The organism is Fontibacter flavus (assembly GCF_042432905.1).
GTDB lineage: Bacteria > Bacteroidota > Bacteroidia > Cytophagales > Cyclobacteriaceae > Fontibacter > Fontibacter flavus.
The window spans coordinates 1-57,671 of sequence record NZ_JBHLWI010000027.1 but is presented as its reverse complement, the minus strand read 5'-3'; the positions used below and the strand labels follow the sequence as shown (position 1 = coordinate 57,671).

The window sequence follows — 57,671 nt, the reverse complement described above, 5'->3', positions numbered from 1 at the left end:
TGATTGCAGTATCAGGATCCAGGCCATGGAATTTGACCTGTGATTCCAGCATATACATATCAGATGGAAAAGCCCCTGCTTCGGTAATGATTTTATACCTTTCCTGAGTAGGTCTGTAAAATGAAACCATCAAAAAGTGAAGGTTGGAACTCAGGTTGTTCATGGCCACGACTTCATGTTCGTGTGCTCCCACTATGGTAGCCAAGGCAGGCTTGGATTTTTTGCGCACATGATACCAGGCATCTTCTCCATAAAAATGTCCATCTACTGCGAGATTTGCCCAGTTGTCAAGCTCACGCTGTATGTAGGATTGGGTGGTTTTGGGCTGCAAACCTAAGCTGTTTCCACAAAAATAGATGGCTTCATTTCCTTCCACTTTTGGGAAATAAAACTTGGATCTAAAAGACCTCAAGGGATCTTTGGCATCCATTTCTCTTGCAAAATCTTCCGAATATTGATAGGATATTTTTTCCATTGGGTTGTTGTTATCTTAATCAGTTTTCAAATTTAACCAATCCTGAGAGATTTGGTTGAAAACAGCTTTCAAACATACAATCTTTGCGAAATCAAAAAAATCATTTTGATTTCGGTGGTTGGCCAATGAATCCCTATTTTGCATAAAAATTGAAAGTTATGTCAAAAGAAATCATCTTTTCCAAAGAAGCTCCTGCTCCTATTGGTCCTTATAGTCAGGCTGTAAAAGCAGGCAACTCCTTATTTGTTTCAGGACAGATTGCTCTTGATGCAGATACAGGCAGCCTGATCAATGAAAACATTACAGAAGAAACCCACGCGGTAATGAAAAATTTGGAGGCGGTGTTGAGAGAAGCCGGTTTTGGTTTTGGTGATGTGGTGAAATGTACCATCTTCATCAAAGATATGGGGCAGTTTGGCACCATCAATGAAGCTTATGGACAGTATTTCAAAACCAATCCTCCGGCAAGAGAAACAGTTGAAGTCAGCCGTCTTCCTAAAGATGTCAATGTGGAAATTTCCTGTATTGCAGTAAAATAATTCTTTTGAAGAATATTGATCATTAGGGGTATTAACCATGCCCCTAAGTTTTTTGCCTACTTTTATTTTGGTAATTTTTTAAAGAAGCCCCAACTTTCAAGAACGATTTGAGTTTGTCCAATATGCCTGTATTTCCCCATCAAAGCGAAGTATTAGTCTCTTCCTACAATCAGGATGAGGTGATTGGAAGGCTCAATCAAGTTACAAGAGATGTCAATTTTTTGGATTATGAAGCAAGAAAGGCCAATGGATACAGTTTCAACGGGACTTTTGAAGAAGATCGATTTCGGGTTTCATTGGTGATAGACAAAGCAGACAGTTTTTTGCCTTTGATCAAGGGAAAAGTGGAATCAACCCCGATAGGCTGTATCCTATTTTTGGAATATCGCTTATTTCCCAGCTCAGCTTTTTTTCTGGCTTTCTGGTCAGGAGTCACCCTATTGATGGCTTTGTTTTTTGGATTTTTAGCAGACAAACCGGTGTATGCCGTACTCAGTCTGGCTTTTGGATTGGGCAATTATCTTTTTGCCTGGTTTCATTTCAAAAGAAAAATCAAAGTTTCCCAAAAGATCTTTTATGGATTGTTGAACAATTGACAGATTGAGAAGGCCAATTCTCCCGGTTTATTGGGAAATAAAACTTATGAATACCAAAGTCAACATTCACGCTTCCAAAAGTGGACATGCCCATGCCATTGGTACAATTGATGCTTACTTAAACCCAAAATAACTATGGATTATGGCCATCAGGTCGTATTTTAGCAGTCGAATAAATCAACTCAAAAACTTATCTATATGAGCTTTAGAATAGAAAAAGATACCATGGGTCCAGTGGAAGTCCCTGCTGACAAATATTGGGGAGCCCAGACACAGAGATCTATCAATAACTTTAAAATCGGAGGTGAGCGTAACCGCATGCCAATAGAAATTATCCGTGCTTTTGCTATCCTCAAAAAATCGGCTGCTTTGACCAATGCTGAATTGGGTGTATTGGCGCAGGATAAGGCAGATATCATCGCAAAAGTCTGTGATGAAATCCTGGCAGGTCAACATGACGATCAGTTCCCATTGGTCATCTGGCAGACAGGTTCGGGTACACAATCCAACATGAATGCCAATGAGGTGATTGCCTACAGAGCGCACGTGTTACTTGGGGGTTCTTTGGAAGATGCCAAAAAGCTTATTCACCCCAACGATGATGTTAATAAATCCCAGTCTTCCAATGACACTTTCCCAACTGCCATGCACATTGCCGCTTATAAAATAGTGTTGGAAACTACAATTCCGGGAGTTGAGAAGTTGAGAGATACCCTGAAAGCCAAATCAGAAGCTTTCATGGATGTGGTAAAGATCGGTAGAACCCACTTTATGGATGCTACGCCTCTTACTTTGGGACAAGAGTTTTCAGGATATGTGGCTCAATTGGATCATGGTTTGAAAGCACTTAAGAATACCCTTTCCCACCTTTCCGAGTTGGCTTTGGGTGGTACAGCTGTAGGTACAGGGCTGAATACGCCAAAAGGATATTCGGAATTGGTGGCCAAGAAAATTGCTGAATTCTCAGGACAGCCTATGGTGACCGCTCCTAATAAATTCGAAGCTTTGGCAGCACATGACGGTATTGTGGAATCCCACGGAGCATTGAAGCAATTGGCAGTAAGCTTGATGAAAATCGCCAATGACATCAGGATGTTGTCCTCAGGTCCACGTTCCGGAATTGGAGAGATTTTGATTCCTGAAAACGAACCGGGATCATCCATCATGCCAGGTAAAGTCAATCCTACCCAAGTAGAAGCCATGACCATGGTCGCAGCTCAGGTAATGGGCAATGATGTAGCTATTGCTGTTGGTGGCTCCAACGGTCATTTCGAATTGAACGTGTTCAAGCCGATGATGATTGCCAACTTCCTTCAGTCTGCACGCCTGATCGGAGATGCCTGTGTGTCTTTCAACGATAACTGTGCTGTAGGTATTGAACCAAACACACCTTTTATCAAGCGTCACCTTGAAAATTCCCTGATGTTGGTAACAGCATTGAACCCCCATATCGGTTATGAAAATGCTGCAGCCATTGCCAAAAAAGCTCACAAAGAAGGTACTAGCCTAAGAGAAGCTGCTTTGGCATTGGGTTTGTTGACCAATGAGCAATTTGATGAATGGGTGAGACCTGAAGATATGATAGGAAGTCTTAAGTGAAAATTTTAAACTTTATTATGAAAAAAACCATTTTGTCTTTATCCTTAACGGCCATCATGATGGCTGCGGGTACCAATTTAAGTGTGGCGGCCTCCAAGCCTGCTCACGAAGAAAGAAACTTTACTGAAGCTAAAATTCTGAGATTCAAGGAAATTGAATCCAGGGTTTTGGAAATCAAGGAAATGAATTTCTCGGAAATGAGTAAGGAGGAAAGGAAAGAAATCAGAAGCGAATTGAAAGAACTCAATAAGGAAGCCAAAGCAAACCGTGGAAGCGGCTTGTACATTTCCACGGGTGCTTTGATAGTGATTTTGATCTTGTTGATTATTCTCTTGTAAGAGGAACAATTATAAAGTTAAACCTGTAAGGTGCTTAAAGCTGTTTTGAAGTGCTTTTTCAGGTTCTGGGGTCAGGTCTTTCTCTAAAAAGAAATGCTTGACCCCTGATTTTTTTGCCGATGCCAAGATTTTTTGTAGATCCAAAACCCCTGAACCGGCATCTGCCAAATAAGGGAAAAGGCCCATCCATTCACCCATATTGCCACCATCTCCGGCAAAAGTCTTCAATTCACTCATGTCCTTCACGTGAAGGGAAATAAATCTGCCGGGGTTATCTGCTAGATATTTTACAGGATCCACTTTGGCAGCAGTAAACCAGAATACGTCCAGTTGCATTTTGACCAAATCAGCTTCTGTATTCTCCAAAATCATCTGGAATGGAATAACACCTTCCATTGGGGAGTGACCATATCCGTGGTTATGGTAAAAGAAGTTCAGTCCGTGTTTTTTGGCATTGGCACCCACTTCGTTAAAAATGTCAATAGTTTTTTTGTAATCGTCAAGGTTCTTGCGCATGTCATCCGGTATCATGGCAATGCCTACATTTTTATGCCCAACTATATGTGCCGCTTCGGCTACAGCCCCCATGTTTTCCTGCAATGTGGGAAGGTCGATATGGATGGACGGGGCAGAAAGGCCATACCTGTCCAATATGACTTTTAATTCTTTTGGAGATTTTCCGAAATAGCCGCTCCCCGAAAATCCCAAAGCGTTGGCTGCCATTTTCCAGCCTTCTTTGGCTGCTGCTGTGCTGTAATCATAGGGGCCAAAAAACTCCAACTCCCTGTACCCTATTTCACTGATCATTTTCAAAGTGCCTTCAAAATCCTCCGAAAGGGACTTTGGCAAGGTGAACAAGGCTACCCCAAAATTTGTGAGACTTTCTTGTGATGCAAATGATAAGGAGGGTAATACGCTCATGCCTATGGTGGTTAATCCAATATGTTGGATAAATTGTCTTCTTTTCATGGTGAATATGTTAAAATCATTAGCAGTATATTGATTATGTAAACATCACACAATGAAAGCGGTGATTATTTTTGATTTTCCAAAAATTTCTTGACATCTATTGCCCTTTTGCTGATGTAGGACAAGAGGAATAACCACAACAATTGGTTGAAAAACAAGTGGAAAATAGTTCTTTTATTCCAACCGAGTTCGGGGACAAAACCCACGACAAACCAGATGGTCAGTGCAAACATCCCCGATATTCCGATCCATGATAGGTACCTCCAGCTGAGTGGGTAAAAAGCACTTAGGAAGATCAAGAATGAGGTCAACATACCGATACTTCCGAAAAGACTGCTTTGCATGGCTGAAGACCATGTACTGTCCATGGATAACCATTTCAGCAGGTCTTCTCCAAAATACCTGAAGAAAGCAGCCCATGCAAAGGTGTACATTCCTGTAAGCAATAAAAGCCCTCGCATAGGCATTGGAAAGCTCGGTGTACTGGCAGTTTTGTCCATCATGATTATTGATTATATTTCCAAAGTTAACTTTTACGGTAAGTAAAGGGTTTTTATTCAAACACAAAACTACATGATGCCAAATAAAAATAAGTCAAAGCTCAGTTTATTTATCCTAGGGACAGGTCTTTTGTCCATCGGCTTTATAGCTGGGAAAAAAGCAGGAGAGATTACTCCTGGCACAATTTCAGGGGCAGAGACCTTGATTGGTTTGGAATTTTCACCTGCTGAAAAGGACAGCATGATCCAAAATCTGAACAATCACAGGAGCAGTTTTGAGCGGATGCGCCAACAGCCTTTGGAAAACTCGGTTTCGCCTGCACTGTACTTTAATCCTCTTCCACATGGTTTTGTTCCGAACCAGGTGCAGGAGGAATTTGAATGGGGTTTGCCCAAAGAAGTAGGCTTGCCCGAAGAGGACCATGATATTGCTTTTCTTCCCGTTTCGGACCTCTCTGTTCTGATTAAAAACAAAAAAATCAGTTCTGAAAGGCTGACAAGGATATACCTGGAAAGGATCAAAACCCATTCCGATACTTTGCAGTGTCTGATCACCTTGATGGAGGAAGAAGCAATAATATTTGCCAAGGCAATGGATGCAGAACTTGCTCAGGGCAAATACAGGGGCCCATTACACGGTATACCGTATGGTATCAAAGATTTGCTGGCAGTAAAGGGAACCAGAACTACATGGGGAGCTATGCCCTACAAGGACCAGGTGATTGATGAAACGGCCACTGTGGTTGAAAAACTGGAGAGTGCGGGAGCGGTGTTGGTGGGCAAATTTACCCTCGGCGCATTGGCCATGGGCGATGTATGGTATGGTGGGGTGACGAAAAATCCCTGGAATCTGCAACAAGGGGCCAGTGGGTCATCAGCAGGCTCGGCATCAGCAGTCAGTGCGGCTTTGGTTCCATTTGCCATTGGTACGGAAACCTTGGGTAGTATTGTATCTCCTTCTACCAGAAATGGAGTGACAGGATTGAGACCTACCTTCGGAAGGGTAAGCCGTCACGGCGCCATGGCCCTGAGCTGGAGTATGGACAAAATAGGACCGATATCCAGATCGGCTTTGGACAATGGTATTGTCTTATCAGTGATCAATGGATTTGATTCGAAGGATAAAAGCACTATTCCAGCTGCATTTAATTACCAAGCGAACAAATCAATTAAAGACCTTAAGATAGGATATTTCTCCCCTTATTTTGAAGGACCAAGAGCTACGGTCCATGATAAGAGAGTATTGGATGAGTTGAAAGCAATGGGCTTGGAGTTGCATCCCGTTGAACTAAAGACCTCAGTCGATGTGCCTTCTATGTTGATTTCATTGTATGTGGAGGGAGCTGCAGCTTTTGATGAAATGACCAGATTGGATCAGGATGATTTGCTGGTCGCCCAACATAGAAATGCCTGGCCAAACTTGTTCCGTTCTTCCCGCTTTATTCCTGCGGTGGAGTACCTGCAGGCCAATCGATTCCGAAGTATCCTCATTGAGGAAATGCATACTTTGTTTTCGGAGTATGATGTGATTGTGACCCCTTCTTATGGAGGCAATCAATTACAGATTACTAACCTCACCGGACATCCGGCCCTTTGTATGCCGAATGGATTTACAGAAAATGGTAGTCCTGTATCCATAACCTTCCTGGCCAACCTTTTTGATGAGGAAAAACTGATCATGCTGGGAAGGGCTTATCAGGATTTTACCGATTGGCAGGAACAAAGGCCGCCATTGTTTGACAAATAAAAACATCAAAATATTGATTGATTGGGCTTTGGTGAAGTATTTTGTGAATGCTTTCCAAAGCCCCTTTTTTATTTCCATTTATCATTCCATTTTACCATTCCCCATTTTTCTATATCATTAGGCTTCTTTTTTAAGTCTTAGAGAATAAATCTGCTATTATTGCATGACTAAACTTTAAAGATGAAATATTTTCTTTCTATAATCATATTCATGAGTGCTATTTTTTGTAGTTCAGCTCAAAAAGCTTCACCAGATAATAAGGAGTTAAAATTGCTATTTGATCTATATGAGCAATCCCATGGTTATAGGATTTTGATCCATGACAAGGATATTGAGAAGATTAATTCAGTGACAGCATCAGATTTGGGGAGTGATTTTTTAGACAGATTGGTTGAGAATACCCCTTACGCTTACTTCCTGGTCGGGAATGCTTATGTCATCATCTATCCCAGCAGGCTTAGGGAACCCTTTCTGGAGGCCAATAAGAGAAAGCAGGAATTGGGGAAGGAACAAAGGAGTTTTGAAGTCAGCGGTATTATCCGTGACAATGAAGCCAGAACAGTCCTAGGATCGGCTTTATTTTCCATTCCGGAACTGGAATTGGGCGTTATGACCGATTACCAGGGAAGTTTCAGTGCCACTATACCATCAGGTACTTATGTGGCGTATTTCAGTGCTATGGGAAAGGCTACAGAGCAGCGGATCATCAGGGTATACCAGCCTTTGGCATTGGACATCACCTTATTTGAGTCTATCAATGAACTTGAACTGGTAACCGTGACAGACAGGGCTATTGATTACAATGTCAAAGGGACCACACTTGGGGTGAACAGGATGCCGATTGAGGAATTGAAAATGTTGCCGCCATTGTTAGGAGAGGTGGATGTGGTGAAAGGCATGCTTCTATTGCCAGGTGTGACTACCGTCGGGGAAGGAGCTTCCGGATTCAATGTCAGGGGAGGTGGTGTGGACCAAAACCTGATTCTGATGGATGGCGCACCTATTTTTAATCCTTCCCATATGTTTGGTTTCTTTTCCATTTTCAACCAGGATGCAGTGTCTGAAGCTGCCATATACAAAGGTGACCTTCCTGCCAAATATGGTGGAAGGTTAAGTTCTGTGTTGGATGTCAAAACAAAGGCGGGAGATACCCAAGAGTGGACAGGGACCGGAGGGATCGGATTTCTTTCCAGTAGACTGGGTTTCAATGGGCCAATCAGTAAACGTACACAAGTGATGGCCACTGGGCGATATGCCTATCCTAACTGGATCATGCACAGGATGCAGGACACCAAACTAAAAGAAAGCAGTACATATTTTTATGATGGAAACCTGAGAATGGACCATACAATCGATGAGTCCAATCAGCTTTCCCTAAGCCTCTATGGCAGCAGTGATTATTTCAGATTTGGAAGAGATACGGCCTATTCCTGGCAATCCCAAGCCGCTTCATTGAAATGGAGCAGTCTATGGGGAGACAAACTAGCCTCCGATATTTCTTTGATTTATTCATCTTATCAATATTCTGTAATTGGTGAAATTGAACCTTTGGGATTTTCATTGGATTCCAAAATCGGCTATCTCAGCTGGCACCATGAAATGGAGTGGATGGGTGATGTTTTAAAGGACCTGCAGTTTGGTTATCAGGTGAATCATTACGGCATGGGAATGGGGACTTTGAGGCCGGAAAACGAAAATTCATTGGTTGTACCCAAGCATATTCCGGATGATCAGGCCTTAGAACTTGGGGTCTATGCCCAAATTCCTTGGAAATGGGGAGAAAAACTGGAAGGTTTGGCAGGCTTGCGATATTCGGGATTTTTGGGTTTGGGAGCCAAGGATGTGTATCTCTATGATGCTGCTTTACCCAAAAGCCAAGACAATATCATTGATACACTTTCATATGGGTCAGGAGAGGTCTATCAGCAGTATTATGGTCTTGAGCCACGGTTCAGTTTGAGGTATAGCCTTGGCGAAAATTCTTCTATCAAGGCCTCTGTCAACAGAAGCTTTCAATATCTCCATCTACTGTCCAATAATTTTGCATCAGCACCTGTAGATGTTTGGAAATTATCGGACAGGTACGTCAGGCCACAGGAGAGTTGGCAATATGCCCTTGGTTTTTATAGAAATTTTGACCGGGACAGGATAGAGGCTTCTGTGGAGGGGTATTACAAAGATTTCAACTCATTGGTGGAATACAAGGATGGTGCAAGGCTATTTCTGAACCCTACCCTTGAATCAGATCTGGTGATGGGAACAGGCTATGCCTATGGAACTGAGTTTTTGTTGAAGAAAAAGACCGGAAAAATCAATGGATGGATTTCTTATACTTACAGCAGAACAATGAGACAGGTTCAGGGAGAGTTTGAACAGGAAATCATCAATCAAGGCCGTTATTTTCCTGCCAATTGGGATCAGCCCCATGACTTATCCATCCTGCTTAATTACAAGCCTAAGAAAAGGCTTTCATTTTCAGCAAACTTCAACTACCGAACAGGAAGGCCCATTACGTTGCCGAGCAGTATTTATGATATTAATGGCAGTATCGTCATAGATTATCAGGAGCGGAATCAGGCCCGGATTCCAGATTATCACCGATTGGACCTGAGCTTTACTTTTGAGGGCAATCAAAAGAAAAACAGCAATTATAAAAGCGATGTGACATTTGCCCTTTATAATGTGTATGCCAGAAAGAATCCTTTTTCATGGTTTTTTCAGCCAGATTTCAGCGGATCTGTACCGAGGTCATACCGATTGGCTGTGATCGGCACTGTGATCCCATCAGTCACCTATAATTTTACCTTCAAATGATCAGGAGAATCTCTTTTTATTTCATGATTTTGATTTTTTCAATTCAGACATCCTGCATTGATGAGATCACGATTGCTATTCCCGACTTTGAGCGGCAGTTGGTAATTGAAGGCTGGTATGGCAATCAGATAGGTCAAAATTATGTCAGGGTTTATTATTCGAGTCCATTCATATCAGGAATTCGGGCTCCCCAATACACGGCTGCTCCTGTGGATCAGGTGTATATAGAAGATGGGGAGGGTAGGCAGATTTCTTTCAAAAGAGTGCAGGACCATACCTATATCCCCAACGATTATTTCCCAGTGGAAACCGGTACCGGATACCGGTTAGTGGTGAGGTTGACGAACGGTGAAACCTATGAAAGTGGATACGAAGAGATGCCACCATTGGTGGAGGTCTCTGAGATAACAGCTTCAGCTTATGAAGCATTGGTCAGTATTTCCACAGAGGGCTCAAGTTTTACGCAATTGAGAACTTTCGCTTCAGTCAAGGCTACCATCACAGACCCTGGAGCAGGTGAATTGGGTTATTTTTTTAGAACTTCAGGTATTTCTGAGGATTATACATTTTCCATGAATGACAACTGTGGTTGTACCTGTTATTCTGCCTTTCCAAATGTTTTTAATAAAATGAATCTATTGGATAATGAGCCTTTTATCGGCAGGACATTCCAACAGACCATTGCCGATATTCCACTTTCCTCTTTGGGCAGATATTTTGTGGAGACGAATATGAGAACGATAAGCAAAGATAATCTGGCTTATTTGGAACAGGTAGACCTCCAACAAAAGAATACCGGGAGCATTTTTGACCCTGCCCCTTTTAGAATACGTGGAAACATTTCAAAGGCAGATGATCCAAGCGGATTGGTATTGGGGAATTTCTTTGTTTACCAGGAAAGCAGATTTGATGCATTATTGTCCAGAACCGACATCCGTCTGGCATCGGTGGACCTCCAGCATTATATTGAGCCTTTACAAGAAGTGACAATTGTATGTACCGAAGTTTTTCCAGATGCCTCCCCTGTTCCTCCAGCTCCATTTAGACGATGATCATGAAACATACACTCATTATTTCTCTGATTTCTTTTTGTTTGGGGATTTCTGAATTGAAGGCCTTTAAAACCAATTCTGGAGAAAATGTTCCTCTGGAGAATTTTCTGATCAGTACCAATCAGGATTTATTGTTGGCAGGGGACAGGCTTTGGTTTGCCATACAGTTGCTGAGCAATCATGATGATTATAAGTTCAGTAAGCTGGCCTACTTTGAAATTTATGGACCTGAAGGTAGCCTGGTTCACCAAGAAAAGCTGCTTTTGGATCAGGACCGTATGGCTTATGGTGATTTTATTTTACCTGAGGACGGATTGAGCGGTGTTTATACCCTCTATGCCTATACAAAATGGATGACAGGGTTTGACCATTTTCCTTTTGCCAAAAAACAGATCTTGGTACACAATCCAAAGGCGGTTCAGGCTGAATCATCCCCTAAGATATTTACTCATGTTCCGCCATTTGAAAAGGGAACCTTGATGTTATTTCATACAGGCGATAAGGCAGAGCCAATAGAGATACAGGACGAAACAGGCAAAAGTGTGGCCCTTTTTGAGGAAGTGCCGGGCATGTCTGTTTTTTACACCCAAGTGGAATTAAGCCAAAAGCTACAAGTGCTTTATCAAGGGCAGCAGGTATGGCTGGAGCCTTCTGAATTTTTGTTGGATCCAAAGGAGATGAAACTTCAGGCCGTTGGAAAGGAGGCCAGATGGGCCAAGGTGATCACTCATACTGATTGGCAAATATTGGATGAGCTGAAAATCGAAAATACTCAAGAGGAAATCAGTCTGAGCAAGGAACGCTATGAAGCTTATCCTCATTTTTTTATTACCGTACTCGACCGATCGGGAGAAGTGATATGGACCTATAGGTTTTCTAATCCATCTTCGCCTCAGGGAAATATCAGTAGCCCCAATTCTTTGGAGCTTGGTAAAGGCACCTCTATCAATCTATCAGGATTTGCCTCTGCGGTCAATGGTCTGCTCTGGGTCAAAATTCCAGAACCTCAGCAAGCGGAAAACCTGATTCAGATTCTTGAAGACCCTAATTGGTCGAATCTTGAAGATCCTTCTAGGAAATTCAATTTGGCTTATGCTATTTCATCAGGAGCCAAAAAAGAGATTGAGACAGAGTATGTGCCACTACTGGTTTACCGTCCTTGGTCTATTGTATTGGCTGAAAAATTTCCGGAATTGAAGCATCAGGAAAATTTTACTTTTCCTGTGGATCAACTTTTTTCTGAGCTTGAGGTCAACAGGAAAATCTATCATGAGCACTTTGATTTTGCGGATCAGGTCTCTGGTTTACAGTCACCATTTACCTCAGATATCACATACAGAATAGGGGATTATGTAGCGTTCAATGATCTGGAAAATTTTATAAAGGAAATTGTCGTTCAGGCAAGATTTAAGAAAATAAAGGGTTCCAAAGAGCAGGAAATCAGGATTCTGGACATTACCAATGAAAAGCATAACTTCAAAAAAAGACCTTTGATTTTGGTAGATTTCTATGAAATCAAAAGTTTGGACGAACTGTTCAGTATTCCTTTGAACAGTATAGACAGGGTAGAAGTCTTTTATGAACGCAATACCATTTACCAAACTAATTTAGGGGATCCCGTAGGAGATGGTTTATTGGCATTCTTCACCAAAAACAACGATTTTGCGCTCAAGAACAACATTGCCAAAGACCGCTATATTTTGAAAGATGTCAATGTGTCCCGCAAACTTCCTGACCAAATGGCCCCAGCTAGGTTTGACAGGCATCAGGTTCATTTGTCAAAACCTCAGTTTTTTGATCCAAAAATCAGGTTTTACAGAGGAAGGGCAAAGACAGCCATACCTTACTTGGATTATCCCGGATCATTGGTCTTGGATTTTTGGACTTTTGAAAAGGGAAATTACCAAAGGTTCCAAAAAAGTTTAAGGGTCAATTAATGCGCAATGCTATCCCAATTAGCATCAATTTTCTAATTCAGGATTGAGAGACAGTTCTGAATGTTGTCCTTGAACTTTAAACTCGAATGTTCCATGAAAAGGCAGTCCCTTTTCACTGATTCCCTGTACATCCACATGAACGGTGGTAGCCCCTTCACTTAAAGGGAATGATACCAATGCCCGGCCATAGTCATTTGTCCTGATGACTGGATTCCAGAAAATGGTAGAACGGTAATCCATCGCAATTGGGCTGTTGATATCCTGTTTGTCAGGTGGTATATAAAATTCCCTCGTAGGTGCATAGCCCTGAACCATGAAACCACGGGTACCTGCTACTTCAACAGATGACCAATCAAAATTGGGATTACCGTTTTTGGTCAGAATATTATAGGATGTACGTCCGGCAATATTCATTTGATTTGGTCTTCTTCCCAATAGGATGTCTACAAATTCAATATCGGAAACCCTCATGTTACTGACCATTTGATAATTTGCAAAATTTCCATCAATGAAATAATTGTTGTAAGGACTAAATGAAACTCCCCTTCTTGTCGCCCTAGCTGTTAAAAGCTCAAAGATGTTTAGGTAATTATAGGTCTCTTCAGGTATTCTCAGCCGGATATCAGGATTGTCATTGTAGCCAATTGTTCTTGGATCCTGTCTATATGCCCTTCTGCCCTTTACTACAAACTCCTCCAATTCGAATTCATTCATTAAAAAGGATTTGCGGATTATGTCATTGACCATTTTCACATCTTGGAGATAGGGGTCATTTTCCAAAAGATCTACCCAAACAATTTCCTCCAACTTTTCCCGCAGTGGAATTGACGGAATATCCAATTGGTGAATCTGTATTTTTCCTGATTTAATTTCTCTGGAGTTTTTATTTTTCCTCGATTTTAATTCAAATGACTGTACATAAACTCCAACAGAATCTGTAAAATCCATTCCTAGAAAAACGAACCTTCCATCATTATCCGTATGGCCTTCATGAATTTCAGGATAACCGTCTTTATCAATCAATAGAAGCCGTAGGTCTCTGGCACCTTTCCAAGAGTTGTCAGCTACTTCTCCAGCTATATTTAATCCTGTTTCGAACACATAAACGGGTTTCTCCCTGTTCAAAATTTCCAAATCAGGCAAAAAGCTTCTCCAGGATTGGGTCATTAATACATTGTCCAATTTTTTTGGGTCCTGAAGAAAAGTGGAATATTGAGCAGGTGTTTCTCCCGACAATTCAGATTTAAGATTTAAAAAAGATTCAATATTTACTGGATCTTTTGAAGGGATAACCTGCTTGGCATCAGTAATCGAAATGGAAAATTCTCCCTGAACAGGATTGCCAAAATCATCTACAATTGTTATTTCAAGATCAGCCTTTTCTTTGGGAAGATAGGTCATTTTTAAAGGGGAAATTCTTACATCAACTTCTTTTTTACCATTTATATATACCAACCGTTCTGCTACTGGCTCATCTTCATTTAGCACTAATTTGAAGACAGCTAAGCCTGGGCGTAATTCCTGATTCGAAATCTCGAGGAAGGTTGAATTCTCCTTGAATTCAAGTTCGATTTCTTCTTGGGCATACCCATTCTGGATGATGTGTAGTTTGGCTGAAGTATCATATTCCATTCCGACACGGAGGACCTCTATTTGAAGGCTGTCTTTTTTTGCAAATGGGTCGATTTTAAGGCTGTACCCATTGGAGGCAAAACTGGGAATTTGGAATGACTTTGAGGTACCTTGTTTGTTGATAGTTTGAACTTGGTATTTTTTATCCGGTAAAGGTGTAAATTCAAGACTTCCAAGGCCGGTTTGGTCTGTACTGAAACTCGTGACAGTATCACCCATTGCTGTAGAAATATACCCCTTGATCGGAATTCCGTTCCCATTGTTATCCAATGACCGAATGGCAAATTTTTGGTTGTACCCTGCCACAGCGATTCCCCCTTCCGGGTGAAGGGATATGCTGAAATCATTTTCATTGACTTGGCGCATTCCCTTTTTGCCAAATTCCGAAATGATAATATCTTTCTCGAAAATTGCCTGTCTGCCAAAATTTAAGGAATGGGAAGTATAGGCCCTTAACTGATAGATGCCGGGATTCAGGTCCCGGGGCAAAACAATATCTCCCTGACCTTTTCCTTCTTTTAATTTGATGATCATCCTAGAAGCATAGGGATTGACACTTGGTTTGATCAATTCTACATACAAAGGAACAGAAGGCGTGGGAGATTGCCTGAAATCTTCTTCTGGAGTGGAGACATAGGCCTTGAACCAAATGGTGTCACTTTGAAAATAGTAAGGCTTGTCTGTGTGGAGGAATATTTTTTCATAAGGGAAAGCTTTGTTGAAAGTATTGACGATTTCCCCATAATTATTTTGGGCTTGGGCTGAAAAAGCAATCATGATCAGTAGGAGAGCAATCCAAAAGAATTTTTTCATATGATACCTATTAAAATTTCAAACTATTGAATTGAATAAAGTGAAAAAACAAATTTTTATTTCCTCAAATTCAATTAACGGAAAACCATAAAGTAAGTTGGATATTATGAATGTGTGATCGGCAAATTATAAAATAAAAAGCCTGACGGGTATCTTTCCCATCAGGCTTTTAAAAAAAGGATTGTTTTTTATCACAGGTTTTTCATCGCATGATGCGCCGCTCTTGCCGCAAAGGCCATATAGGTCAAGGATGGGTTTTGGGTAGCGGTGGAAGTCATGCTTGCCCCATCGGTGACATACACATTTGGTACGGCATGCAATTGATGATTGGCGTTGAGCAAGGAAGTTTTTGGATCTCTGCCCATACGCACTCCACCCATTTCATGAATATCCAGACCTGGAGCACGGTGGTCATCTCGGGTTTGGATATTGGTAAAGCCTGCCTTTTCGAACATTTCTGTCATTTGCTCCAGATAATCCTTGATCATTTTCTCATCGTTGTCATCATAATCCACATTTACCCTGAGCAATGGCATTCCCCATTCATCTTTTTCGTTTGGATCCAAAGCGACATAATTACTTTCTTTCGGGATGGTTTCTCCCATCATGTGGGATCCCACTCTCCATGGTCCGTATTGATCAGGATTAAGTAAACTTTCTTTGAGGTCCATACCTATGCTGTTTTGATCGGAATAGCTTCCTCTACTTGCGGAGAAACCTGCAGCATAGCCTCGCAAGAAGTCCGTTTCTTGTTTGAAAACATTTCTAAACCTCGGGAAGTAACCGGAAGTCGGTCTACCTCCTTGGGTGGTATATTCCAGATGTCCGTGATATTCTGCAGAAACACCCGCTCTGTAATTATGGAATGCCACATATTTGCCCAGCAAGCCATTGTCATTGCCAAGGCCATTGGGGAAGCGGCTGGAAGTTGAATTCAAGAGGACCAGGTTGGTATTTAGGGCAGCTGCATTGACAAATATCACGTCGGCATAATATTCCTCCATTTCTTTGGTATGGGCATCTACCACCCGTACTCCAGTGGCCTTGCCTTTGGATTCGTCATAGATAATAGAATGGACCACAGCATCAGTACGCATGGTCATATTGCCGGTTTTTTCGGCCCATGGAAGCGTGGAGGAATTGGCAGAGAAATAGCCGCCAAAAGGACAGCCTCTCTGGCAGAGGTTTCTGCTTTGGCATTTTGCCCTCCCTTGCTGTGCATAGTAGTCAAAATTTCCGTTGATATGGGCACATCTCGCCAAAATCATGTGTCTGGAGTCTCCATAGTGTTGCTTCAGTTGGGTTTGGAAATACTTTTCCACCACATTCAAAGGATAGCCAGGTAGGAATTCTCCGTCCGGAAGGTGCGGCAGGCCATCTTTGTTTCCCGATACCCCTGCAAACTTTTCCACATGGCTATACCAAGGAGCCAGGTCTTTATATCTGATAGGCCAATCTACGGCAAAACCATCCCTTGCCGGACCTTCAAAATCAAAATCTGAAAGTCTTTGGACCTGTCTTGCCCAAAGTAGGGATTTACCTCCTACCTGATAGCCACGGATCCAGTCAAAGGGCTTTTCCTGCACATAAGGATGTTCCTTATCCTTGACAAAGAAATGAGCAGCATCTTCTCTGAAGGCATAGCAGCGGCTGACCACTGGGTTTTCTTTTTGCACCTCCAAAGGAATCTGTCCCCTATGTTCAAATTCATAGGGCAGCATATTGGTGGTGGGGTAGTCTTTGATGTGTTTGACATCACGCCCCCTTTCGATTACAAGAGTTTTGACCCCATGTTCACAAAGTTCTTTTGCCGCCCAGCTGCCGCTCAGTCCTGAGCCGATGACGATGGCCTGGAAAGTTCTTTCTTTAACTGCGTCTATATTCAGATTAGCCATTGATTTTGCCGGTTTTAAGGTCAGCAATCAGTACTTCTCCCTGATAATCCCCAGGGATCAGGGAATATGGTTTCACCTCTGTTTGGATGTATTCGGACATCATAAAGCCCTGAACGGTAAACCGCTTGGACATCCCCAGAAAGGTTTTGGTGTCTTTTTGATCTTCCGCTTCCGAGGCTAGGCCATCAAGGATCAATTTTTCTTTTTCGGAAGATGAAAGTTTAGAAAAGGCATTTCCTGCAGTCTTTTTGCTGAAGGCTTCAAAGCCCTGTAAGCCTTTCATGAATGCTTTTTGTCCATCATCATCTATGCAGTCATTGACCATCACGAGGATAAAGTCATGCACTTCAAGGTCAGCAGCTCCTTTCAAGTTTCCAGATGGGATGATGGTATCGGTAATCTCCGCTAAGAGTTGTTTTAAGGAGGGTGTTATGTCAAGGTTTTTGTAGGCACTGAGAATGTCTTCCTTTGAGAAATCGCAGGAAGGCACCAATACCAAGCCTCCTGTGATGAGGGCAAGATTCCTGAGGGCATCTCTTCTTTTCATGGTCTGGTTATTAGGGTTTTGGTTTGAAATGGCAAATAAGGTAAAACGTTTTAGTCAAATTTCATAAGGGATTGACAAGGATGGTTTTAAATTTTTGAGAAAATCATTTTTCAACTATTTTAGTTGATATAGATAAATGATTTGTGAAAATGGAATAATAGCCTTAGGTCTCATTTAAAAAAGGTTTTGTTGTTTTTTCATATCCTGAGTTATGTCTGTGAAATCTTTCATCAATGTCAGAGGTAAGACCAACATAGATGTATTTTCTTACAGTACTGGATATAGCGTAGACAAAAAACATATTTCAATATAACCAAAAAAGCCCCGTATTGCTACGAGGCTCTTAAGTACCAGGAGCGGGAATCGAACCCGCACGGCCTAATGGCCACAAGATTTTAAGTCTTGCGTGTCTACCAGTTCCACCATCCCGGCTTACTCTATCTCTAGAGTTTAGAAATTGACTTAAACAACAAAGCCCTTTTTTCAAGGGCCTTTTTGAGCGAGAGACGAGATTCGAACTCGCGACCCCAACCTTGGCAAGGTTGTGCTCTACCAACTGAGCTACTCTCGCTTTTGTCGTTATTTTTAGACTTTGACCATCTGTCTCCGTCATTTGTGTGTGCAAAGGTATATCAGTTTTCTAAAATTGCAAAAGCCAGATTGAAATTTTTTTTCACTACTTTTTTTAAATTTGATTCTCAAAACTGAGAATCAATTACTTATTCCACTTTGTATGAGTTTAAAATTTTCAGCATTTCAGCTGTGTTTTTGGCATTCAGCTTTTTCAGCATTCTTTTTCGGTGGGTAAAGACGGTATTGAGTGCAATATGTAAATGATCCGCTATCTCTTTTGATTTGTAACCCTGCTTGATCAATTTGGCAATTTCCAGCTCTTTTTTGGTGAGTCCAATTTCATTGGTTTTAGTGCCATCTTTTTTGAAATGCATCTTGGTGCCATCATCCTTGATATATGAAAAGTTCCAATCATAGTTACGTAAGGGCTCACTGTTGGTGATTTGAAAAGCGATATGTAAATCCAACACAAAATTGCCTTTGGGATCTATCAGATAGGGTTTTGCTTTGGTGAAAAACCATATCTCTTCCTTTGTATGCTTGTGTAACCACCGGAGGGTATATGAAAGTTCGAAGGTATTTTTTTCAGTTAAACTGGCATTGTTGAATGCTTCCAACACCAAATTATTGAAAATGACATGTTCCTGTGCATCGGCTGGATGCAAAGCAGAAACGACTCCTGCCATGCCGTTGGTTTTGAGAAATTCGGGAGAGTAACCCGTAATATCCTCTATGTTTTCTGTAAAGAAGGCCAAACTTAAATCCCGATAATCGAAACAGCCCAATACAATGCCTTCTTTCATGGCGAGGTTTTGGCTCATTCTTTTCAAATCCTCAATCAGTTCCTTTTCGCCTGGATAGGATACAAATTCCCTGTTTTTCCAATAAGTGAAATATTCTGAAATCTTCTGTTCTTTTCGAAGGTCTTTCAACAGGCGTTTATTCATATATCAAAGTTATTTGCTCGTCTGTCTTAAAAAAGCTTTATTGCAATCTAAAAAGAATGCGGGAATTATCCTTCAAGCTTCTTTTTTATTTCATTGAGTTTGATCAGTGCTTCAATCGGTGAAATGGTGTTGATATCTATTTTGGCGATCATTTCCTGTGTTTCTTTGAACTTGGGATCAAGATCAAAAAGGCTCAGCTGATAATTGTTTTTGGGCATTTCCTTCAGGCTTTCTTTGGAAGCATTCATTTCCTTGTCTTTTTCAAGGTGCCGCATGATTTCTGAAGCCCTTAATACTATCGGATTTGGCATACCGGCCATTTGGGCTACGTGGATTCCAAAACTGTGTTCGCTTCCCCCTTCTTTCAGTTTGCGCATGAAGATGACCTTATTACCCACCTCTTTCACCGAAACGTTGAAGTTTTTGATTTTTGGGAAATCATCCGCAAGCTGATTGAGTTCATGGTAATGGGTGGCAAAAAGGGTCTTTGCTCTAAATTTTGGGTGATTATGCAGAAATTCCACAATAGACCAAGCAATGGAAATCCCGTCATAAGTAGAGGTTCCCCTGCCGATTTCATCCATCAAGACTAAGCTTCTATCCGAGAGGTTGTTCAGGATACTGGCAGTTTCGGTCATTTCCACCATAAAGGTTGATTCACCTTTGGAGAGGTTATCCGAAGCGCCCACACGGGTGAAGACCTTATCTATAATACCGATACGGGCATAAGAGGCAGGGACGAAACAGCCCATTTGGGCCATCAGAACAATAAGCGCTGTCTGTCTCAACAATGCTGATTTACCGGCCATATTGGGCCCGGTGATGATGATGATCTGTTGGTTGTCGTTGTCAAGATAAATATCGTTGGGCACGTATTCTTCTCCTACCGGCAACTGCTTTTCAATCACCGGATGTCTGCCGTCCTTGATTTCGAGGGTGTCTGTATCTGAAATTTTGGGCTTGCAATATTGATTGGCTTTGGCTACTCCGGCAAAGGAAAGCAGGCAGTCCACTGTTGCTAATATCCTTGCATTCTGTTGGATATGTGTCACATATTCGGAAGCGTCTTGGACGAGGGCTAGGAAGTATTTTTGTTCTATTCCTATCATACGCTCTTCTGCATTCAGGATTTTTTCCTCATACTCTTTGAGTTCAGGCGTGATATACCGTTCTGCATTGACGAGGGTCTGTTTCCTGATCCATTCCTCCGGCACTTTATCCTTATGGGCGTTGGTTACTTCCAAATAGTAGCCAAATACCTTGTTAAAGGCTACTTTTAGAGAAGAAATGCCGGTTCTCTGGGTTTCTCTCTGCTGTAAGGCGACCAGGTAGTCTTTTCCACTGTTAGCCAGACCGCGGTACTCATCCAGCTCAGCATCAACACCATCTTTGATGATATTGCCCTGATGGACAAGCATGGGCGCATCTTCCTGAAGTTCCTTTTCAATTTTCTCCAAAAGAAATTCACATGGATTGATCTGATCCGAAAGTTTTTTCAAAGAATCACTCTGAGAAGACTTCATCAATTCCTTGATCGGCAAGGTACTTTTAAGTGCTTTTTTCAGCTGGTTCATCTCCCTTGGATTGATTCTGCCTACAGCTACCTTCGAAATGAGTCTTTCCAGATCACCGATATGCTTCAGGTGAGAAAGAATAGTTTCTCCCAAATCACTATCATCATAAAGATACTCGACTACTTTGAGCCGCTCCTCGATCGGCTCTCTTTCTTTTAAAGGAAGCACCATCCATTTTTTGAGCATTCTTGAACCCATAGGAGTGACCGTATGGTCTAGGATATTGATAAGAGGGATACCTCCATCCTGTTGGGGATAGACGAGTTCGAGGTTTCGGATGGTAAATTTATCCAGCCATACATATTTTTCCTCTGCTATTCTGGAAATGGAGGCGATATGTTTGACTTCTTTATGTTCTGTTTCTTCCAGGTAATATAAGATCGCACCAGCCGCGATGATGCCATGCTCAAGGGTTTCGATACCAAATCCTTTTAGGTTTGCGGTAGCAAAGTGATGGGTGAGTTTTTCGTAAGTATAGTCATATTGGTACACCCAATCTTCACAATGGAAAGTGGTGTACTGGTCTTTAAGGATTTCCTGTGCTCTGGATCGGGCTGTCTTTGAATAGATGACTTCTGAAGGGTTGAAGCTTTGCAACAACTTTTCAATATATCCCTGACTGCCTTCAGCAGCCATAAATTCACCCGTGGAGAGATCGAGAAAGGCTATCCCCAAAATATCTTTTCCGAAATAGATGGAAGCAAGGTAGTTGTTTCTCCTTTTGTCCAGGACATTGTCATTGAAGGAAAGGCCTGGCGTGACCAGTTCTGTCACTCCTCGTTTTACAATACCCTTTACTTCCTTGGGGTCTTCCAATTGGTCACAGATGGCAACTCGGTTTCCTGCTCTTACCAATTTGGGCAGGTAGCTGTCCAGTGAATGATGGGGAAATCCGGCCAGTTCTATATGGGATGCTGCACCATTTGCTCTTTTGGTGAGCACGATATCCAGGACTTTGCTGGCCTTAATGGCGTCTTCACCAAAAGTCTCATAAAAATCCCCCACCCTGAAGAGCAACAATGCTCCAGGGTGCTTTGCCTTAATGGCATTATATTGTTTCATCAAGGGGGTTTCTTTGACTTCCTTATCCTTCACTTTGGCCATAATGTCCCTGAATTAAATCTTTGTGCTAATTTTGAAAATTATTGAAAGCTTGAAATTAAAATATATCAAAGGCGAATCAAAACCGCATGAAAAAATTAAGTATGGAAGAACTCAACCGGAAGTCGGTGGAAGAGTTTAAGGAAGCTAAAAAATCACCTTTGGTCATCGTGTTGGACAATGTCAGGAGCCTCAATAATGTGGGCTCTGCTTTCCGAACTTCGGATGCTTTTTTGGTAGAGAAAATCTGTCTTTGCGGTATTACGGGATGTCCTCCGCATAGGGAAATACAAAAGACTGCGCTTGGGGCCACCGAATCTGTTGCTTGGGAGTACTTTCCCAGTACTTCGGATGCCTTGAAGGCACTCAAATCCCAAGGCTATACTATTTGTGCTTTTGAGCAGGTGGACAAAAGTGTGAAGTTGGATGAATTTCAACCGGATGTGTATGGGAAATACGCATTGGTATTTGGAAATGAAGTTTTTGGGGTTGAGCCGGAAGCGATTCAGGAGAGTGATGTGGTTATAGAAATACCCCAATTGGGAACCAAGCATTCTTTGAACATTTCTGTTACCATGGGGATTGCTATCTGGGATTTTTCAGTAAAAATGGGAGTTTTGAAAAAAAATCATCAATCATAGAAAATTGACAAATGCCAATAGATAGAATAAAAAAAAGAGACTTAATAGTCTCTCTTTTCATTTTGGATTTATTGGTATTTGCATTTAATCCTCTTTGAATTTATCCACAATATAAAGGAAGAGATTAAAGGATAAAGTAGACATTCCCTCTTTCTTGGTGTCTTTTTCTCCTCCCTGTTTGTAAATAGGGTTATCTTTTTTTACCTGATTGTTGTTGATAGGGGTTGGGTTATTTTTTACAGTGGTGGTGTTCCTAAAATAATTTTCATTCTTCATTTCCATTGCTGCAGATTCCGGACTTTCGAATTGTCCCATGGTATCTGTGTTTTTAGGCATATCGTTTCTGTCACGCTCACCTTGTGCAAAGGAAGTAAAATTCAAAAAAAGACAGAAACCTACACTTAGCGTAAGAATCTTGGCAACTTCGGAAGAAATATTGTTCGTCAGTGTCATTTTTGAAAGAGGTTTGAGTAGTTTTAACTACCGATTGGCAGTTAGGTCTGTAAAAATAATAAAATTAATTTTCAATGCAAACGATTGACTTTAGTGATTTTCAAAGAATAGACATTCGTATTGGGACAATTATCAAGGCAGAGAATTTTGAAAAGGCCCGAAAACCTGCCTATAAACTTTGGGTGGATTTGGGAGAATTGGGCATAAAGAAGTCTTCTGCACAGATTACGCATCTTTATATGCCTGAAGAGTTGATTGGCAAGCAGGTGATTTGTGTTTGTAATTTTGAACCAAAACAAATAGCAGATTTTATGTCTGAGGTTCTGGTGACTGGTTTTAGTGATAAAATGGGTAATATAGTATTAGCTTCTACTGATAAACCGGTGCCGAATGGGGTCAGGTTACATTGAAACGGGAACGGTAATCTTGAGGCCTTCCTCTGTTAGTTCTGTTTTGTACAAAGTGAGGTCAGGGCATTGTGCATTGCTCACCTGTCCTGTTTTGAGGTTGAACCTGTATTCGTGTAAAGGACATACAATTTCCTGAATGCCGTTGAGGAAACCACGGCTTAGGTCGGCTTTTCTATGAGGGCAGTGAGATTCAAAAGCAAAATAGTCTTCCCCGTCCCTGCTTACGCAGATTCTTGCTTCTCCCAATTTGACGGTTTTGATTTGTTTTTCAGGAATCAGCCTTTGTACCTCTTCTTTTGTCCGTCCGAGTATAAAGGTTTTCATTAGCATAGTTATTGTTGTAAATTAGCCATATAAACCTAAAAAAATCGAAACATGAAAAAAATATTCTTACTGCCTTTGCTGTTTTTGACTGGTTTACTGTACGCACAGCAAATAGAAGGGGCTTGGAAAATGACCCATCAAAATGGTCAACCTGTGACAGATAAAGAATATGTCAAACTGTATCAGGATGGATACTTTGCTTTTGGAGCCAAAGAGATAGGAACCAATAAATTTATCGGTGCCGGAGGGGGAGAGTTTACGCTGGAAGGCAACAAGTATGCAGAAACCTTGGATTTCTTTACGTTGAATCCAGAATACGTAGGCAATACCACTACTTTTAATCTGGATATGGCTGATAACAAAATAGTGATTTCTGCCGAAATTAATGGTCAGACATTAGTGGAAATTTGGGAGAAAATAGGGGAAAGAAAAGATGCCCTAACTGCCAACTGGGTATTTACCGGAAGGAAATCTGATGGGGAACTGAGCCGAAGCACGCCAGGAGCCCGAAGAACAGTGAAAATTTTAACAGGAGGCCGTTTCCAATGGATAGCTTTCAATTCCGAGACTAAACAGTTTATGGGTACAGGTGGGGGAACCTATTCGGCTGAAAACGGCAAATATGTAGAAAGTATTGAGTTTTTTTCCAGGGATGATTCCAGGGTCGGAGCCAGTTTGGGCTTTGATTTTGAAGTGATTGACAGAGAATGGCATCACAGCGGGATGAGCTCTACCGGGAATCCGATTTATGAAATATGGAGCAGGTATAAGGATGCTTATAAGCCGGTGAAATAATGAATTATTATTAATTTCAAATAACCAATTTCCAATAACAAAGCCCAAAAATTCAAAGTCCAAGCTTCGAATTCGAATCTCCGAACTTTAATATTAAATATTTTAAAAGAACCAATGATCTGTTAAAGGGTTGTTGGTTTTTTTGTTGGTTTTGTGAAGGGGTTTTAGGTCTTGAAAGGTTTAATGTAAAAAGCCTGATTTTTTAAATTTAGATATTTGACAGAATAAACAGGGGATAGATATTTTCTATTGAAAATAAAACTCTATAGTGACTCAGGTCTCATAACGTCTATGGGATTCTGCCGTAATTTGTATTATCAAAACAAATAAAAAACCATAAAATTAACATATCATGAACGAACAAGAAATAATCACAATGCCAAGAATTGGGGATCAGGCTCCCGATTTCAAAGCGATGACAACAACAGGACCAATGCAGTTTTTAGAATACATAAAGGGAAGTTGGACCATTTTATTCTCTCACCCAGCTGACTTTACTCCAGTTTGTACCACAGAGATGAGCGGTTTTGCTTTGGATCAAAAATTCTTCGATGATCACGGTACTAAATTGGTAGGACTAAGCATTGACTCTATCCACTCCCATATCGCTTGGGTGAACAACGTCAAGAAAAATACAGGGGTGTTGTTCGAATTCCCTATTGTGGCTGATATTGACATGAAAGTGTCTAAACTATACGGCATGTTACAACCAGGAGAAAGTGAAACAGCAGCCGTAAGGGCGGTGTTTTTCATCGATCCTAACGGTAAAATCAGATTGATCATGTACTATCCTTTGAATGTGGGTAGAAATATGGATGAGATCAAGAGGGTATTGATTGCGTTGCAGACTGCCGATAAGTACAAAGTGGCCATGCCTCTGAACTGGACTCCTGGAGAGAAAGTGATTGTACCGCCACCAAAAACTGTTGCCGAAATGCAGGAGAGAGAAGCCAGTGACTACGAAATGGTTGATTTCTATTTAGCTAAAAAAGATCTTTAAAAAGATCAAAAAGTGAGAATGGGGCAAGTTTGACTTGTCCCATTTTTTATTTCAGAAGCGCTATTTGATTTCTGCTTACTTTCACTTTTCCCTGTTGTTCCAGCTTTTTGAGCAATCTTCCAATGACTTCCCTACTGGAGTTGAGTTCCAAGGCTATTTGGCTTTGAGTTTCATTGATGATACGTGATTTGTTGGCTTTTGCAGTCTTATTGAGGTATTCAATCAACCGTTGGTCCATCTGTCTAAATGCCACAGCATCGACTACTTTGAGCAATTCCTCAAATCTGTCTTGATAACTGTCCATGACAAAATAGTACCAGGATTTATATTTTGGCATCCATTCATCCAGTTTGCTGATATTGAGGACTATCGCTGTAGTATCTTCTACAGGTATGGCCTTGATTTTTGAATACCCTTCTCTGGCAGAGCAGATCAAAGTGATCGCACAGGCTTCTCCAGGATGTAAGTAGTATAAAAATATTTCGTGGTCATCTTCATCTTCCCGAAAGACTTTTACGATACCATTGACAATGAGTGGAATCTGTTCCACTTTTTGTCCTATATCCATGATCAGTTCATCTGCGGGAAATAAAATGAGTTCACCCTCATTTTTTATTTCTTCGACCAATGCTGATTCAAAATCCGGGAAATGTTCTTTTAGGTAATTTCCGATTTCCCCTTTGGCTCCCATCATAGCGTTTTCATTGTTAAAAAGGTGATGTAGGTCACGTTTTCTTAATACGTAATGCGTAATTTTAACTAATTAAATCTAAATTAAAGTTCCAGACTCCAAGAAAAATGGTTAAAAATCCAGTTCAATGGCTTTTTCTTACCGGTTTGACGCTGATGCTGTTTTACAAGATAATAGTCAAATTACCTTTTTTGCCTGAATATATTCTGGATTTTCATACACCCAAAATACTAAAAATTATTGCAGGCATAATCTTTATTGTGACTGCTTTTCTTCTTTATCGAAAAACTTCTAAAGAAGAGTACTTATGAATTGGGATGTAGAAACCCTGTCGCGGATCCAATTCGCATTCACCATCATGTTCCATTATATCTTCCCACCCTTTAGCATAGGGATGGGACTGCTTTTGGTCATATTTGAATCTCTTTATCTCATCACTAAAAAAGAGATCTATGAGAAAATCACCAGGTTTTGGATCAAGATTTTTGCAGCCAATTTTGCTGTGGGGGTCGCTTCAGGAATTGTGATGGAATTTGAATTTGGCACCAATTGGTCCACATACTCTAGGTTTGTCGGAGATGTTTTCGGCTCTCCATTGGCAGCTGAAGGGATCTTTGCCTTCTTTTTGGAGTCCGGCTTTTTGGCCATTTTGCTCTTTGGTTGGAATAGGGTAAAACCGGGCATGCACCTTTTTGCAACAATTATGGTGGCAGTTGGCTCAATTCTTTCTGGTTTTTGGATAGTAGTGGCCAATAGCTGGCAACAGACGCCTGTGGCTTATGAGATAGTGGAGGATTTCGGAATCCGAAGGGCGGTCATTACAGATTTTTGGGAGATGGTATTCAACCCTTCGGCTATGGTGAGATTCTCCCATGTCATTGTAGGAGCCTTTATCCAAGGGGCATTTTTGGTGATGAGTGTCGCGGCTTATTACCTGTTGAAAAAGAAGCATCTTGAGTTTGCGAAGATTTCCTTCTCCATTGCACTGGTCGTAGCTGCACTGGGTTCACTGGCCCAACCACTAATAGGACATACACATGCCAAAGTAGTGGAGGCGTACCAATCGGCCAAATTAGCGGCATTTGAAGGTCTTTACGAAACCCAAACAAATGCCCCCTTGTACCTGTTTGGTTGGACTGATCCGGAAACAAGGCAAACCACCGGTATTGCTATCCCGGGTATGTTGAGTTTTTTAGTCCATGGAGATACACTAGGAGAAGTTAAAGGATTGGAAGAATGGCCCAAGGAGGATTGGCCCCCTGTCAATGGCGTCTTTCAAAGCTACCATTTGATGGTTGCTTTGGGTATGCTCTTTATAGGTTTGACCCTTTTTACCTTGTTCATGCTGTGGAAGGGTAAATTGTTCCAAACCACCTGGCTTTTGAAACTGTATTTGCCGGCAGTGGCTTTGCCTGTGATCGCCAACCAACTGGGATGGGTATCTGCTGAGAGAGGCCGGCAGCCATGGATTGTGCAGGGACTCTTGAGGACAAGTGAAGGGGTCTCGAAGTCCATTACCACAGAGGAAGTGGCAATTTCTCTCGTCATGTTTATGATTGTATATACCCTTTTGTTCTTCGTTTGGCTTTATGTTTTGGATAGGGAAATCAAGCATGGTCCTGAAAGTGTACAAGCATACGAAGCAGGATTCAAAAAAAGAGCTGATAAAATGGACATTATTAAACCGCATTGATATGGATTACAATATTATTTGGTATGTTTTGGTAGGTATCCTATTGATTGGATACGCCATTTTGGATGGGTTTGATTTGGGAGTGGGTATAGTCCATTTATTTTCAAAAGGTGATTACAACCGGAGAATTCTTATGAATGCCATAGGCCCTGTATGGGACGGTAATGAAGTGTGGCTGATTACTGCGGGTGGTGCTTTATTTGCAGCTTTTCCCAATGTATATGCCACTGCATTTTCCGGATTCTATCTGCCTTTTATGATGTTATTGATCGCATTGATATTCAGGGCAGTTTCGATTGAATTCAGAAGCAAGGAGAAGAGTACCGCTTGGAGAAGTTTCTGGGACAAGGGATTTTCTTTTGGATCCATCTTGGCAGCTTTCTTATTTGGTGTTGCCATTGGCAATGTGGTCATGGGTTTTGCTATTGGCTCAGACATGGAATTTCAGGGTAATGTATTTGATTTGTTGAAACCTTATGCCCTATTAGCGGGTGTATTTGCGGTCAGTATGTTTGCCTTGCATGGCTCTATTTACCTTAATATGAAAACTGAAGGAGATCTTCAACTCCAGGTACAAAAATGGATCAAAGTGGCTTATTGGGTATTTGTACCCCTTTATCTGGGTTTTTCGGGACTTACCTTATACCTTAAACCTGAGATGATTGCCAATTTTTCATTTGGGTTGATAGACCTTCCTGGGAATAAGCATGCCTTGGTTGAAGAGCACGAAACATTGATATCGGTTTTTGCCTGGACTGTTGTCCTGCTGAATATCCTTGCTATAGCAAATATTCCAAGAACCTTGCACAAGGGAAATTATGGATGGACTTTCATTTCTTCCGCAAGCATGATTGCTGCGGTGGTGATGCTATTTGCATTGGGCATATTTCCAAATATGATGATATCCAATCTTGATCCAGTCTTCAACCTGGATATTTATAATGCTGCATCTTCCCAGTATACGCTCAGGACAATGGCCATTTTGGCGGCATTTGGACTTCCTTTTGTGGTTTCCTATACTACGATTATCTACTGGACTTATAAAGGAAAAGTGAAAATCGATGAAATGAGCTATTAACAGGAATGAACTATAGGCTCAAACCCAAATTTCGTACCTCTTCATATCGCCAACATTCTACCATATGGTCATTGACCAGGCCGGTAGCCTGCATATGGGCGTACAGCGTCGTGCTGCCTAAAAATTTAAAGCCCTTTTTCTTAAGGTCTTTGGCCAAACGGTCTGAAATAGCTGTGGTGGCTGGAATCTCGGAAAGTGACTTCCATTCATTCTGAACAGGTTTGCCGTCAACGAAATCCCAGATGTAATGGCTAAAACTGCCAGAAGAGGCCTGGATTTCCATAAATCTTCTGGCATTGTTGATGGCGGCCCTTATTTTCAGTTCGTTGCGGATAATACCTGCATTCTGAAGTAATTCCTGCACATACCCTTCCGGCATGTCTGCGACAATTCGGTAATCAAAGTCAGCAAAAGCCTGGCGATAACCCTCTCTCTTTTTGAGTATGGTGGACCAGCTCAACCCTGCTTGTGCACTTTCCAGTACCAAAAACTCAAATTGCTTTTGATCATCAAAAACAGGTACCCCCCATTCTTCGTCATGGTAATGCATGTATTCTTTGAACCCCATGCACCATGGGCAGCGGAATTTGTCATGAACTTGGGTTTCAGAAGATGTGGCCATGGAGTCTGATGCAAAAGTCTGATTTTGGGTATTTTTGATTTTATTTTACCGTTTCCAACAAGGTTCTGAAGGCTACGAATTTTTCACCAAATTTTTCTTTCACATCATGCTGTAACTTATGTGCAAAGGTTCTTTGATATTCCATGATTTTTTCCATGTCCTCAGCAAAGTATTGGACAGAATAATTCACAGTTCCGTCTTCGGCATCATGAAGGATTTTGTAGAACCTGTTTTCAACAAACATGCCGGTGTTCAGTACATCCGGAATATGTGTTTCTTTCATCCAGATGACCCATTCTTCTTCAGCATCCTTTTCTATATTGACCGTTACATTGTACAATAGCATAAGACTTCGATTTATATTTAGTAATGTTGCATTCAATTTGCCAACAAATATACGGGTATGTTGTTAAACAATCTGTGATTGGAGCAGATTCCCCAATTTATGTGGTAATTCCTTTACTCCATTGGATTAAAATCAACGATAAATCTGTGAAAACCATAATTCAAGAAATTCAGGAGAATAAATCTTCCCTCTTCAAATTTATCATAACAGTTCTTTACTTGGTGGGTATCATAGGAATGGCGATTCCAAGCGTAAGGCCTTATTTTCAGTTTTTGACGCCTTTTCATCTGTTGACAGGCTTGGGAGTTATGTTGTTGTTCCATCATGATTGGAACAAAGACTTTATCATATTTGCCATTTTAGCATTTATCATTGGATATGGTTCAGAAGTTACGGGGGTACATACAGGCTTTCCTTTTGGAAACTACAGCTATGGCCCTGTGCTGGGGATAAAGTTTTTTGAAGTTCCTTTGATGATAGGAGTCAACTGGCTGATTTTGGTTTACTTGACCGGGCATCTGTTTCAAAAAAACGTTTCCAATGATTTATTAGCTTCTTTATTTGGTGCATTGGTGATGGTCGGGGTTGATTTTTTAATTGAACCTGTAGCGGTTGCCCTGGATTTTTGGACTTGGGAAGGTGGCATTATTCCTTTATCCAACTATTTGGGGTGGTTGGGAACAGCCTTTATCATACAGATGATTTACCGAAAAATGCAATTTCAAAAAGACAACAAGTTATCACTCCATTTATTGATCAATATGGTGGCATTTTTTGCCATTTTGAATTTAATTCTATAAAATCATCTCTTGTTAGTAAAACAATCTAGTCTTTAAAGAGTTAGCCATATGATGTATGCAGTGTTATTTATAATTGTAGGATTTGTGGTGATGGAAATATCGGGATGGTTTATCCACAAATATATCATGCATGGGCCCTTGTGGAATATCCATAAGACCCATCATCAGCCCTCCAAACATTTCTTCGAGCTCAACGATCTGTTTTCATTGTTGTTCGGAAGTATCGCTGTACTGCTGATATTTTTGGGGGTGGATACATTGGATTACAGATTTTGGATGGGAGTGGGCATCAGTTTTTATGGCATGCTCTATTTCTTTATCCATGATGTATTGGTTCACAGAAGGCTGAAGTGGTTTGAAAGACCTAAAAACGGAATTCTGTTAGGCATATTTAGGGCCCATCAGGCCCATCATGCCACCAATAAAAAAAATGATGCAGTGTCGTTTGGCCTGTTTGTTGTACCTAGGAAATTCTTTAAAAAACAAACATAGTGAGTACGTATTCTATCAAAGATCTAGAGCAGCTGTCGGGCATTAAAGCCCATACCCTGAGAATATGGGAACAGCGGTATAGTCTGCTGTCACCAAAGCGGACAGATACCAACATACGGTACTATGATGATGAGGACCTTAAACTGATATTGAATGTTGCCCTTCTCAATGACAATGGTATCAAAATCAGTAAAATTGCCAGCATGTCCAGTGAGGAGATGCGCGAGCAAGTAGTCAAAATGACTGAAAAAAGCCTGACCCATGATGATCAGATCCATGCTTTGACGATCTGTATGATCGAAATGGATGAGGAAAGGTTTGATAAGGTCTTGTCCACCAATATTCTCAAGATTGGTTTTGAACAGACCATGATGAATATCATTTATCCCTTCATGTCCAAAATAGGAGTTTTGTGGCAAACGGGTGCGATCAATCCGGCTCAGGAGCATTTTATCAGCAATCTGGTTAGACAAAAGCTCATTGTGGCGATAGATGGACAGATGTATAGAGGAGGCGGAAAGAAATTTCTGTTATACTTGCCGGCAGGTGAGTTGCATGAGATTTCCCTGCTTTTTGCAGCCTTCCTGATCAAAGCAAAAGGACATAGGGTGATCTATTTGGGTCAGAATACCCCCAATGATGATCTTCTTGAAGTGTATAAGCTGCACAAACCAGAATATCTGATGACGATTATTACGACTTCTCCAGGCCCTGAAGAAGTTCAGAATTACATCAATTCTTTGTCAAGAAGATTCAACAATTCCCAGATCATCGTTTCCGGTTATCAAATTGTAGGTCAGGACCTTGAATTCCCCTCCAATGTAAAAGCCATGCATTACATCAGACAAATCAAAGATTATCTGGAGGAAATCAGTCCTGTGCTTCAAGAAAAATAGTTTTACGATTCATATTAAAAATTAAACAAGGTGGGAATTTGAATTCTCACCTTTTTTTGTGCCAAAAAACCTTCTTTTCAGCTTTATTAGGAGATATTTGAGGTAAATTGGATATGGAATCTTAATTTTGTTTAAGAAAATGAAAAAATAATTAGACAGAATGCTTGCTATTTGTTTAATGATTACTACATTTGATTAAACAAAAAAGAAAACGCCATGACAACTCTAGAATTTAGTTACTCTTTGAATAAGCTTTCAAGTTCTTTGAAGCCTTTTGCTCTTAAGTTGACCAGAGACATGGATGATGCCAATGACCTATTACAAGATACGATGGTCAAGGCATTCACCAATCGGGAGAAATTTACCGAAGGTACTAATCTGAAGGCGTGGTTATATACAATTATGAAAAACACCTTCATTACCAATTATCAGAGAATGGTAAGAAGAGGTACTTTTGTAGACACTACTGATAACCTTCACTATCTGAATTCAGGGGATGTGTTGGTTGAAAATGGCGCCTACGGTGATTTTGCCATGGAGGACATTCAGGTTGCAATAGCAAATCTTGAAGATGTTTACAAAACACCTTTCATGATGCACTTCAGGGGTTTTAAATACCATGAAATCGCTGATAAATTGAATATTCCAATAGGAACTGTAAAAAATAGGATACATATTGCTAGGAAGCTTTTGAAGGATGATCTGCACATGTACCAACATAAAAACTAATATTGAATATGCCCAATAAACATGTAGTTGTATTAGGAGCTGGATTTGCCGGCTTATCAGCTGCTACCCACCTTGCCCATTTGGGATATCAGGTTACAATTTTAGAAAAAAACACAACCCCCGGCGGGAGAGCCCGAAAGTTCGAAGCCGAGGGTTTTGTTTTTGATATGGGGCCAAGCTGGTATTGGATGCCAGATGTGTTTGAATCATATTTTGGCCATTTTGGCAAAAAGCCATCTGACTATTATGATTTGATCAGGCTTGATCCTTCTTATACTGTTGTCTTTGGACAAGACCAATTTGTGGAAATACCCGCAAATCTTGGGGAGTTCAGGGCACTTTTGGAAAGCATGGAGCCAGGAATAGGTCCAAAGTTGGATGAATTTCTCGATCAGGCTGCTTATAAATATAAAGTTGGTATTCAGGATCTAGTATACAGACCTAGTAGGTCTCTCTTTGAATTTACCAATCCAAAATTACTGGCAGATATTATCCGAATGGATGTGTTTCAATCCATGGCGAAACATGTGCGGAAATTTTTCAAGGATGAGAACATCATCCGCTTGATGGAATTCCCTGTCATATTCTTAGGTGAAACAGCTGATAATATACCGGCATTGTACAGCTTGATGAATTATGCCGATATTGCTTTGGGTACTTGGTATCCTATGGGCGGTATGCACGAAATCATCAAAGGTATGGTCAAATTGGCTGAGGAAAAAGGTGTGGATATAAGACTTGGGGCAGATGTATCAAAAATCAATGTTCAAAATGGTCAGGCAAAAAGTGTTGTCTTAAAATCTGGAGAGAATATTGAAGCAGACGTTGTAGTAGCAGGTGCAGACTACCATCATGTTGATAGTAAGCTTTTGGCGCCTGAGTACAGGAATTACGATGAGAAATATTGGGACAAAAGGGTAATGGCCCCTTCATCCCTGTTGTTTTATATTGGTGTGGACAAGAAATTGGACAACCTCACCCACCATGTGCTGTTCTTTGATGAGCAGATGGGACCACATGCTGATGCCATTTATAAAAATCCAAGATGGCCTGAAAGGCCACTATTCTATTTATCTGCTGCCTCCAAGACAGATCCTTCAGTTGCTCCTGAAGGAAAAGAGAATTTGGTCATTTTGATTCCATTGGCTCCTGATTTGGAAGATGGGGAGGAAATCAGAGAAAAATATTTCAATATAGTCATGGATAGGTTGGAAAAATTGACCGGTCAGGAGATCAGAAGTCATATCATCTACAAAAGGTCTTATGCACACTCTGACTTCAAAGCCGATTATAATGCTTTCAAAGGAAATGCCTACGGCTTGGCGAATACCTTGTTCCAAACAGCTATTCTGAAGCCTTCTCTGAAAAGTAAAAAAGTGAAGAATCTCTACTATACAGGTCAATTGACTGTTCCAGGGCCGGGAGTTCCACCCACCATAATTTCAGGTCATGTTGTGGCCAGGGAAGTTATGAAAGAAAACAATTTGTAGATTAATTTGTATATTATGGGTATGGATGCGAAATCGCTTTTTGATCAGACCACCTTTGAGTGCAGCAAGTTGATAACTCAACGCTATAGTACGAGTTTTACTTTAGGGATTAAAACCCTGGATAAAAAGTTTCATTTGCCCATTTATGCGATTTATGGTTTTGTCCGCTATGCGGATGAAATCGTAGACACCTTTCATGATAAGGATAAAAAGAGCTTATTGGCGCTTTTCAAAAAGGATACCTATGAGGCAATTGAAAAAAGGATAAGTTTAAATCCTGTTCTACACGCCTTTCAATTGATTGTCAATCAATACCATATCGATCTAGACCTCATAGAAGCTTTTCTAAGAAGTATGGAGATGGACCTTGACTTCAAGACGTACAATGATTCCAGGTACCATGAATATATCTATGGTTCAGCTGAGGTAGTGGGGCTGATGTGCCTCAAAGTATTCGTTGAAGGGGATCAGCAGATGTATGATAGTCTAAAAGAGCCAGCCTGTAAACTCGGTGCAGCATTCCAAAAAGTCAATTTCCTTAGGGATATCAAAAGCGATTTTGAAGAAAGAGGTAGAGTGTATTTCCCTGGTGTGGATTTCAATGCTTTTGACAAATCGGTCAAGCAATTGATTGAAGAGGATATCCAAAAAGATTTTGATGAGGCATTGGACGGAATCAGGAGGCTTCCCAAAGGGGCAAAGCTGGGAGTGAAAGTAGCCTATTTGTATTATCAAAAGCTATTTGATAAAATTAAAGACCTATCGCCAGAGACAATTACTCATCAAAGAATCAGAATACCCAATACCAAAAAGATTTCCTTATTGTTGGGTACCTATTTCGGGATGAAACTGGGCTTTAATTAAACTTGGTCTTTCTACCTATTTATCAACACGTTAGGTGGGCAGCTCTATTGGTAAGCATTTATCCTCAGTAAAAAAATTGAAAGAAATTTAAGCGCAAAACAATTCTAATAGTCAATAGTTAATAGCATATGATGAACCTGAAAGTATATATCGACCAACACTCCGGCTTTTGTTTCGGAGTGGTCTATGCTATTGAAATGGCAGAAGAAATACTGGACGAGCAGGGTTATCTGTATTGTTTGGGAGATATTGTGCACAATGATGAAGAAGTAAATCGCCTGACCAAAAAAGGCTTAAGGATCATTGACCATGACAATTTGAAAAACCTGCAGAATGAGAAGGTTTTGATCAGAGCGCATGGGGAACCGCCATCAACTTACGAACTGGCCATCAACAATAATCTTACCCTTATAGACGCAAGCTGTCCTGTTGTTTTAAAACTACAGAACAGGATCAAGAATTCTTTTGATAAAGATGAGACAATCTACATCTATGGTAAACATGGTCATGCGGAGGTAATAGGTTTGTTGGGTCAGACCAATAATAAGGCGGTTGTCTTTCAGGATATCAGTGAACTCGATCTTCCTAGTCTTCCCAAAAACATCACCTTATACAGTCAGACGACAAAGAGTACGGATAAATTTTACGAAATTAATAACATTTTGAAGGAAAACGGCATCACGGTAAATACCAATGATACCATTTGCCGTCAGGTTTCCAATAGAGACAAGGAATTGAGGGATTTTGCGGATAAATTTGATAAAATCGTTTTTGTGAGCGGTACCAAATCATCCAATGGAAAGGTTTTGTACAATGTCTGTAAAGAACGGAATCCCAATACCTATTTTGTGTCCAATCCTGATCAGGTAATGAAAGAATGGTTCAATCCGGAAGAGACCGTGGGAATTTGCGGGGCCACTTCTACCCCTATGTGGTTGATGGAAGAAGTAAAGCATAAAATACATTCCTTTTGATAAATAAGCACCGTATTTGCTTAATTTTGTTTTGTGGCTAAAACCTTGAAAAATACTGAACCTTTAGATCCCAAAGGGATATTTATCGGCCTAGGTATTATTGCGCTTTGGTTAACTTCCCTCTTGTTGCTACTTCATTGGGATTTTAGCTGGTCTAACCCGCTCACCTATGTAGCGGTATTGCTTCAAATGCATCTTTACACTGGGCTTTTTATTACCGCCCATGATGCCATGCATGGTATTGTATCAAGCAACAAGAAAATCAATCATGGAATCGGATGGATAGCAGCCCTACTTTTTTCTTATAATTTCTATTGGAAATTGTTTCCAAAGCATCATGAACATCACCGTCATGTGGCTACGGATGAGGATCCTGATTATCATCCATCGGGTAACTTTTTCTTGTGGTATTTCAGTTTTATTAAACAATACGTATCTATTTGGCAAATTCTGCTGATGGCCATTACTTTCAATGTCTTGAAATTATTTCTTCCCGTTGAAAACCTGATCATCTTTTGGATGCTGCCTGCTGTGTTGTCTACGCTACAATTGTTCTATTTTGGGACATTTTTGCCACATAGGGGAGAGTCAGACAACAAGCATCACTCACGCTCTCAAAGAAGGAACCATATTTGGTCATTCCTTTCCTGTTACTTTTTTGGATATCATTACGAGCATCATGATTCGCCTGGTACTCCTTGGTGGAGACTTTGGAAAGTGAAGGATTTATATGAAAAGGAAAGAAAGATGAACTTTTATAAATAAATTATCCAATTTTTGAAACATTTCAGATCGATTTTGGATTGTTACAGTATTCTTAATACTCAAATATGCGGCGTTCATTTATACTGCTTGTCATTTCCTTTGTTTTCATTTCTTCATTTGTCAATGCTCAGAGCGGTGAAATCCGCGGAAGGATTTTCAATAAAGCCAATAATGAAGGAATTCCTTTTGCCAATATCGTCCTCTTAGGTACCGAATATGGTACTGTATCCGATGAGAATGGCAATTATGTAATCACTAATCTCGAGCCTGGACTGTATAATGTCAGAGCCAGCTTTGTGGGATTCCGTTCCAAAACCTCATTTGAAATTCAGGTCACTTTGGCCAGAGCGGTCAGATTGGATTTTGATCTGGAGGAAGAAGCTTCAGAGCTGACTGAAGTGACTGTTTCTTCGGATTTTACCAGATCTGACGAAACGCCAATTTCAGTGCGTAGGCTGAATACCAATGAAATCGAAAGATATCCTGGAGGAAACAGGGATATCAGTAGGGTAATCCAGTCTCTACCAGGTGTAGCCAGTACGGCTAGTTTCAGAAATGATATCATCATAAGAGGTGGTGCACCGAATGAGAATAAGTTTTTCGTGGATGAGATTGAGGTTCCTGTCATCAATCACTTTGCTACTCAGGGTTCTTCTGGTGGACCTGTTGGTATCCTGAATGTGAACCTGATCAAAAATGTGGATGTCATTACTGGTGGATTTCCAGCAGATAGAATGAATTCCCTTAGCTCCTTCTTTGAATTTCAGCTCAAAGATGGCCGTAAGGACAAGATGTTTACACAAATGACCTTAGGCGCAAGTGAATTTACGATTTCCAATGAAGGCCCAATTGGGGAGAAGACCACTTATCTTGTTTCTGCCAGAAGGTCTTATCTGAGCTTCTTGTTCAGACAGCTTGGTTTGCCCTTTCTTCCCACATTTAACGATTTTACGGTTAAGACAACCACAAAGCTCAATGAGAAAACGGAACTGACCTTTATTGGAGTAGGGGCTATTGATGATTTTGTATTGAACTTTGATGTTCCCGATAATGAAACTGAGGAAGAAAAAGAAAACAGGTTGTACCTCTTGGAAAACCTCCCGATTTCGACCCAGTGGAATTATACAACAGGTTTAAAATTAAAGCGGTACAGAGAGAATGGATTCTGGACATTTGTGCTCAGTAGAAATATGCTGAACAATAGGTCTTTCAAGTATTTTCAAAATGATGAAAGTGACCCTGCTAACCTTACTTTCGATTATACTTCTCAGGAAAGTGAAAATAAATTCAGGGCTGAGAACTCTATTTTCACCAAAGGATTTAACCTTAAATATGGTGTGAATTACGAATTTGCGAGATTTTTTGTCAATACTTTCGATAGGTTCTCTTTCGCCAATGATGGCACCGTGCTAGATGTGAATGATAAAACCTTCTTCAATAGTTATGGTGCATTTATCTCTGGAAGCAAATATTTCAATAATGAGCGTCTATTGATTACGGGTGGGGTCAGGATTGATGGAAGTGATTTTGGACAAACTGCCCAAAACCCATTGAACCAGATCAGCCCTCGCTTGTCCGTATCTTATCAAATAAAGCCACAGCTCTTCTGGACTTCCAATGTGGGCATCTATTACCAAAAGCCCGCCTACACTTCCTTGGGGTTTAGGAACAATGAGGGAGAATTGGTCAATCAATTGAATGATATCAAATTTATCCAGGCCACCCATTATGTTACAGGAATTGAGAAAGTGATCCCTGAGAAAAGCAGAAGATTCAGTGTCGAGGCTTTTTACAAGCGTTATAAAAATTACCCATCTTCCCTAAGGAATGGTATTGCTCTTGCCAACTTAGGTGCTGACTTTGGTGTCATAGGCAACGAACCTGTGGTATCCAATGCAGAAGGAAGATCTTATGGTTTAGAGTTCTTGGCACAGCAAAGATTCTTCAATAACTTTTATGGAATTGCGGCAGTAACTTTGGTCAGAAGTGAATTTACCAATCCCAACACAGAGGGATTTGTTCCTTCAGCTTGGGATAATAGGTTCATCATCAGTACAACTGCTGGTAAGCGTTTCCGCAAGAACTGGGAGGTCGGAGCTAGGTGGCGATATCTTGGAGGGCTTCCTTATACCCCAATTGATGTGGCTACTTCTTCATTGATCAATGTTTGGAACCTGAGAGGTCAGGGTATTTTGGATTTCAATCAGATCAATGCATTGAGACTAAAACCTTTCCATCAATTGGATTTGAGGATTGACAAGCGCTATTTCTTTGAGAAATGGAATTTCAACTGGTACATTGATATCCAAAATGCTTATAACAGAGAAGCCGAACAACCTCCTATCTTGGTACCAGTAAGGGATGATCAGGGTCGTTTGCAGGTCAATCCTAATGATCCAAGCAGTTATCAGACCAAATTGATACCTAACCCAACCGGTACACTTTTGCCAACCATTGGGATTATTGTAGAGTTTTAATTCAATAGAAATAGATAATAAGGCCTTGGAGCAAAAATCAATAGCTCCAGGGTCTTTACTTTTTCCAGCAGGCGTTAATTAAGCTTTATTTTCATAGTTTTGTCGCGATGAAAAAATACCTGATCATACTGTTACTTTTTTTTGAAGGATTTGGATTGGCATTTTCCCAGACAGATTCTACAGAGGTCACAAAGGAAAAAAATGTAGACAAGCTTTTTGATCTTGGAGATCAGGTGGTCGAGTTGATATCAGGAGAAAAATGGGCATTTATTCCTGCGGTGGTGTATTCTCCTGAAACGAGCCTGGGTTTAGGTGTCAGGGCGATCAGGGTATTCCGATTTAAGGGTGAGGGAAAAGATGTTCTCCGTCCGTCAACCTTGCCCATTACCTTGCTGCATACCTTCAATAATCAGACAGTTTTTACGACTGAACTGGATCTCTGGGCGAGTGAAAATAGGGATTATTTCAATGGCCGATTGGAGCTATCGAATTTTCCTTTTCGGTATTTTGGAATTGGTAATGAAATACCTACTGATGAGGGGGAGTCCTATTCGACTCGTTATGCTTATATCCACCTAAACTATGAGAGAAATATTATAAGGGGACTCTATATTGGGCCAAGGTATGAATTCCGCATAGATGATATATATGACCGTGTTCCTAATGGGATTTTAGAAGGCGGCCAGCCACTTGGCTTTGATGGCCAAAGGATTTCAGGCTTAGGTTTTGGAATCAGGTTGGATAATAGGGACAATATATTTCAACCCTCGAAAGGTTGGTTCAACAGAATAGGCTGGATGAGCTTTCAGTCTTTTTTAGGCAGTGAATTCACATTCAACCAATATACCATTGACCTGAGGAAATACCTGAAAACCTTTGAACACCAAAGTTTTGCTCTGCAAAGCTGGTGGAGTTTTACAACAGGTAATGCTCCTTTTCAACATCTTTCTCTCACCGGAGGCTCAGACAGGATGCGTGGCTATTTTGAAGGGAAATTCAGAGATAGACATGCCATGGTACAACAAGTGGAATACAGATTTTCTGTTTATAGAAATTTGGGCCTTGTTGTTTTTGGACATGGTGGTCAGGTGGCAACAGAACTCGGAGATTTCCGATTAAAAAGAATGAAATATGGCGCAGGTGTAGGGTTTAGGTACCGACTTAATGAGGAGGGGCTCAATATCCGTTTAGATATCGCTTTTGGAGACCAAAGGGCATTTTACTTTGGCTTGAATGAGGTAATTTAAATAGGAAGGGCAACAGGTTCTGCCACTGTATTCAAAGTGGAAATTTCAGGAACATGGTATTCAGCTAAAATATTTTTTCCTTGCCAACTACCCAAAGTCATAATGGGTTTAAATCTTGTAAACATCTGTTCCTTAAATCCATTGGCCTGCCTTACTCTTTGAACGGCTTTACCATGAAAGGAGGTGTATGCAAATTCTTCCATGGATTGCACACTCTCCCAAATGGTAAATGTAGCCTGTTCCAATATAGGCACTTCTCCAATACCTTGTGAAAAAATCAAACCTCGATAATCTTTCTGAGTTTTGCTTATTGTAGGAACCATTTTCCAAAAATCAATAAGGTATTTCTTTTTGATAGTTGCTCTGGTCAATGCACATACTATACCCTTAGGGTCTTTTTCATAATCTGAAATTCTCCAATTTCCAAAGCCTGACCAAGTTCCTCTAGACGAGGTGGGCTGCATCAAGACCGTGAACTGTTCCTTGCAAGACTCTTGAATTCTTTTAAAAGTTTTAGATTCAAAAAACTTTTTGGCTCCTTCTTCACTTTTCCAGATCATAAAAACACCTACAACACCAAATTTTGGCCATGCCCTATATCCAAGGCCGCTTCCTGCACCTAATAATTTGAAAAATTCGGATTGATCGTATTTGCTGAAATTAAATCTCAAACTTAGTAACTGAGTCATTCCCCAAGTTTGATTCAGGATACCATCAAACTTAAAAAATGTTATGCTTGCGCATTGAATGTCTTTCATAACCAAAGTTTTATGCTAATAATGTTTTTGTAACCTTGAAAAATAGTCTTTTGTTTAAAAAATATAAAATTGGTTTTTGTGCCTAATTTTTTGTACTTCAATTCATTTAATTCCTCTTGATTTATATTTATTCACCAGTGATTATTGTAAGCAAACTTGGAAAGAAAGTGTATTGTCCTCCCGTATTCCATGAAACTTTAATATTTAGAATTAACTTCATGTCCAGCCAAAAACCTGAGCGATGTTTTTTTTAGACATTCATACCCACAGCATAGGAAAACAAAACAGTATCCTTAGCAGGAGACCTGAAGAAACTATTCCCTCCCAATCCTTTTCTTTAGGAATCCATCCTTGGTATTTGAAAACAGATTGGGCTGATCTTATCAATATTATTGAACAAAACATCCATCACCCACATCTCCAAGCTATTGGGGAATGCGGTTTTGACTTACTAAAAGGTCCTGAGGAAAATTTACAGTTAGAAGTCTTTGCAGCCCAAGCCAAAATTGCCAAGAAACATGGCCTACCTGTCATTCTCCATTGTGTTAAAGGACTACATTTATTGCAGGCTTTTTTGAAGCGTAATCCTGAAAGTCCAGCGATCATTTGGCATGGTTACAATCAAAAACCAGAGGTAGCCAAGAATCTATTGGCTCGTCCTGTTTATTTTTCATTTGGAGAAGCCTTGATGAAAGAGGGTTCCAATGCCCAAAAATTTATCCGGGAATGTCCTTTGGACAGAATTTTTTTTGAAACAGACACATCTGATGTTGAAATTTCCTCGATTTATAAGCAAGCTTCTGTAATTTTGGGCCTTTCTATAGAGGAGCTGGTATTTGTGGTTAGGGATAATTGGAATCATATATCTAAAAGAAAATTGAATGAAGGATGAATTTGCCTGGCTTTCGCGGACAGAGTTGATTGTTGGTCGAGAAGGCTTGGAAAAATTGGCAAAAAAGCACGTATTGGTCGTGGGTTTGGGAGGAGTTGGATCTTTTGCGGCTGAGTTTATCTGTAGAAGCGGAATCGGTGAGATGACTATCATCGACGGGGATGTGGTGGATATCAGTAATGTCAACAGGCAGCTACCTGCCACCCAAAAAAACGTGGGGCAGTCAAAAGCGGAGTGGATGGAGGATAGACTGCTGAGCATTAATCCAAACCTGAAAATCCATGTAATCAAGGAATTTTTGGAGCCAGGTCCTATGTCAGCATTGCTCCGTGATCAACATTTTGACTATGTGGTGGATTGCATTGACAGTTTTACGCCTAAGCTTCATTTGATTGAAGGTGCCTACCTGAGAGCAATTCCTTTGGTAAGTTCCATGGGAGCTGGAGGAAAAATGGATCCTACCCAAATCAGGATTTCGGATATTTCGGAAACATATAATTGCAAATTGGCAAAGATGCTGCGAAAAAGGCTGAAAAGGCTGAATATCAGAAAAGGGTTTAAAGCGGTTTTTTCCACAGAACTTTACATCAAGGAAAGTTTGATGTTGACCGATGGGCGTAATTTCAAAAAATCGGCTTATGGAACCATGTCCTTTTTGCCGGCAGCATTTGGCTGTAGCTGTGCATCGGTGGTTGTGAATGACTTATTAGCGGGACAATAAAGAAAACATCAAACGATGACTTCATGTCATCGTTTGATTGAAACTTATCCATGAAAATGGTAAAGGAATACCAAAGTTCCGGTAAAGGCTGGCTTTTTTTGGTCTTTGATTTCCAGCTTGACATTTACCTCTGCTTTTATGGTTCCCCGTAAATTGACCACATTTTTCAGGTTGGCATATAATCTCACTTCATTGTTGACCAGCACTGCTTGTGCAAACCTCAGCTCTTCAATGCCATAATTCACCATCATTTTCAGGTTATTCACATGGACTATCTGCTCCCAAAGGTAAGGGACTAAAGAAAGAGTCAGGTATCCATGGGCAATAGTATCTCCAAAAGCCCCCTCTTCTTTAGCTCTTTGTGGGTCAGTATGGATCCACTGATGGTCCAATGTTGCTTCCGCAAACTTATTGATTTGCTCCTGTGTAATCTGATGGTATTCAGATACTCCTAAGTCTTGACCGATGAATTTTTCAAAATCTTCAAAACTTCCAATAGTGATCTGGCTCATATTTTGTCAATAGGTTTTAAAAATTAAAGGTAGAAAAAAATATGCTTTCAACCTTTAAATTATAACAGTAAGACCAAATTACTCCTTTTTAAGATTTAGAAGCCTCCCTTATCAGGGATTTTATAAAGCCAATCAAACAATCACGTTTAAATTGTATTAAATACAAAAAGCTTTTCCAAAAATAATTTTGTTCACAAGTATTTTTTTATTTAACTAAATCAATAAATTTGGTGTAATTCGGATCATCATTATGGATTTTAAGGTAATCGCCAAATCTTTGATTTTTGGCTTTTTTGGAGTTGTTTTTCATACGCATGCGCAGGATGTTAAACCTGTTTATTCTGTATTGGACAGACATGAAAGTATTACACTTCATGAAGATTATACTGTAACTTATCAAGTCAGGCAAAAAACACATGTGCAGGAACTCAAAGGTCTTCATCATGCCAATATCGCCATCCCTTATGATGACATCAGTAGGATTATGCGTTTTGAGGCCCAGATAATAGATCCAAAGAATGGGAAGACAATTAAGAAAATATCTTCTAAGGACCTTACCGATATGTCGGATTTTTCTGGGGGGAGTTTGTTTCAGGATGATAGGGTTAAATTCTATGGATTGTCCAATGAAAAAGCCCCGCTGATTGTAGAGTTAAACTATGAGATCAAGCAATCTGGTAATTTTTACTTCAAGACCTGGTTTCCGATATCCTATTATCACCAACGAGCTAACCAATCCACTTTGGAAATCAATTATCCTGAAAATCTTGGGTTGAGGTACAAGATCAAATATATGGATATGAACCCTGACTCGGTTTTTACGGATGGAGAGGTCAGTCTTAAATGGAATTTATCAAATCTTTCGGCATTTGACGAATCGATAGGAAATGAAGCTGCCAGGGTGGAAATCTACCCCAGAAAATTCTCTTTGGAGGGGTTTGAGGCAGATATGAGTGATTGGAATGGCTTTGGTGCTTGGATTGCCCAACTAAATAAGGGGAAGGATGTGGTGTCCAACCAGCTTAAAAACGAAATTCAGAGAATAGTTGGTGGTATGGAAGGGGATGTGGAAAAGATTGCTGCCCTCTATCAATACCTTCAAAATAATTACCGGTATGTCAGCATTCAGTTGGGAATTGGAGGTTGGATGCCCAAACCTGCAGATCAGGTTTTCGACCTCAAGTATGGGGAATGTAAGGGTTTGACCATGCTGATGAAAACCATGCTCAAAGAAGTAGGCATAGATTCCCAGTATGCCTTGGTGCGTGCGGGTTCAACTGAAGAAGATATTGATACGGAATTTTCGTCGAGCCAATTCAACCATGTCTTTTTAAGGGTTCCGTTGGAAGAAAAAACCATTTGGTTGGAATGTACTTCTAAAAGTAATCCAGTGGGGTACTTGGGTGATTTTACTAAGGACAGGCATGTCCTGGTCATCACTGATGATGGGGGGTTTCTTGAAAAAACACCCTCTTATTCAGAAGAAGAATTCAACACTTTTCAATTACAAAACAGGATAATTCTGCAAGAAAACGGCGATGCTAGAATAGAAGGAGACTACTTGTTTCAGGGAAATCCAGCAGCAAATTACCTGGGCTTAGAGTCCCAGGCTGATCTGAAAGAACAAAAAAATTACCTGAACAGAACACTTGGGGGCAATGGTCTGCTCGTTTCGGATTTCAATATCAATTATTCTTCAGAGGATTTTATTCCCAGGGCCAGGATCAGCTTTCAGGGAAATGTACAGAGATTTACCCAGAATACTGCCAAAAGGGTCCTTATCCCTGTGGCATGGAAAAAGATCAATAAAGAAGATTTGAGTTATGGCAATGCCCTGGTTCAGGAAGAGTTTTTGGTCGTTTTACCGGCAAACCTTAGTCCTGAAGGTGATTTGCCTACAGTGTCCATAGAGGAGGAGGGCATCAAATTAGACATCCAAACTTCTTTAGAGGAGGGTGTGCTAAAGGTCCTTAGAAGAATGGAAATTAATTTGGAAGATTTGGAAGAGGGAGAAAAAGACAAAAGGATTCAAAGAGTCAATACCTTAAATAACAGAAGCATTATCTTAAAAAAGTCAGAATAATATGGTCAAAAAGTCATTTTTATCCTTCACTCTCTTGCTAAGCATCATTTCTTTTGTCCAAGCGCAGGAGATTATATATGGACGCTATACGCAAAAAGAAATTGACCTGAAAGAAGTGGAGTTTGAGCCTGAAGCCGATGCAGTCATCTTAGGGGAAATGAGCACCTCAAAGATTGAGATACCGGAGATGGAATCCGTGGTCACCCGAAGGCTTAAAATTCTTAAACCTAGCGGTATCAAGTATGGTACGGTTACCATTCCTTTTTATCATGGTGCAGAAGGATGGGTAAGGGTTTCCAAGGTAAAGGCGCAGATCACCAATTATAAAGATGGAGAGCAAAAGACCATTGCTTTAAAGGACAGTGATTTTTTCAATGTGGATACTAGAAATGGGTGGAAAGAAATCAGGTTTACCCTGCCGGATGTGCAAGAAGGCTCTATCATTGAATATGAGTACACTAAATTGGATAAAAGGCTAACAGTATTGGAAGGGTGGGTGTTTCAAAATCCTTTACCAACCTTACTTTCGGTCTATTCTATTGAAATTCCGGGCACTCTGAATTACCGTGTATTGAGTCAGGGGGAGCAGGCGACCAAACACCGTTTTGATGCCAGAAAGGATGGCACTTATAAGTGGATCCTGACTGACTTGAGGTCTTTTTCTGAAGAGCCTTATATGTCACATTACATGGATTATTTGGAAAAGATCGAGTTTCAACTTGCAGGATATGGGTTTCGCTCCAGTACCAATGTATTTTCAACATGGGTTGATCTAGCCAAGTTTTTAATGAATATCGAGGAGATGAGGAGCTATGCCAAACCCAATAAGGCAAATGCAGAAAAGATTCAGGAAATGATCATAGAAAGAGATTCGCAATTGGAAACAGCTAAAGTATTTTATAAGTATGTTCTGGACAATTTTGAATATAATGGCTATTCAGGCATAGTTGCTGATGACCATATCAAGCGTTTATTTGAGACGAAAAAAGGGGCAAGACCAGATATCAATATGCTGCTGTTAGCATATTTAACCCAGAACGGCATTGAAGCCTATCCCCTTTTAATCAGCAGTAAAGGAAATGGTAGGTCCAATATTGTAGACAGTCCTTTTGCGGATCAGTTTAACCAGTTGATATTGGCAGTGATAGCAGATGGCAAGGTTTACTATGTGGATGCGACCAGCAAGCATGTTCCTTTCGGTTATTTGCCGGTAGCATTTCATGTTGATAAGGGCTTTCTATTAAAAGATAAGGAAAGCGGACTTATCCCAATGTCTGTCACACACCGATCAGGAATTCAACAAGCGGTGACTATCAAATTGGAAAATACCGGCAACCTGATTTCAGAATCCTCCATCCGATTCCTGGAATATGATGCAATTGATTTTGATACCAATCTTGCCAAATCCACAGAAGAAGAGGTCAAGAAAGAATCCTTTCAGTTAGACGGTGAAACGATTATTGACTTTACCCTTTCCGCCCGTGAAGAGCCTCGAAAAGCCTTTGACGTCAAACTGAAAAAGTCTTTTGGTGAATTTGGTGGGGATTTGCTATTTATTCAACCCTTTCAATATAACCGCTGGGCAGAAAATCCCTTCAAAGCGGAATCCCGTACTTTTCCTGTAGATTTCTACCATACATTTTTGGACAATTATACCTCGATCATTGAGATACCTGAAGGTTATGAACTGGATGATTACCCGGAGGAAGCCAGCCTGATGTTACCCGGTGGCCTGTTCGTCTTCAATTACAAGATTTCCTCTTTGGACGGGATGGTCAAAGTCAATGCAACTTTGGACCTGAAGGCGAATATGCTTCCCGCTTTGCTGTATGCAGACCTGAAGTATTTTATGGAAGTGGTAACGAGTAAACTCAAAGAGCCTGTGGTTTTGAAGAAAATCAGCCAACCTTAAAAGTATCTTTCTGACACATTCCGAATCAGTAAAAAAACAGCGTACTTTGTTGCAAATAATTGAATAATGAGTCAGGAAATTCCAGCGCCAAAATATATACATGGGTATCATGAAGTAGAGCAGGAAAGACTTCGGGAACAGGCCATGGTGATTGAAAATCCGATTTATGATTTTATTGATTTTTCAAGCGTTACTGAATTGCTTGAAATAGGCAGTGGTGTGGGGGCACAAACAGAAATCCTACTTAAAAGATTCCCCCATTTAAAAATTACCGGGGTGGAATATGAATCCAAGCAGATTGAGAAGGCGAAGGAAAACATGACCAAACTTGGCATAGGTCAAGATAAGGTGGAATTTATTCAGCAAGATGCTACTGCCCTCCAACTTCCTCAAAAGTATGATGGTGCCTTTATTTGCTGGGTGTTGGAGCATATTTCCGATCCGGTGAGGGTATTGAAAAGCATGAAACCTTTTTTGAAGACTGGAGCGAAGGTCTCCATTACGGAAGTTTTTAACAGTACTTTTTATACTTATCCCGTCAAAGAGGCCATAATGGAATATTGGACAATTTACAATCAATATCAGGTTAGCATTGGCGGAGACCCTCAAGTGGGAGCTCGATTGGGAGATTTGCTTCAAGAATCAGGTTATGAACAAATTGATCTGAGAAGTGAGGGTTTTCATTTAGATAGTAGAATGCCTCAAGAAAAAAAGACGGTGTTTACCTATTGGAAAAACCTGATGAGTTCGGGAGCTCCTCTGCTTTTGGAGGAAGGCTTGGTTACAGAAAAGCAGGTTAAAGACATGCAGGAAGCCATGGACAAATTAAGGGATTTGCCGCAATCGGTTTTTTATTATAGGTTTATCCAAGCAACTGCTTTTGCCTGACCCCATGAGAATCTTCAGAATTATCTTTCGTATAATATTTAAAATCATCCTTTGGTTTTTTATCCTAAGTATTGGTTTTACCATTATCTACCGATTCATTCCAGTGCCGATTACTCCTTTGATGGTCATTAGATTATATGAACAGGCAGTGGATGAAAAAAAGGAGTTGAGGCTCTATAAGGATTGGGTTTCCATGAAGCACATTTCTAAGAATGTGCCACAGGCAGTAGTTGCTGCAGAAGATCAAAAATTCTTGGACCATAATGGCTTTGATTGGGAGGCCATGAAAAAGGCCTGGGAAAACAACAAAAAAGGAAAGCGCGTCAAAGGAGCTAGCACCATTTCACAGCAAACAGCTAAAAATGTATTTCTTTGGCCAGGCAGGAATTTGGTCAGAAAAGGGCTGGAGGCTTATTTCACTTTTCTGATTGAGACCATCTGGTCAAAAGAAAGGATTATGGAAGTCTATCTGAATGTGATCGAGATGGGAGAAGGCGTCTATGGAATAGAAGCAGCTGCACAAACGAATTTTAAAAAGTCTGCCGCCAAATTGAACAGGAATGAGTCTGCCTTAATAGCAGCTGTTTTACCCAACCCGAGAAGATGGTCACCTGCAAGGCCAACTCCCTATATTCAGGGAAGGCAGGTCTGGATTTTGAGGCAGATGAATAATATCAATCCTGTTGGAATGGGGATATAAGAACGGGAGCGATTAAAGAAGCTTAAGCACTTCTTCCATATATTCACGGGTATTGGACAGTCTTGGGACTTTGTTTTGACCTCCTAGTTTGCCCTTGTTTTTGAGCCATTTTTCAAATATTCCCTCCGTGGCAAAATGTATAATTGGACTGGAGAGGGCGAGATCTTTGTAGCGTTTGGCATCATAATCAGAATTGATTTCCCTGAGTGTGCTGTCCAGCAGTTGTTTGAATTGTTCCTGATCGGAAGGGAAGGTTTTGAATTCAATAACCCATTCATGACTTCCCTTGCTTTTGGAATCTCCAAAGTACACAGGAGCGGCAGTGAAATTGGTAATTGTGGCATTGGTGGCTTCTGCAGCAGTCTGTATGGCTTTTTCTGCATTTTCCACAATCACTTCTTCCCCAAATGCATTGATAAAATGCTTAGTCCTACCTGAAATCCTGATTCTGTACGGAGTTGTGCTTGTGAATTTGACCGTATCGCCGATTTTGTATCGCCATAATCCTGCATTGGTGGTAATCAGGATGGCATAATTTTTACCTATTTCAACATCTGCCAAAGGAATGACTTTTGGGTTATCACTTTCCCACTCCTCCATGGGAATGAATTCGTAATAAATTCCATAGTCTAACATCAGCAACATTTCATCTGATTCTTTTTGATCCTGAATCCCAAAGAAACCTTCTGAAGCATTGTATGTCTCCATATAATGCATTTTAGGAGAGGGAATCAGTTCCTGAAAAAGTTTTCTGTAAGGACCAAACGCCACGGCGCCATGAAAGAAAACCTCAAGGTTTGGCCATACTTCAAGGATATGATTGGCCTTTTTCAGATCCATGATGCGCTGAATCAGTACGATTGTCCATGTAGGCACACCGGAGATGCTTACAACATTTTCGTTCATCACTTCCTTTGCCATTCGGTCAATTTTACTTTCCCACTCACTCATCAGCGCTACTTCCAAACTAGGGGTTCTGGCAAACTGTACCCAGAGCGGTAGGTTTTGCATGATCACAGCAGAAATATCTCCAACTTGGATTTCACTCTTTGGGTTGATGGGGTTTTGTCCAAGGCTTCCTCCGATGCTCAGGCTTTTGCCGGCAAACAGTTTACTTTCCGGATAATTATTGACATATAATGAAATCATGTCTTTGCCACCTTTGAAATGGCAATCTTCCAAAGACTCCTGGGATACTGGGATATATTTGCTTCTGCTTGAGGTAGTTCCGGATGATTTGGAAAACCACCTGATTTCAGATGGCCAAATGACATTTTGATGGCCTTGCATGACCCTTTCAAAATAGGGTTTCATTTCTTCATAAGCCTGTACCGGTACTTTCTCAGCAAAATCCTGGTACTTCCTGATTTCGCCAAAATGAAACTGTTTTCCAAACTCAGTCCTTTTGGCTGTAGAAATAAGCTCCTCAAGGAGCTCCTCCTGGACCTCAATAGGGTTCTTTTTGAAATGCTCAATCTGACCTATGCGGTTTTTAAAAATCCAGGTCATGAAGGAATTGACTACTTCCATCAGTTAAAAACTTTTCTTTTCAATTCAAAATGCTGGCCTAGGTATACCCTTCTGACTTGTTCATCTGCCGCCAACTCTTCAGCAGTACCTGCCTTCAATAATTTTCCTTCAAACATCAGGTAAGCTCTGTCTGTGATTGACAAAGTTTCATTAACGTTATGGTCAGTGATCAGGATACCTATATTTTTGTTTTTCAATTTAGCGACAATTGTTTGGATTTCCTCAACTGCAATTGGATCTACGCCGGCAAAAGGCTCATCCAAGAGCACAAATTTGGGATCTACGGCTAAAGCTCTTGCTATTTCTGTCCTCCTCCTTTCACCACCAGACAGGACCATACCCAGGTTTTTGCGAACATGCGTCAAGCTGAATTCTTCCAAGAGACTCTCCACTTTTTCCTTCATTTCGGCTTTGGATTTTTTGGTCATTTCCAAAACGGCCATGATGTTTTCTTCAACAGTAAGTTTTCTGAAAACGGAAGCTTCCTGGGCAAGATAGCCAATGCCCAGTTTTGCTCTTTTGTACATGGGCAGCTGGGTGATATTCTGGTCCTCTAAGAAAATTTCACCTTCATTTGGCTGAATTAGGCCTACAATCATGTAAAAAGAGGTGGTTTTACCGGCACCATTAGGCCCTAAAAGCCCAACAATTTCTCCCTGTTCAACTTCCACAGAGATATTATTGACGACCCTTCTTCCTTTGTATATTTTTACCAGGTTTTCTGCCCGTAGCTTCATAATCAGTCAAATTTTATGTCTTTCACGTAAAGTTGTAGACTACTGTTGTTCCTAAATGTATTCTCCCTAATCTCAAAAGCCAAATCAAAGCGCATTTTTCGTAAGAGCATCTTGTACACAAACTCATCAGGAAAGGCATTTTTGTCGGCCATTCCAAATGCAATACAAACAGGTTTGGTTTCCTGTCCGTCCTGTACTACATTGAACCTCAAATGTTTGTCCTTCAAAACCCTGACATTTTCAGCATAAACCTGCTTTACTGTGAAAATGGGTTCAGGATTTCCCGGTCCAAATGGCGCCATCTGTTTCAGGATATTGTAAAATTTATAATTGATCTGATCTAAAAGAATCTCATCATCAATTTCCATGACTGGCTTCAGGTGAATGTCATGAATTCTTGAACTCACGACTTCTTCAAATTTTTCCTGAAACGCAGGTACTTTGTCCACTGCCATGGTTAGGCCAGCGGCATATTTATGTCCTCCAAACTGTTCCAAAAGCTCACTGCATTCTGAAATGGCTTCGTAAATATCAAAATCAAAAACCGACCTTGCACTTCCGGTGGCTTTGTTATTGGATTCTGTTAAAATAATAGTAGGTCTATAATACCGCTCAATACATCGGGAGGCTACAATTCCAATAACCCCTTTATGCCAATCTTCTTTGAAAAGAACCGTTGATTTGTACTGTCTGACTTCTTCCATGCTTTCGATCATGGAAATAGCTTCTTTAGTGATGTTTTCGTCAAAGTTTTTTCTCGCAGCATTCACGGTATCTACCAGCTCTGCCCGTGCTAGGGCATCTTCCAGATCTTTGGAAATCAAAAGTTCGACAGAAGCTTTTGCATGTTCCAATCTTCCAGAAGCGTTGATTCTAGGGCCTATTTTAAAGACAATGTCAGATATCTCTATATCCTTCTCGATTTTGCTCCGGAGAATCAGTGCTTTTATTCCAGGTCTAGGGTTGTTGTTGATTCTTTCAATGCCATAAAAAGTCAAAATCCTATTTTCTCCTGTGATCGGAACGATGTCAGCTGCGATACTGATAGCTAAAAGATCAAGGTAGGACATCACAATGCTTGAATCCTCTCCCCGATGTTGAGATATGGCCTGAATCAGTTTAAATCCCACCCCACAGCCACTAAGTTCTTTGTAAGGGTATTGGCAATCCTGTCTTTTGGGATCCAAAATGGCCACTGCAGGAGGAAGCTCTTCGCCCGGGGTATGATGGTCGCAAATGATGAAATCTACGCCAAGTTCTTTGGCCAAAGCAACTTTAGAAATAGCCTTGATGCCGCAGTCTAATGAAATGATCAGCTTGAAGTTATTTTCAGCTGCAAAACGAACCCCTTTTTCTGAAATACCATAACCTTCCTTATATCGGTCAGGAATATAAAAATCAAGATGTGGATAAAACCGGCTTAGGTAACCATACATCATGGCCACTGAAGTGGTACCATCTACATCATAATCACCATAGACAAGGATCTTTTCTTCATTTTCAATCGCACTGGCCAGTCTAATGACTGCCTTGTCCATATCCTTCATCAATAAAGGATCGTGTAACTTATCCAAGTCAGGCCTGAAAAAATCCTTGGCTTTTTGAAAAGTGTCAACCCCTCTGTTGACCAGCATATTGGCCAAGGTTGGATTGACATTGATTTCTTTACTTAGGGACTCTACTGTTTTAAGGTCGGCCTTCTCCCTAATCATCCATTTATACTCCATATGGCTAAATTACTAAAGTAGCGCACTATTTTACTTAGAACAATTCCTTTTATTTTGGTAAGGTTCCTTTTTGAGAAAATTCAAAATACAAAAAAGCCCGGTCTTATAGGAGTAGACCGAGCTTTTCTTGAAAATTGATATGGATAATATTAGTTAGACATCGCCACTAGTTTTACCTCTAAATGAACATCATCATAGATCAAACGGTCCGCAAGATTTTCAAAGTAACTTCCTGAGCGGTATTTGATGTCGTATTTTGTACGGTCAAAGGTGATATTGGCTGTGGCGGTAATTTTATTGCCGCTTACCTCTACAATTGCAGGAAAAGTTACCGGGTGACTGATGCCCTTGATGACCAAATCACCTGTGATTTGATAATCCTTTCCGTTGTTGGTTTTGGCGGAAGTGATTTTCATGGAAGAGGATTTGAATTTTTCTGAAGAGAAAAAATCATCTGATTTCAAATGGTCTGTCAGCCTTTTGTTTGAATTGGCATCTGTAATGTCTTCCACAGTGATGGATGTCATATCCATTTCGAAGGAGCCACCCTGAATGCGTTCATTCCGAAAGTCAAGTTCTGCTTTGGAGATTTTAACCTTGCCAAAGTGTGTGCCGGTTACTTTGCTGGCTTTCCAAGATACGGTACTTTCATTTTTATCTACATTTAAGACTGCATCACTTTTACCGAAAATAAACGAGAAGGAAATCAGTGCAGCAAAAAGGAGAATAGGAATTGGTTTCATAATGGTTGATTTTTGTTTAAACACGAATAAGTTATTTTTCCTTATATCCTTTGACTCATTTCAGTCCAAAAGGTTTAATCCTTTATTATGGCTGGAATATTTTTCGATTTATATTGCTCATTGTAAGCTGGGATTTCTTTTTGTATCAAACCATTCAAAACAACTTGATAAGAATTCCAGGTTGCTTCCAGTTCCCCTAGTCGGCCCTTTACGGCATCGGTGAGTCTTGGGTCATGGACATCTATGGCAGATTTCAATTCGAAGAACTGAGCATTCAGTTGGCTAGGGAAATTGATCACATCCTGGAAGTTGCTCTGTCTGGTTTCTACGATCTTGCTTTCCCAATCTGTTAATTTCTTGATCAATTCTTCTCCGGAGGTAAGCAGTTCTTTGCTATCTTCTCTGTTTTTAAGTAGACTGTTATGGTGCTCAAGTTGGGATTTTACATTCCGCATATCATTCACAGACTGGTGGATTTCAGTTAGCAATGTACTTGCTTTTTCTAGCAACTGTTGCTGGGCAATCCAATCCTGAGGACTGACATTTTTAAGGTTAGGATCCTGTACTACCTCAATTGAGGCTTCAGTACTAACTCCTTCAAAAGTCAATCTTGCTACATATTTTCCAGGGGCAAGCCTATGTCCGCTGTAATCCCCATAAACAAAAGCATTTGGGATTTCCAATAGGGTAGCTCCCCTAAAGTCCCATGCAAATCTGTTCAGTCCTTTTTTAGCAGGAATGACGGGTGCTGGAGACGGTCCTCCTGGGAAGGGTTTGAAATTTTCATCTTTTTTGTTGCTGTAAGAACGAACAACCTTACCAGCGCTATTGAGGATTTCAAGTTTCAAATCCAAAGAATCAGCCTCTTCTGGCAGGTAATAGTCCAAAATCACACCTGTCATCGGGTTTTCTCCGATACCCGGAGGGAGGTCCATCCAAGAAGGAATATAGCCTTCGTATTTATAGGTAGGTTTTGGCTGAAAGATTTGTAATGCCCCAAGTTTTCCCTTTGATTGCTGTAGAGCACTGAGATCATCTAAAATCCAGAATGCTCTACCAGCAGTGGAAATTACCATATCATTGTCTGCAAAAGTGATGTCAGTGATGGGTACCACAGGAAGATTTAACTGAAGCTGATGCCAATTTGCCCCGGCATTAAATGAGATATAAAAACCTCTTTCTGCTCCTGCATAGAGTATGTCTTTCACTTTTTTATCTTCTCTGATGACTTTGATAAAGTCATCTTGCTGGATTCCAGCATTGATAGGCTGCCATGTTTTGCCATAGTCAGTAGTCTTATAACTCATGGTGCGGAAATCGTTGAATTTATAACGGGTAGCGGCTATATAGGCAGTTCCTTTATCGTGTGGAGAGACCTCAATGGATTGAATAAGGCTCTCCGGTAATCCTGCCGGGGTGATGTTTTGCCAGGTGGCCCCACCATCTCTAGTGATGTGGACAAGTCCACAATCGCTACCAGTATAGATCACCCCTTGTTCATGAGGTGATTCGATTACGTAACTCAAGGTATTGTAATTTTCTCCTCCGGCACCTTCGTTTGTGATAGGAGCACCTCCTGGTCCTTGTTTGCTTTTTTCGTTCCTAGTTAAATCAGGGCTGATTTCCTCCCAACTTAGACCTCCATTAGTAGTCTTTAAAAGAACATTTCCACCATGATAGATGGTGTTGTAATCATGGGGCGAAGCCAACAAAGGAGCATTCCAATTGAACCTGTATTTCATAGCCTGAGCATCATAAGCCAGGATGTTGGCTGGATTGGCCCTAATATCCTTTGTATGCCCATTGTCCATATCCAACACATCAATAATGCCCTGATAACAGCCTCCATATAACAAGACAGGATTATTGGGATCGAATGCCACAAAAGCACTTTCACAACCCGGACCAATGAACCAATCCTTTTCCGTCAATCCGATATAATTGTTTCGGCTTTTGATGACAACGGATGAGTTGTCCTGCTGTCCACCATATACTTTGTAAGGGAACATGTTGTCCACATTGACCCTATAAAACTGGGCTGTAGGCTGGTTATCTTGGGTAGACCAACTTTTTCCGCCATCGAAAGAGATTTCAGCACCGCCATCATCACCCAGGATGACATTGCTTGGGTTATCGGGATTGATCCAGATATCATGGGTATCCACATGCCTGACTGGTACTACTGTGAAGGTTTTTCCGCCATCGATCGATTTGGTCAGTGGAGAATTCATCACATAGACCACTTCTGGATTTTTAGGGTCAGCCATTACTTCCGTGTAATACCAGGATCTAGATGTCAGGAGCGCATTATTGGTCATATGGGTCCAGGATTGTCCTCCATTATCAGAGCGGTAGACACCCGCTACGGATTTTTCAGCTTCCACGATGGCATATACCCTATCTGAGTTGGCGCGGGAGACACTGATACCGATTTTGCCCATTTCCTTTGGCAGACCATTATTGATTTTTTCCCAAGTTTCACCGCCATCCACAGACTTCCATATGGCACATCCTGCTCCGCCACTTCTTACTTGCCAAGGGAGGCGTATATGTTCCCATGTGGCAGCATATAGAATTCTTGGGTTATTGTAATCCATACTTAAAGAAGAAGCCCCGGTATTTTCGTCTACATAAAGCACCTTTTTCCAAGTCTGTCCTCCATCCATGCTTTTGTAAATTCCTCTGTCTTCACTAGCTCCATGAGCTGCTCCTTGGGCAGCAACGTAGACGATGTCGGAATTTTGTGGATGTATTACCACATCAGAAATATGTCTGGTTTTTTCCAGTCCCACATTTTTCCAGTTTTTACCACCATCGGTTGATTTATAGACACCATCACCATAACTTGTCATCACGCCTCTGATGGCATGCTCGCCCATGCCTACATAAATCACATTTGGATCGGATTCACTGATGGCAATATCCCCGACCGAACTTGTGGCTAACTGTCCATCAGAGATGTTTTTCCAGGATATTCCGGCATTTTCTGTTTTCCAAATGCCTCCACCTGTATAACCGGCAAAATAAACCTGGTCATTACCGGGCACTCCGGTGACGGCGTTGGATCTACCACCACGGAATGGGCCGATATTGCGCCATTCTAGACCACTGTAAAGTTCGGGGTCAAAATTTACTGTAGGAGTATTGCTGGTATTGCCTCTTCCTCTTTGGGAAAACCCGGGAAAAGCCAGCATCAGGACAAGTCCAATTAACAATATTTTCTTCATAATGAGGTTGGTTTTACTTTCTATAAATTTGGCGAAAATATCCCAAATAAAAACAGGCTTTTTAAAATGGTTTTCAAACTCAAGTGAAGGGTTCTTGGGTTGATTTTATAATTCGGTCTGCAATTCGCATATTTGGTTTTTAATTATCCGACAAATAAAAATTTATGACAACTAAGGCTGAAATTTTTGGAGCCGCTGAGGCATTGATGAAAGAAAAGGGTTTTACCATTATCAAAGAAGATAGGGAAAGGCCATGGGGCGGATTTTTGGTAATTGAAGAATCTCAGGCCCAAAGTTTTGCGCATGAGTTTTTCCCTGATGAGGATTTTAAAGCGTTGAAATTATCAGAAAAACTAAGCCCCAAAATTCTTTTGGTTTCCCCAGGAAAGCGGTTGAGCTGGCAGTACCATTTTAGAAGAGCTGAAATCTGGAGGTGTGTTAGAGGGGAAGTAGCTGTATCCACCAGTTTGACTGATGAAGAAGAAAAAAAACATGTCTTGAAGGAAGGGGATAAAATCAAGTTGCAACAAGGAGAAAGACATCGTTTGATCGGTCTCGAAGATTGGGGCATAGTAGCAGAAATATGGCAGCATACTGATGCAGAAAACCCATCTGACGAGGAGGATATTGTGAGATTGCAGGATGATTTTGGAAGGTGAGAACTGTAAATTACGAATTATCAATTAATGCCGTTTAGTTAGTGGTTAATTAACTGAAATTCATTATATTAGAGATATAAAATAAGGCTTCCGAAAGCAGGGAGTGCTGGAAGCCTTAAAACTTTAATTGTAAATGAATTCAAGTTA

Annotated in this window: 52 protein-coding genes and 2 tRNA genes (1 of these 54 running past the window's edge); 31 read left to right on the top strand and 23 right to left on the bottom strand. The window is 40.7% G+C overall.

The window, feature by feature from the left end; translation table 11 throughout:
• Positions 1-475, bottom strand: the 5' end (the start) of a protein-coding gene (kynU, locus tag ACFFIP_RS09530) for a kynureninase (RefSeq protein ID WP_382387380.1). 812 nt of this gene lie to the left of the window's left edge; the window shows 475 of its 1,287 coding nt (coding positions 1-475); the start codon lies at positions 473-475; the stop codon falls past the left edge of the window.
• 158 nt (positions 476-633) lie between these two features.
• Between kynU and ACFFIP_RS09525 the strand changes: the two genes are divergently transcribed.
• The 4 genes from ACFFIP_RS09525 (at position 634) to ACFFIP_RS09510 (ending at position 3,547) form a co-directional block, all read left to right on the top strand.
• A complete protein-coding gene (locus ACFFIP_RS09525) occupies positions 634-1,014 on the top strand; it encodes a RidA family protein (RefSeq protein ID WP_382387379.1) in 381 nt (126 codons plus the stop codon).
• A gap of 122 nt (positions 1,015-1,136) precedes the next feature.
• Positions 1,137-1,610, top strand: a complete 474-nt coding sequence (locus ACFFIP_RS09520) for a hypothetical protein (RefSeq protein ID WP_382387378.1) — start codon at positions 1,137-1,139, stop codon at positions 1,608-1,610.
• Between the two features lie 198 nt (positions 1,611-1,808).
• The gene (gene fumC, locus ACFFIP_RS09515; RefSeq protein ID WP_382387377.1) at positions 1,809-3,209 is read left to right on the top strand and encodes a class II fumarate hydratase; all 1,401 of its coding nucleotides are present in this window, start codon (positions 1,809-1,811) and stop codon (positions 3,207-3,209) included.
• A 17-nt stretch (positions 3,210-3,226) separates the two neighbouring features.
• Complete coding sequence (locus ACFFIP_RS09510) at positions 3,227-3,547, top strand: hypothetical protein (protein WP_382387376.1); 321 nt, start codon at positions 3,227-3,229, stop codon at positions 3,545-3,547.
• Positions 3,548-3,556: 9 nt separating this feature from the next.
• On the opposite strand, the gene ACFFIP_RS09505 is transcribed toward ACFFIP_RS09510, so the two are convergent.
• A complete protein-coding gene (locus tag ACFFIP_RS09505) occupies positions 3,557-4,516 on the bottom strand; it encodes a sugar phosphate isomerase/epimerase family protein (RefSeq protein WP_382387375.1) in 960 nt (319 codons plus the stop codon).
• A gap of 65 nt (positions 4,517-4,581) precedes the next feature.
• Complete coding sequence (locus tag ACFFIP_RS09500; RefSeq protein ID WP_382387373.1) at positions 4,582-5,019, bottom strand: hypothetical protein; 438 nt, start codon at positions 5,017-5,019, stop codon at positions 4,582-4,584.
• 70 nt (positions 5,020-5,089) lie between these two features.
• Here ACFFIP_RS09500 and ACFFIP_RS09495 point away from each other — a divergent pair, with 70 nt between their 5' ends.
• The 4 genes from ACFFIP_RS09495 (at position 5,090) to ACFFIP_RS09480 (ending at position 12,566) form a co-directional block, all read left to right on the top strand.
• Positions 5,090-6,763 carry an amidase gene (locus ACFFIP_RS09495; RefSeq protein WP_382387372.1) on the top strand — a complete coding sequence of 558 codons (1,674 nt, stop codon included), beginning with the start codon at positions 5,090-5,092 and terminating at the stop codon, positions 6,761-6,763.
• A gap of 210 nt (positions 6,764-6,973) precedes the next feature.
• Positions 6,974-9,577, top strand: a complete 2,604-nt coding sequence (locus tag ACFFIP_RS09490; protein ID WP_382387370.1) for a TonB-dependent receptor — start codon at positions 6,974-6,976, stop codon at positions 9,575-9,577.
• Positions 9,574-10,629 carry a DUF4249 domain-containing protein gene (locus ACFFIP_RS09485; protein WP_382387369.1) on the top strand — a complete coding sequence of 352 codons (1,056 nt, stop codon included), beginning with the start codon at positions 9,574-9,576 and terminating at the stop codon, positions 10,627-10,629. The genes ACFFIP_RS09490 and ACFFIP_RS09485 overlap by 4 nt, the downstream gene beginning before the upstream one ends.
• Before the next feature lie 2 nt (positions 10,630-10,631).
• A complete protein-coding gene (locus ACFFIP_RS09480) occupies positions 10,632-12,566 on the top strand; it encodes a hypothetical protein (protein WP_382387368.1) in 1,935 nt (644 codons plus the stop codon).
• Positions 12,567-12,590: 24 nt separating this feature from the next.
• Here ACFFIP_RS09480 and ACFFIP_RS09475 read toward each other — a convergent pair whose 3' ends face one another.
• From ACFFIP_RS09475 to mutS, 8 genes are all read right to left on the bottom strand, one after another.
• Positions 12,591-15,011 (bottom strand): hypothetical protein, encoded by a 2,421-nt coding sequence (locus ACFFIP_RS09475; protein WP_382387367.1) that lies wholly within the window; start codon positions 15,009-15,011, stop codon positions 12,591-12,593.
• 191 nt (positions 15,012-15,202) lie between these two features.
• Positions 15,203-16,906 (bottom strand): GMC oxidoreductase, encoded by a 1,704-nt coding sequence (locus tag ACFFIP_RS09470; protein ID WP_382387366.1) that lies wholly within the window; start codon positions 16,904-16,906, stop codon positions 15,203-15,205.
• Positions 16,899-17,453: a gluconate 2-dehydrogenase subunit 3 family protein gene (locus ACFFIP_RS09465; protein WP_382387365.1), complete on the bottom strand. Its 555-nt coding sequence runs from the start codon at positions 17,451-17,453 to the stop codon at positions 16,899-16,901. The genes ACFFIP_RS09470 and ACFFIP_RS09465 overlap by 8 nt, the downstream gene beginning before the upstream one ends.
• 163 nt (positions 17,454-17,616) lie before the next feature.
• Positions 17,617-17,754, bottom strand: a complete 138-nt coding sequence (locus ACFFIP_RS09460) for a GIY-YIG nuclease family protein (RefSeq protein ID WP_382387364.1) — start codon at positions 17,752-17,754, stop codon at positions 17,617-17,619.
• Between the two features lie 47 nt (positions 17,755-17,801).
• Positions 17,802-17,885, bottom strand: a tRNA-Leu gene (locus ACFFIP_RS09455).
• Between the two features lie 66 nt (positions 17,886-17,951).
• Positions 17,952-18,024, bottom strand: a tRNA-Gly gene (locus ACFFIP_RS09450).
• A 148-nt stretch (positions 18,025-18,172) separates the two neighbouring features.
• On the bottom strand, positions 18,173-18,973 hold the full coding sequence (locus ACFFIP_RS09445) for a LuxR C-terminal-related transcriptional regulator (RefSeq protein WP_382387363.1): 801 nt from the start codon (positions 18,971-18,973) through the stop codon (positions 18,173-18,175).
• Positions 18,974-19,038: 65 nt separating this feature from the next.
• Positions 19,039-21,651, bottom strand: coding sequence for a DNA mismatch repair protein MutS (mutS, locus tag ACFFIP_RS09440; protein WP_382387362.1), 2,613 nt, complete (start codon positions 21,649-21,651; stop codon positions 19,039-19,041).
• A gap of 86 nt (positions 21,652-21,737) precedes the next feature.
• On the opposite strand from mutS, the gene ACFFIP_RS09435 reads away from it, so the two are divergent.
• On the top strand, positions 21,738-22,289 hold the full coding sequence (locus tag ACFFIP_RS09435; RefSeq protein ID WP_382387361.1) for an RNA methyltransferase: 552 nt from the start codon (positions 21,738-21,740) through the stop codon (positions 22,287-22,289).
• Positions 22,290-22,373: 84 nt separating this feature from the next.
• Here ACFFIP_RS09435 and ACFFIP_RS09430 read toward each other — a convergent pair whose 3' ends face one another.
• Positions 22,374-22,742, bottom strand: a complete 369-nt coding sequence (locus tag ACFFIP_RS09430; RefSeq protein WP_382387360.1) for a hypothetical protein — start codon at positions 22,740-22,742, stop codon at positions 22,374-22,376.
• 74 nt (positions 22,743-22,816) lie between these two features.
• Between ACFFIP_RS09430 and ACFFIP_RS09425 the strand changes: the two genes are divergently transcribed.
• On the top strand, positions 22,817-23,152 hold the full coding sequence (locus ACFFIP_RS09425; RefSeq protein ID WP_382387359.1) for a tRNA-binding protein: 336 nt from the start codon (positions 22,817-22,819) through the stop codon (positions 23,150-23,152).
• Here ACFFIP_RS09425 and ACFFIP_RS09420 read toward each other — a convergent pair.
• Positions 23,144-23,476 (bottom strand): Rieske (2Fe-2S) protein, encoded by a 333-nt coding sequence (locus ACFFIP_RS09420; protein ID WP_382387358.1) that lies wholly within the window; start codon positions 23,474-23,476, stop codon positions 23,144-23,146. The genes ACFFIP_RS09425 and ACFFIP_RS09420 overlap by 9 nt on opposite strands.
• A gap of 51 nt (positions 23,477-23,527) precedes the next feature.
• On the opposite strand from ACFFIP_RS09420, the gene ACFFIP_RS09415 reads away from it, so the two are divergent.
• Complete coding sequence (locus ACFFIP_RS09415) at positions 23,528-24,271, top strand: hypothetical protein (RefSeq protein ID WP_382387357.1); 744 nt, start codon at positions 23,528-23,530, stop codon at positions 24,269-24,271.
• A 352-nt stretch (positions 24,272-24,623) separates the two neighbouring features.
• A complete protein-coding gene (locus tag ACFFIP_RS09410) occupies positions 24,624-25,271 on the top strand; it encodes a peroxiredoxin (RefSeq protein WP_382387356.1) in 648 nt (215 codons plus the stop codon).
• Between the two features lie 46 nt (positions 25,272-25,317).
• Here the strand turns inward: ACFFIP_RS09410 and ACFFIP_RS09405 are convergent, their stop codons facing one another.
• On the bottom strand, positions 25,318-25,965 hold the full coding sequence (locus ACFFIP_RS09405; RefSeq protein WP_382387355.1) for a Crp/Fnr family transcriptional regulator: 648 nt from the start codon (positions 25,963-25,965) through the stop codon (positions 25,318-25,320).
• A gap of 304 nt (positions 25,966-26,269) precedes the next feature.
• Here ACFFIP_RS09405 and ACFFIP_RS09400 point away from each other — a divergent pair, with 304 nt between their 5' ends.
• On the top strand, positions 26,270-27,655 hold the full coding sequence (locus tag ACFFIP_RS09400) for a cytochrome ubiquinol oxidase subunit I (protein ID WP_382387354.1): 1,386 nt from the start codon (positions 26,270-26,272) through the stop codon (positions 27,653-27,655).
• A gap of 1 nt (position 27,656) precedes the next feature.
• Positions 27,657-28,733, top strand: a complete 1,077-nt coding sequence (gene cydB, locus ACFFIP_RS09395) for a cytochrome d ubiquinol oxidase subunit II (protein ID WP_382387353.1) — start codon at positions 27,657-27,659, stop codon at positions 28,731-28,733.
• A 10-nt stretch (positions 28,734-28,743) separates the two neighbouring features.
• Here the strand turns inward: cydB and ACFFIP_RS09390 are convergent, their stop codons facing one another.
• A complete protein-coding gene (locus ACFFIP_RS09390) occupies positions 28,744-29,355 on the bottom strand; it encodes a DNA-3-methyladenine glycosylase I (RefSeq protein WP_382387352.1) in 612 nt (203 codons plus the stop codon).
• A 40-nt stretch (positions 29,356-29,395) separates the two neighbouring features.
• Positions 29,396-29,701 (bottom strand): DUF4286 family protein, encoded by a 306-nt coding sequence (locus ACFFIP_RS09385; protein WP_382387351.1) that lies wholly within the window; start codon positions 29,699-29,701, stop codon positions 29,396-29,398.
• 146 nt (positions 29,702-29,847) lie between these two features.
• Between ACFFIP_RS09385 and ACFFIP_RS09380 the strand changes: the two genes are divergently transcribed.
• The 10 genes from ACFFIP_RS09380 (at position 29,848) to ACFFIP_RS09335 (ending at position 40,435) form a co-directional block, all read left to right on the top strand.
• On the top strand, positions 29,848-30,501 hold the full coding sequence (locus tag ACFFIP_RS09380; protein ID WP_382387350.1) for a carotenoid biosynthesis protein: 654 nt from the start codon (positions 29,848-29,850) through the stop codon (positions 30,499-30,501).
• Between the two features lie 48 nt (positions 30,502-30,549).
• On the top strand, positions 30,550-30,993 hold the full coding sequence (locus tag ACFFIP_RS09375; protein ID WP_382387349.1) for a sterol desaturase family protein: 444 nt from the start codon (positions 30,550-30,552) through the stop codon (positions 30,991-30,993).
• Positions 30,993-31,889, top strand: a complete 897-nt coding sequence (locus ACFFIP_RS09370) for a MerR family transcriptional regulator (protein ID WP_382387348.1) — start codon at positions 30,993-30,995, stop codon at positions 31,887-31,889. The genes ACFFIP_RS09375 and ACFFIP_RS09370 overlap by 1 nt, the downstream gene beginning before the upstream one ends.
• Before the next feature lie 216 nt (positions 31,890-32,105).
• On the top strand, positions 32,106-32,618 hold the full coding sequence (locus ACFFIP_RS09365; RefSeq protein WP_382387347.1) for an RNA polymerase sigma factor: 513 nt from the start codon (positions 32,106-32,108) through the stop codon (positions 32,616-32,618).
• An 8-nt stretch (positions 32,619-32,626) separates the two neighbouring features.
• Positions 32,627-34,108, top strand: coding sequence for a bifunctional phytoene desaturase/3,4-desaturase (gene crtID, locus ACFFIP_RS09360; RefSeq protein ID WP_382387346.1), 1,482 nt, complete (start codon positions 32,627-32,629; stop codon positions 34,106-34,108).
• 21 nt (positions 34,109-34,129) lie between these two features.
• Complete coding sequence (locus ACFFIP_RS09355) at positions 34,130-34,972, top strand: phytoene/squalene synthase family protein (protein WP_382387420.1); 843 nt, start codon at positions 34,130-34,132, stop codon at positions 34,970-34,972.
• Positions 34,973-35,100: 128 nt separating this feature from the next.
• The gene (locus ACFFIP_RS09350; RefSeq protein WP_382387345.1) at positions 35,101-35,946 is read left to right on the top strand and encodes a 4-hydroxy-3-methylbut-2-enyl diphosphate reductase; all 846 of its coding nucleotides are present in this window, start codon (positions 35,101-35,103) and stop codon (positions 35,944-35,946) included.
• A gap of 45 nt (positions 35,947-35,991) precedes the next feature.
• Positions 35,992-36,711, top strand: a complete 720-nt coding sequence (locus ACFFIP_RS09345) for a fatty acid desaturase (protein ID WP_382387344.1) — start codon at positions 35,992-35,994, stop codon at positions 36,709-36,711.
• A gap of 65 nt (positions 36,712-36,776) precedes the next feature.
• Positions 36,777-39,188, top strand: coding sequence for a TonB-dependent receptor (locus tag ACFFIP_RS09340; RefSeq protein WP_382387343.1), 2,412 nt, complete (start codon positions 36,777-36,779; stop codon positions 39,186-39,188).
• A 107-nt stretch (positions 39,189-39,295) separates the two neighbouring features.
• On the top strand, positions 39,296-40,435 hold the full coding sequence (locus ACFFIP_RS09335) for a BamA/TamA family outer membrane protein (protein ID WP_382387342.1): 1,140 nt from the start codon (positions 39,296-39,298) through the stop codon (positions 40,433-40,435).
• Here ACFFIP_RS09335 and ACFFIP_RS09330 read toward each other — a convergent pair.
• On the bottom strand, positions 40,432-41,124 hold the full coding sequence (locus ACFFIP_RS09330) for a spheroidene monooxygenase (protein WP_382387341.1): 693 nt from the start codon (positions 41,122-41,124) through the stop codon (positions 40,432-40,434). The two genes, ACFFIP_RS09335 and ACFFIP_RS09330, sit on opposite strands and share 4 nt — an antisense overlap.
• Before the next feature lie 310 nt (positions 41,125-41,434).
• Here ACFFIP_RS09330 and ACFFIP_RS09325 point away from each other — a divergent pair, with 310 nt between their 5' ends.
• Positions 41,435-42,085 (top strand): TatD family hydrolase, encoded by a 651-nt coding sequence (locus ACFFIP_RS09325; protein ID WP_382387340.1) that lies wholly within the window; start codon positions 41,435-41,437, stop codon positions 42,083-42,085.
• Positions 42,075-42,806 carry a tRNA threonylcarbamoyladenosine dehydratase gene (locus tag ACFFIP_RS09320; RefSeq protein ID WP_382387339.1) on the top strand — a complete coding sequence of 244 codons (732 nt, stop codon included), beginning with the start codon at positions 42,075-42,077 and terminating at the stop codon, positions 42,804-42,806. The genes ACFFIP_RS09325 and ACFFIP_RS09320 overlap by 11 nt, the downstream gene beginning before the upstream one ends.
• Before the next feature lie 44 nt (positions 42,807-42,850).
• Here ACFFIP_RS09320 and ACFFIP_RS09315 read toward each other — a convergent pair whose 3' ends face one another.
• Positions 42,851-43,318: a MaoC family dehydratase gene (locus ACFFIP_RS09315; RefSeq protein WP_382387338.1), complete on the bottom strand. Its 468-nt coding sequence runs from the start codon at positions 43,316-43,318 to the stop codon at positions 42,851-42,853.
• Between the two features lie 250 nt (positions 43,319-43,568).
• Between ACFFIP_RS09315 and ACFFIP_RS09310 the strand changes: the two genes are divergently transcribed.
• From ACFFIP_RS09310 to mtgA, 4 genes are all read left to right on the top strand, one after another.
• Positions 43,569-45,401: a DUF3857 domain-containing protein gene (locus ACFFIP_RS09310; RefSeq protein ID WP_382387337.1), complete on the top strand. Its 1,833-nt coding sequence runs from the start codon at positions 43,569-43,571 to the stop codon at positions 45,399-45,401.
• 1 nt (position 45,402) lies between these two features.
• Positions 45,403-47,313: a DUF3857 domain-containing protein gene (locus ACFFIP_RS09305; RefSeq protein WP_382387336.1), complete on the top strand. Its 1,911-nt coding sequence runs from the start codon at positions 45,403-45,405 to the stop codon at positions 47,311-47,313.
• Between the two features lie 66 nt (positions 47,314-47,379).
• Positions 47,380-48,201 carry a class I SAM-dependent methyltransferase gene (locus tag ACFFIP_RS09300; RefSeq protein ID WP_382387335.1) on the top strand — a complete coding sequence of 274 codons (822 nt, stop codon included), beginning with the start codon at positions 47,380-47,382 and terminating at the stop codon, positions 48,199-48,201.
• A 4-nt stretch (positions 48,202-48,205) separates the two neighbouring features.
• Positions 48,206-48,901 carry a monofunctional biosynthetic peptidoglycan transglycosylase gene (gene mtgA, locus ACFFIP_RS09295; protein ID WP_382387334.1) on the top strand — a complete coding sequence of 232 codons (696 nt, stop codon included), beginning with the start codon at positions 48,206-48,208 and terminating at the stop codon, positions 48,899-48,901.
• A 12-nt stretch (positions 48,902-48,913) separates the two neighbouring features.
• On the opposite strand, the gene ACFFIP_RS09290 is transcribed toward mtgA, so the two are convergent.
• The 5 genes from ACFFIP_RS09290 to ACFFIP_RS09270 form a co-directional block, all read right to left on the bottom strand.
• Positions 48,914-50,431 (bottom strand): GH3 auxin-responsive promoter family protein, encoded by a 1,518-nt coding sequence (locus tag ACFFIP_RS09290; protein WP_382387333.1) that lies wholly within the window; start codon positions 50,429-50,431, stop codon positions 48,914-48,916.
• On the bottom strand, positions 50,431-51,168 hold the full coding sequence (gene lptB / locus ACFFIP_RS09285) for an LPS export ABC transporter ATP-binding protein (RefSeq protein WP_382387332.1): 738 nt from the start codon (positions 51,166-51,168) through the stop codon (positions 50,431-50,433). The genes ACFFIP_RS09290 and lptB overlap by 1 nt, the downstream gene beginning before the upstream one ends.
• 2 nt (positions 51,169-51,170) lie before the next feature.
• A complete protein-coding gene (gene recJ / locus ACFFIP_RS09280) occupies positions 51,171-52,895 on the bottom strand; it encodes a single-stranded-DNA-specific exonuclease RecJ (protein ID WP_382387331.1) in 1,725 nt (574 codons plus the stop codon).
• A 149-nt stretch (positions 52,896-53,044) separates the two neighbouring features.
• Positions 53,045-53,638 (bottom strand): YceI family protein, encoded by a 594-nt coding sequence (locus ACFFIP_RS09275; protein ID WP_382387330.1) that lies wholly within the window; start codon positions 53,636-53,638, stop codon positions 53,045-53,047.
• Between the two features lie 74 nt (positions 53,639-53,712).
• Positions 53,713-56,865, bottom strand: coding sequence for a glycosyl hydrolase (locus tag ACFFIP_RS09270; RefSeq protein ID WP_382387329.1), 3,153 nt, complete (start codon positions 56,863-56,865; stop codon positions 53,713-53,715).
• A 164-nt stretch (positions 56,866-57,029) separates the two neighbouring features.
• On the opposite strand from ACFFIP_RS09270, the gene ACFFIP_RS09265 reads away from it, so the two are divergent.
• Positions 57,030-57,524 carry a cupin domain-containing protein gene (locus ACFFIP_RS09265; protein WP_382387328.1) on the top strand — a complete coding sequence of 165 codons (495 nt, stop codon included), beginning with the start codon at positions 57,030-57,032 and terminating at the stop codon, positions 57,522-57,524.
• Positions 57,525-57,671 lie beyond the last annotated feature (147 nt).

Excerpts from the sequence above, each read along its gene's own strand:
- mtgA (WP_382387334.1), top strand. The coding sequence starts at position 48,206 with ATGAGAATCTTCAGAATTATCTTTCGTATAATATTTAAAATCATCCTT.
- ACFFIP_RS09465 (WP_382387365.1), bottom strand. The coding sequence starts at position 17,453 with ATGAAAAGAAGAGATGCCCTCAGGAATCTTGCCCTCATCACAGGAGGC.
- ACFFIP_RS09320 (WP_382387339.1), top strand. The coding sequence starts at position 42,075 with ATGAAGGATGAATTTGCCTGGCTTTCGCGGACAGAGTTGATTGTTGGT.
- ACFFIP_RS09340 (WP_382387343.1), top strand. The coding sequence starts at position 36,777 with ATGCGGCGTTCATTTATACTGCTTGTCATTTCCTTTGTTTTCATTTCT.
- ACFFIP_RS09400 (WP_382387354.1), top strand. The coding sequence starts at position 26,270 with ATGAATTGGGATGTAGAAACCCTGTCGCGGATCCAATTCGCATTCACC.
- ACFFIP_RS09300 (WP_382387335.1), top strand. The coding sequence starts at position 47,380 with ATGAGTCAGGAAATTCCAGCGCCAAAATATATACATGGGTATCATGAA.
- ACFFIP_RS09485 (WP_382387369.1), top strand. The coding sequence starts at position 9,574 with ATGATCAGGAGAATCTCTTTTTATTTCATGATTTTGATTTTTTCAATT.
- ACFFIP_RS09445 (WP_382387363.1), bottom strand. The coding sequence starts at position 18,973 with ATGAATAAACGCCTGTTGAAAGACCTTCGAAAAGAACAGAAGATTTCA.
- ACFFIP_RS09525 (WP_382387379.1), top strand. The coding sequence starts at position 634 with ATGTCAAAAGAAATCATCTTTTCCAAAGAAGCTCCTGCTCCTATTGGT.
- ACFFIP_RS09480 (WP_382387368.1), top strand. The coding sequence starts at position 10,632 with ATGAAACATACACTCATTATTTCTCTGATTTCTTTTTGTTTGGGGATT.
- ACFFIP_RS09335 (WP_382387342.1), top strand. The coding sequence starts at position 39,296 with ATGAAAAAATACCTGATCATACTGTTACTTTTTTTTGAAGGATTTGGA.
- mutS (WP_382387362.1), bottom strand. The coding sequence starts at position 21,651 with ATGGCCAAAGTGAAGGATAAGGAAGTCAAAGAAACCCCCTTGATGAAA.
- ACFFIP_RS09420 (WP_382387358.1), bottom strand. The coding sequence starts at position 23,476 with ATGAAAACCTTTATACTCGGACGGACAAAAGAAGAGGTACAAAGGCTG.
- ACFFIP_RS09405 (WP_382387355.1), bottom strand. The coding sequence starts at position 25,965 with ATGATGGGAGCCAAAGGGGAAATCGGAAATTACCTAAAAGAACATTTC.
- ACFFIP_RS09490 (WP_382387370.1), top strand. The coding sequence starts at position 6,974 with ATGAGTGCTATTTTTTGTAGTTCAGCTCAAAAAGCTTCACCAGATAAT.
- ACFFIP_RS09350 (WP_382387345.1), top strand. The coding sequence starts at position 35,101 with ATGATGAACCTGAAAGTATATATCGACCAACACTCCGGCTTTTGTTTC.
- ACFFIP_RS09305 (WP_382387336.1), top strand. The coding sequence starts at position 45,403 with ATGGTCAAAAAGTCATTTTTATCCTTCACTCTCTTGCTAAGCATCATT.
- ACFFIP_RS09495 (WP_382387372.1), top strand. The coding sequence starts at position 5,090 with ATGATGCCAAATAAAAATAAGTCAAAGCTCAGTTTATTTATCCTAGGG.
- ACFFIP_RS09510 (WP_382387376.1), top strand. The coding sequence starts at position 3,227 with ATGAAAAAAACCATTTTGTCTTTATCCTTAACGGCCATCATGATGGCT.
- recJ (WP_382387331.1), bottom strand. The coding sequence starts at position 52,895 with ATGGAGTATAAATGGATGATTAGGGAGAAGGCCGACCTTAAAACAGTA.
- ACFFIP_RS09375 (WP_382387349.1), top strand. The coding sequence starts at position 30,550 with ATGATGTATGCAGTGTTATTTATAATTGTAGGATTTGTGGTGATGGAA.
- ACFFIP_RS09355 (WP_382387420.1), top strand. The coding sequence starts at position 34,130 with ATGGATGCGAAATCGCTTTTTGATCAGACCACCTTTGAGTGCAGCAAG.
- ACFFIP_RS09290 (WP_382387333.1), bottom strand. The coding sequence starts at position 50,431 with ATGGAAGTAGTCAATTCCTTCATGACCTGGATTTTTAAAAACCGCATA.
- ACFFIP_RS09520 (WP_382387378.1), top strand. The coding sequence starts at position 1,137 with ATGCCTGTATTTCCCCATCAAAGCGAAGTATTAGTCTCTTCCTACAAT.
- ACFFIP_RS09315 (WP_382387338.1), bottom strand. The coding sequence starts at position 43,318 with ATGAGCCAGATCACTATTGGAAGTTTTGAAGATTTTGAAAAATTCATC.
- ACFFIP_RS09275 (WP_382387330.1), bottom strand. The coding sequence starts at position 53,638 with ATGAAACCAATTCCTATTCTCCTTTTTGCTGCACTGATTTCCTTCTCG.
- ACFFIP_RS09330 (WP_382387341.1), bottom strand. The coding sequence starts at position 41,124 with ATGACTCAGTTACTAAGTTTGAGATTTAATTTCAGCAAATACGATCAA.
- ACFFIP_RS09430 (WP_382387360.1), bottom strand. The coding sequence starts at position 22,742 with ATGACACTGACGAACAATATTTCTTCCGAAGTTGCCAAGATTCTTACG.
- ACFFIP_RS09390 (WP_382387352.1), bottom strand. The coding sequence starts at position 29,355 with ATGGCCACATCTTCTGAAACCCAAGTTCATGACAAATTCCGCTGCCCA.
- ACFFIP_RS09265 (WP_382387328.1), top strand. The coding sequence starts at position 57,030 with ATGACAACTAAGGCTGAAATTTTTGGAGCCGCTGAGGCATTGATGAAA.
- fumC (WP_382387377.1), top strand. The coding sequence starts at position 1,809 with ATGAGCTTTAGAATAGAAAAAGATACCATGGGTCCAGTGGAAGTCCCT.
- ACFFIP_RS09385 (WP_382387351.1), bottom strand. The coding sequence starts at position 29,701 with ATGCTATTGTACAATGTAACGGTCAATATAGAAAAGGATGCTGAAGAA.
- ACFFIP_RS09270 (WP_382387329.1), bottom strand. The coding sequence starts at position 56,865 with ATGAAGAAAATATTGTTAATTGGACTTGTCCTGATGCTGGCTTTTCCC.
- crtID (WP_382387346.1), top strand. The coding sequence starts at position 32,627 with ATGCCCAATAAACATGTAGTTGTATTAGGAGCTGGATTTGCCGGCTTA.
- ACFFIP_RS09365 (WP_382387347.1), top strand. The coding sequence starts at position 32,106 with ATGACAACTCTAGAATTTAGTTACTCTTTGAATAAGCTTTCAAGTTCT.
- ACFFIP_RS09460 (WP_382387364.1), bottom strand. The coding sequence starts at position 17,754 with ATGTTTTTTGTCTACGCTATATCCAGTACTGTAAGAAAATACATCTAT.
- cydB (WP_382387353.1), top strand. The coding sequence starts at position 27,657 with ATGGATTACAATATTATTTGGTATGTTTTGGTAGGTATCCTATTGATT.
- ACFFIP_RS09425 (WP_382387359.1), top strand. The coding sequence starts at position 22,817 with ATGCAAACGATTGACTTTAGTGATTTTCAAAGAATAGACATTCGTATT.
- ACFFIP_RS09435 (WP_382387361.1), top strand. The coding sequence starts at position 21,738 with ATGAAAAAATTAAGTATGGAAGAACTCAACCGGAAGTCGGTGGAAGAG.
- ACFFIP_RS09410 (WP_382387356.1), top strand. The coding sequence starts at position 24,624 with ATGAACGAACAAGAAATAATCACAATGCCAAGAATTGGGGATCAGGCT.
- ACFFIP_RS09475 (WP_382387367.1), bottom strand. The coding sequence starts at position 15,011 with ATGAAAAAATTCTTTTGGATTGCTCTCCTACTGATCATGATTGCTTTT.
- ACFFIP_RS09505 (WP_382387375.1), bottom strand. The coding sequence starts at position 4,516 with ATGAAAAGAAGACAATTTATCCAACATATTGGATTAACCACCATAGGC.
- ACFFIP_RS09500 (WP_382387373.1), bottom strand. The coding sequence starts at position 5,019 with ATGATGGACAAAACTGCCAGTACACCGAGCTTTCCAATGCCTATGCGA.
- ACFFIP_RS09310 (WP_382387337.1), top strand. The coding sequence starts at position 43,569 with ATGGATTTTAAGGTAATCGCCAAATCTTTGATTTTTGGCTTTTTTGGA.
- lptB (WP_382387332.1), bottom strand. The coding sequence starts at position 51,168 with ATGAAGCTACGGGCAGAAAACCTGGTAAAAATATACAAAGGAAGAAGG.
- ACFFIP_RS09470 (WP_382387366.1), bottom strand. The coding sequence starts at position 16,906 with ATGGCTAATCTGAATATAGACGCAGTTAAAGAAAGAACTTTCCAGGCC.
- ACFFIP_RS09415 (WP_382387357.1), top strand. The coding sequence starts at position 23,528 with ATGAAAAAAATATTCTTACTGCCTTTGCTGTTTTTGACTGGTTTACTG.
- ACFFIP_RS09325 (WP_382387340.1), top strand. The coding sequence starts at position 41,435 with ATGTTTTTTTTAGACATTCATACCCACAGCATAGGAAAACAAAACAGT.